The following is a 50,047-nucleotide window of genomic DNA, read 5'->3' as shown; positions in this document are numbered from 1 at the left end:
CGCCGCGGTCGTCGGGGGGGGGGGGGGCGGGGGGGGGGGGGGGGCGCCGCGCCCCCCCCCCCGCCGCCTCACCTGCTGCAGGCCGCCACGAGCGTCACTCGTAGGGAATGACCACCACGGATGTGTCGCTGCCGGTGCGCAGCAGGGCGCTCACGTTGCCGATCGCGCTCCAGACCTCCAGCCGCACCGTTCCCCCGCTCAGGTTCCCGAGGGTGCCGGTCGCGGCCTTCAGGCCACGGGTCTGGTTGTACTCCTCCCAGCCCGTCACCGGGTCGGTGGCGAAGTAGTGGTAGGTCTCGGTCCGGTCGAAGGTGCCGTCTCCGGTGAGGTCGTAGCTGATGCGGGCCTGCTGCCCGAGGCCGACCGCGGTGCGGGCGTCCACCGGAAGGCGGAACGCGGTGGACGCGCCCGCCTTGAGGGTGGCGTTGACTCCCTTGGCCTCGTAGACGAGCGGCTTGTTCGGGGTGCCGTCGTGGTTGCCGCCTTCGGCCGACGGAATGGTGTCGCTGGTGTCCGTGCCGCCGGTGGCCGTGGTCAGGATGCCGCCGGAGCGGAGCTGGAAGGTGTTGCCGGTGGACGGCCCGGGGTCCCCGCCGCCGGTGTCGGTGCCCGTCCCGGTCGCGGTGGAACGCGCGGGCACGGTGAGCTTCTTGCCGTCCGAGAAGGTGACCGTGCGTGCCGTGGAACCGTGATTGTGGGCGGCGTAGGTGCGGGTGCCGTTCTTGGTGAAGACCGCGGAGGTGGGCAGGTCGCCGGTCACCGACGGGTCGGGTGCGCCGAGCGCGTCGAGGGCGGTGATCCAGTGGTACGTGTGCGCCTTGGACTCGCCCTGCTCCGGGGTGTATCCGGCGTTGCCGGCGTCCCACTTCGCCTTCGCGGTGGCCGGGTCGGCCAGCGACTGGAACTCCCAGAGGATGTCGCGCCATTCGACGGCGGGTCCGCCGTTCTCGCGCTCCATCTCCGCGATGTTGCGCCGGATCGCGTTCTTGTACCCGGCCAGGTGCAGGGAGCCGCCCGCGGTCACGGGCAGGACGTTGATGCCGTGGATCTCCTCGGGGTTGGCCGTCCACCAGGTGGCGTACGCGCCGCCGCTGCCCCAGACCATGCCGACCGTGTCGTGAGCGAAGGAGCCGGGGAAGACCTGCTGGTCGGCGTCGAACCAGTACTGGGCGATCGCCTCGCTCTCGGTGGCGAGCAGGTAGCTGCCGAGGTCGCGCAGCTGGGTGTTGCCGGTGGCCGAGCCCCAGAGCACCAGTGCCGCGCTGAGGTTGGTGGACTCCGAGGAGGATTCCTGGTTGTTGCCGGCGGCGAAGCCCTGGTGGCCTGAGGCCCAGCTGTGCCCGGCGTAGACGTCGAAGCCGCGCAGGAACGGGAAGGCGCTGTCGGTGCGGCTGGGGTTGGCGGTGTCGCGGACCAGGGCGTTGACCATGCCGCCCCAGGCGGAGTCGGCGGCCCAGGAGGCGTCGTACTGGGCGACGATCGCGGCGGCGTACACGTAGTAGCCGTAGTGGAAGTGGTGGTCGTTGAGCTCGGCGTCGCTGCCGTAGGAGGCGGGGTAGCCGATGAGGGTCTTCCAGTCCCTGTCGTACGAGAACTCGCTCGCCCCGCCCGCGGTGAACCACTCCTGGAGGCGGCCCTTGAGCTGGCCGACGAGCTTGTCGCGGACCGCGGTGTCACCGATCTGGTCGGCGAGCGGCACCAGTTGGGCGAGCTTGCCCAGCGCCTTGCCGGTCCAGTAGGTGTCCGTGGCCCCGGAGAACGGGTCGGAGGAGTTGGCGACCTCGGACAGGTAGGTGCGCAGCCGGGACGTGTCGACCGCGCTGGTCCTCGGCAGCCCCGGCAGGACCGGGGCGGCGTTCTGCCGGGTGGTGAAGGACGTGCCTTCCCGGACCTTCATGGTGCCGCGGGGAGAGACGTAGGTGTACGGCGTCAGGGCGTCGGTGGTGTGGAGCCACTGGTGCCGGTAGAGGGCCTGGAGGGCGCCGCGCTCGGTGCCTTCCTTGGCCTCGGTGGTGAGCCGGTACGTGGCGCCGACCGTACCGCCGGAAGCGCTCCAGTCGACCTGCGATCCGGTGACGAAGCTGAAGGCGTACTTGCGGAAGGTGGCGAGCGCGTCGGTGGAGGGCAGTACGGCGAGGGAGAAGTAGTCCTTGCCGCCGAGGCCGGCGGTGATCGTGGTGCCGGAGATGTTCCAGTCACTGCCGGTCGGCGCGAAGAGGGCGTAGTGGTGGCCGCCGACCGTGATGCCGACGACGTTGCCCTGGTCGGAGAAGACGGTCGGCGTGGCCGCGGTGGTGATCTGGGCGTTGCCGCCGGAGCCCTGGGCGTAGACGAAGGGCAGGCCGTGACCGATGGTGGTGCGCAGGGTCCGGCTGCCGTCGGACCAGTACGGGGTGACCGTCCAGTCGGACCAGGCATCGGCCTTGGTGTCGGGCGAATTGAGTCCGCTCAGGCCGAGGGTGAGGTCGCGCTTGTGCGCGTACTCGTACTGGCGGCCCTCGCCCACGACGGCGGGGCTGGTCGGGTAGCCCACCTCCAGTCCGCCGGAGACGGCCTGGTACGTGAGCGGGTGGCCGTACATGGGCGTGGAGTACGGGTTGTCGCCGTATCGCTGGAAGGCGAGGGACGACCACCAGTCGTTGGTCGGCACGGGCTTGCCCTTGGCCGCCTGCGTGACCTTCGGGGTGACCGGCGCGCCGGTGTTGGTCGTGGGGCCTGTCGTGCCCGACGGCCGGGTATCGGAGTAACTCCCGGCTCCCACAGGGACGGTGGCGGCCGCCGCAGGAGCCGCGGCCGGGCCGAGACCCACGGCCGCCAGCGCGGCGGTCAGTACCACCGCGGCGGCCGGCCGTGATCGAGGAGTTGGCATGGGGTGCACCTCGTGTCGTCGAGAGGGACGGGCTCGTCGGCGGCGGCCGCGACAGCCGGGGGCGCCTGCCCTGGAGTCGCGGCGGAACCGTCGTGGGGAGAGTGGGAGAGCCCGGCTGAGAGCGCTCTCAGATGGCGGAAAAGTAAGACTTCTGAAATCGCTTGTCAATAGATCGCACAGTCCGCGGCACCCAGGGGCGCGAATGGGAAACATTGCCATCCCTCAACCTCGCCGTCGGTTCAAGTCTTGACGGAACAGAAGTTGTCCAGATGCGCCTCCTGGAGGGCCTGAAAGCGCTTTCAGCCTGTGAGCATCCTGCGTGTCATGGTTGGTCCGCCAACCGGCGCAGGCCGCAGAGCCGTCAGGCGTTCCCGGCGGCAGCAGCCTCGACCTCGCCATCCTGACGGTCTTCCGCGCGGTGCTCGCCGGCGTTTGAGGCTGCCGCTACCGCGAGCAGCGCGCCGAAGGGGCACCCATCAGGAGACGCCACCCAGTTCGCCGAGCACCACAGCGCGGCGGCCGGGCCGGCTCACCGTGAAGGACCAGCACAAGCCTTTTCAAAGACGGCATATGGGTGCGGCCCAGCACGGCGGTAGGTAGGTCTTTGAGAGCGTCGACGATCTGGACCTGGCAGGTGACCGTCGCAGGAGGTCCGCGCGGGTGGCGGTGGTTTTGTCTCACGGGTCCCCGGTGCAGGCCAGACAGGAGTGATCGTCCAAGGGAGTGCGCAGGCAGGCGTATCCAGCGTCGTTGTGGCGGTCCTTGGAGCACCTGACAAAAGGCGTTGAGCATGACGGTGGGTGATGAGGCGGACGACGAGGCCGGGGAAGGCTTCATGGATGTCGTCGCGTCGTTCCCAGCGGTTGCGCAGGCGGCAGAAGCCGTGCACCCAGAAGATGGTGCGTTCGACGACCCAGCGGAAGACCCGGACGACCGAGAACCCGCCCGGACACCGTCCTGGCGGACCGCGCGTACTCATCCCGCGCGATCCGGAATCACCTCCGGCGACGCGGGATCCGCGCTGTCATCCCCCAGCCGTCCGACCAGGTCGGCCACCGATTACGGCGAGGCAGTGCCGGAGGCCGACCTCCCGCCTTCGGCGCCGAGGCATGTAAGCAGCGCAACGCGGTCGAGCGATGCATCAACCGGCTCAAACAGCGGCGCGGCCTGGCCATGCGAACCGACAAGCTCGCCATCGCCTACCAGGCCGCACTCCACTCGCCGCCATCCACATCTGGGCCCGGCGGTAAACCGCCGTCAGCGATCGACCGTCCAACGGGCGTCCGCAGGCCAAGAGCCCGTGCCAATGATCCGCTTCACGAGCCTGAACGCCTCACCGATGGGAACGGTGTCCTCATCCGGGTACTCGTCCTCCTGCCCGTTGCAGAGGACGAACCCGCCGCTCGACCCCTGAGCCCCGGGGTCCACGGCATGCTCGCCGGGATCACCTTCGCTTTCGAGCAGCATCACCATCGCACGCTCGGCATTCGTCACGAAGACCAGAGACCGGCCGGACGAACTGGTCAACCACGTCTCAAGCTGCCCCCTGTCGATCCTCGACCGAAGAGCCTCCAGCACCACGTCGGACGAGACAGGCGCAGGGCTGTCGCCATTGATCACCCAAGACTCGATCACGAGCACGACGATCTCACGAACGGTTCAAGGAGACGGTCTCAGGAGCTGCCTCCCTGGTGTTCAGTCACGGGACAGTGCCGGTCGGGTGCCGGACCTGATGTATCCGCCCGATGAGTTCCGCGCATTGCATGCCCCCTCACAAGGTAGGTTGCACCGCCTCTATGATCGACCGGCCGCAGAACGACAACGGGTGGAGGGCGTGATGCCTGGTCAGGTCGCCGCAGTGAGCCGTAACGAGGTGTACTCGTTCAGCAAGCCCAATCGCGATTCCATCACGTTGCTCACGGGGCTCGGCGTGGAAGGAGACGTTCACGCAGGTGAGACGATCCGCCACCAGTTCCGCATGACCTACGAGCCGGACCTGCCCAACCTGCGCCAGGTCCACCTGATGCACGAGGAACTCTTCGACGAACTCGCGCTCAAGGGCTTCGAGGTATCCGCGGGCCAGCTCGGCGAGAACATCACCACGCGCGGGGACGACCTGTTGGGCCTGCCCACCGGCGCTCTGCTCCATCTCGGGGAACAGGCGGTGCTCGAGGTGACAGGACTGCGCAACCCTTGCTCGAAGATCAACGACTTCCGCAAGGGGCTGCTCGGTGAGGTCTTCGCCATGGACCCCTTGTCCGGCGAGTTCATCTTCAAGTGTGGCGTCATGGCTGTCGTCCGGCGCGGAGGGACCGTCCGCCCCGACGATGCCATCCGGATCGAGCCCCCGCCCCTCCCTCACCGCCCGCTGGAACGGGTCTAGGTTTTTGCTTTCGTGGTCATCGGCGTGCCCAGATGGGGATGACGGCGAGGTGGCGTGCGGCGTGGTAGGCGATCGCGAGGTTGTCCGTTCGCCTGGCCAGGCCTCGCCACTGCTTGAGGCGGTTGATGCACCGTTCGATGGTGTCGCTGCCGCCCGGTAGGCGTGCTTCCAGGTCCACCTGGCCACACGAGCGCAGTGCGGTGAAGTGATCGGTCAGACCCGCAACGTCGGAGCCTCACTCACGCCACCTGCCGAGGACTCGCTCCACCAGGTACAGCCCTCGCCCACCAACACCCCACCGGCACAGGTGAGTTGGGCAGGGTTTATCTTCTCGGCCATGGATCATCAGGGAGAGTTTCGTCGGGCAGCGCTTGAGTTGGGCATCCCGGACGACGAGATCAGGAGGTTCAGCCAGCACCTTCGTCTGTCGATCGGATTGTCCGTGGGCGGTGGTTCTCCGGTCGGGCAGTTCGGTGGGCTGCCCCGGCTTCCGGTGGGCATGACGTGGCCGTCCGCCGGGGACATTCCGTTGCCGTTGCTCCTTTCCGTCGACTGTGGGGCGCTGCCGAGAATCGACGGCTTCGACCTGCCGCCGGACGGGACGCTGCTCTTCTTCGTGAACCAGGAGATGGACCATGAGGACGGTTCCGGCAGGTACGCGCGAATCGTGTACGTACCGGACGACACCGCAACCGCGGTCGCGGAAGCCCCCAGCTCCGAGTGTGTTCGCGAGCAGCTCGACGTCAGCGCCGAGCTCAGAGCCGAACTGCCCCTTTGGCTCCAGGAGGGCGACGAGGACGAGGACTGGCACGAGTTCTGGGAGGATCTCGATTGGGACGACATGTCGCCCTTCCAGCAGCAGTTGGTCCGGTACATGGAGCGTGACCTGCCCCACCTGGACGAACTTCGGGCTTTGGCCCACAACCTCTGGCCGTCTGGCGCCGGCGTTGTCATCGGCGGGTATGCCGATGATGAGGTGATCAACAGCATTGCGGAGCAGACCCTCGCTGGACGCGATAAGGCAGGCGAGATCCCAGCCATCCCGATCGCGAAATGGTATTCCCACCTGGAGGAGGAAAAGCACCGGTTGACGAGCGAATGGATATCGCTCGCCAGTGAAGCCAGGGTCTACGAGGAGTACCGCACGAGTTTCGTGATCCGCCACGACGACTTGGCCGCCGCTCGGGTGGACAAGGCGCTAGCCGTGACCAATTTCGAGGCCCCGTGACCAGGTTCGACACATCTCTACGACTGGGAGGGGGCTGGCGAAGGCTGTCCAGGCGTCCGCACCGCTGTCCACGACCGGATCGGTAGGGTTCTTGCTGTCGCGGACGGGAACGGTGGGGCAGGCGTCGCTCTGGGCTACCTCCACACGCTGAGGCGGGAGTACTCTGCCGGGAGGCGTCCGAATGCCACGGCACTCGATGATGTTCACCGCCGACCCGCCCCGGGGACATTCCGCGTCCGAGCCCGAACAGCGTCTTGAAGCCGGACTTTTCACCGGCACGCTGCCTGGGCCGCTCACTGCCTGCAACGCTCAGTGTCTGCAACGTTGGTGTCTGCGCCGCTCGGTGCCTGCGCCGCTCGGTGCCCGCGCCGCTCGGTGCCCGCGCCGCTCGGTGTCGTCGGGACCAGGCGACCTCGGCGCACCGAGGAACCATGGGTGATGGTGCCCACCACTGCGCGTCCGCCCCGGCGAGGGCGGTACAAACCACCGTCACCACACGCCCCGGGAGTTGCCGCGCCCTCCCACCCAGTGGGAACCGAAGCCGGCGGATCGCCACCCGTCACACGGTCCCATGAGACCTCGAGAATGAGCGCGGCCGTCGGGTCCGCCTCGGCGGTGGCCGGCCTGCCCCTTCGCCGGCGACATCCGGCAGAGCGACGTCGACACATCCGCCCGCCGCGGGGAGCTGCTCCAGGACCACGACCCGCACCGCTAGCGGACCCAGCTCCACCGCGGCGCCGCCTGTCTCACCGCCAGAGCCGGACCCGACGGGGGCTTCCCGACCTGGATCGAGTCGCAGGCGATGACCCGGATCTCGGCGTGACCGCGGGCGCAGTCCTCACTCTGCTCCCGCACGGGCAGGGCCACCGACCGTTTCCGGTCGTCGCCCACCTGCCGGGGTTTGCGGTACGAGTTGACGGATCTCGGAACTCCCGCAGCGCTGTGGCGGAATGCCGATCTCACGCAGGTGGACCTGGCGGCTGACCGGGTTCAGGCCGCCTGGGCCGGCGCCCGGGAAAGGGCTCGGTGTTCCGCGGACCCACCCAGCGGTCGTGGTGCTCGCCCGCTCCCCCGCATGTCGGGGGCCAGCACCTCGGGCGGAGCCTGCGCTGGCATGATTCACCGCATGAATGAGGGTGGGGAAGCTGTAACCGATCAAGCTCCGGTGTCGCTCACGAAGACCCCGAAGAAGGGCTGGCGACGCATACCGGTGTGGGCTGCTGTCGGCGCTGCCGTGACCGTCGCCGCTGGTGTCACGCTGTGGGTATGGGCTCCATGGGTCGACCGCAGCCCGTTCACCGCCTACACGGTCGGAGTGCAGGACGAGGAGCACACCGGTCCGGGCTCGACACCGGACAGCTGCATCCGCACCGCCGCCTCCGAGGAAGAGACCGTCATCTACGACGAGGACGGCAAGAGGCTGGCTTCCGGACGCGCTGAACGAGAAGGCGAGCGCCTGGGGCCCGAGTTCGGAGAGTGGGCTGGGGACTGCCTGATCGTGACTCGAATCGACGGGGTTCCCGGAGGCTTTGGAACGTATCTGACCGAATGGGGCGGAGGCAGCCGCAACGAAATCTCGGAAGAGGAGCTGCGCCTTTCTTCGGATCAGCAGCGCGAGCGGTTCAAGACGATGGACAAGCCGGAGTAGCCCGCGTCCGGTCCAGTACCCTCCCGTGTGCCTGGAGGCTGTCGCCGCCGAAGTCAGCAGCCGACCAACGCGAAACGCCCGGCCGGGAAATCCCGGCCGGGCGCCCCGCCGAACTGCCGGCGACAGCGAGTCGATCACTGGTGCGGCAACGGTCCCGGGAACCCGCGTTCCCTCCCCAGGGCGACACGCGGTGTGCCCAGGACCTGCGAAGGACGTCGGTCGGCCCGCACCGGGAGGGATCGCCGGCCCCGATGCCGCCGGAGGCTCAGTGGATCTTGAGCCCGTCGATGCTCACCCCGCCCGGGTGATTCGGGAAGATGTAGGTGGTCCACTTCCCGATCGGGACGTCAGGCTGCCACCTTCCGTCCCCGTGCCACTGGACGACGTTGTTGCCTGTCGAGAGGTGAACCAGCCACGCGGGCCAGTAGCCCCCCGTCCACGTCATCGACCCGGCGTTGGCATAGCACCACTCGCGGTTGTTGCCGCCGGACTTGTCGTGCGCGTAGATCTTCAGGAAGTCATCCCTGAGGCCGCATTCGACCATGTCGATCGCGGACGCTTGCGGCGTGGTGGCGACGGTGATCGAGGCCGCCGCCGCAAAGGCCGTCAGTGCGGACAGGACCATCCTTTTGACTCTCTGGCTCATGCGAGTTCTCCTTTGTAACTTGGAAACGCTGCGACTTGGTGACGCAGGGGCGTGGACGGAGCGGCCGGCAGGGAGGGGTCGCCTCGCGTGGCTGCCCGGCTGTGACGCAGTCAGTGCTCAGTTGCGTGGTCGTTCTCCTTCTCCGAGGTTCCGACCGGAGCCGCGCAGGAGGTGAGACCTGCGCGGGGCATGAGGATGGAGATCCCTCTCAGGCCGTGGGGGACCCGGCCAGGAGGCGTGCTGCCAGGTCGACCCGATCCCGGACTTGTTTCCGGTAGTCGGTCAGAGCGTCGGCATTGGCGGAGATGAGCTGCTGCTGGTAGCCGGCGAGGACAGCGAAGTAGACGGCGGCCAGCCCCGATGACCGCGTACAGGACTCGTCGGCCGTGGCCGCGGCGATCTCCTTCGCCGTCGGCTTCTCGGTGTTCCAAGGACCGTCGGCCACCTGCTCGGGGGCGTCGGCCGGGTGCCCCTCGGAGCCCATGCAAGCCGACCAGCGTGCACGCGCGGCGCCGACCCGGCTGTCCGTGGCCGCCTGCTGCAACGACTGGCCGAACAGGTCCTGGGTGAGTTTCCAGCCCTTGGTGCCGACGAGGGACGGCAGTTGCTCGTCCGCCTCGTCCCAGCAGGCGTTGTAGTCCTTCAATGCCTGGCCGACCGGGCTTTTCGTGGCCGGGAGCGGCACTGCGACGTGGAACCCGATGCGCTTCGCGGTCGCACTGCCGATGTACCCCCAGGCGCCGGCCGGGTGGATCGCTTCTCTGTCCTCTCGCGTTCTTGCGGCGGTCCGAGTCCTCTTCTGGCCTGGATGGCCTCCGGATCCCAGGTTCTTCATGCAGCGGGTGACCAGTGCCTCGTTCGTCCGGTACAGCAGGACGTCGTCCTGCTCGGAGGTGCCATAGGCGGACAGCGGGAGACCCGTCAGACCGTCGTATCCCGTGGCGGGCGCTGTCGGAGCGGCAGCGATGGCCGGCGGGGTCGGCGCCACCTGCGCCGCGCTGTCGGCGAGGCCCGCAGAGCAGCCGGTGGTCAGCAGGCCGGCAGCGATCGCCATGACGGAGGTCGCGCTCACGGTGGGCCATACCGCTCGCCGCGTGCCGGGGGTGACTCGGACGGTTCTCATGCTGCACTTGCCCTTTCCAGGAGCAGGAGCCCGGTGCCAGCCGCAGGGAGGTCGACCGGTTCTCGTCGGATCGGCCGGCCCGCGGGACCTGAGATCCGCGACGTGGCGTGCGGTGCCAGGTACGCGGACGGCAGGCATCGGTGTGCTTCTTGGACGGATGCGTTCGCCACCCGATCGGGGCGGATGTGACAAGTAGACTGCTCGTCACGATCGATGCCCAGGCAGAACAGCAGGCACAAGTACCTCAGGTACAAGGTGCCTGCGCGCATACCGGCGGGGAAGCGGACGTTGGACAGTTCGTTAGGGGCGCTCTTACGGCGCCTGCGGCATGACGCCCACATGACCATCGAGGAGTTGTCGAACGCTTCCGGGGTGAGCGTGCGAGCGATCGGCAACCTGGAGCGCGGTGAGAGCCTCGGGCCGCAGCGCGCCACGGTGATCGCACTCGCGGACGCGCTGCGACCGACCGGTGATTCTCGCGACGAACTGCTGCGGGCCGCCCGCGCCGGCCGGCGCCGCAGCCCGGCACCGGCCCCGGGGCTGATGGCGATGCCGCGCGCGGTGCCCGACTTCACCGGCCGTGGCCAGGAGGTGCGCTGGCTGGCCTCTTACACGGACGGTTCGCCGGACGAGTCGGCGCCCATCGTCGTGATCTCCGGCCAGCCGGGGGTCGGCAAGACCAGCTTGGCCGTGCACGCCGTCGGTGAGCTGTCGCACCGTTTCCCCGACGGGTGCTTCTTCGTCGACCTGCGCGGCCTCGAGACGCGGCCACTGGAGCCCGGCGTCGTTCTGGAACGGCTGCTCCGCACCCTGGCGCCGCACCACAATCGGCTGCCGCTCGATTTAGGTGACCGGGCCGCCCTGTACCGGTCCGTGGCCGCCGAGCGCCGGTTCGCCGTGGTGTTGGACAACGCGGCGGACGAGGCCCAGGTACGTCCCTTGCTACCGGCGACCGGCGCGGTCCTGACAGTGATCACCAGTCGTCGGCTGCTCACCGGCTTGGAGGGCGTGGCCCGGCTCCCGCTGCCGCCGCTGCCTGACGCGGAAGCCCGCGACCTGCTGGAGCAGCTGATCACCGGCCCAGCCGGTGCCGGCCGTGCCGCCGACGCGGTGTCGCGGCTGGCACACTCCTGCGGCAACCTCCCACTGGCCCTGCGGATCGTCGGCAACCGCCTGGCCAGCCGCCCCGACTGGTCACCCGACCGGCTCGCCGCCCGTCTCGAGAACGAGGAACGCCGTCTGGACGCACTGACCGCCGGCGACCTGGAGGTCACCGCGGCGTTCGAGCTGTCCTACACACAGCTCTCCGGCGCCGCGCAACAGCTCTTCCGGCGGCTGTCCCTGATGCCGGGACCGCACTGTGGCCCTCAACTCGCTTCAGTGCTGGGAGGGTTGCCGGACGCCGACACGGAGGACGCCCTGGACGAGTTGGTCGAGCTCGGTCTGGTCCAGTCAGGTTTCACCGCGCGCTACCGGCTGCACGACCTCATCCGGATCTTCGCCCGGCGGCGACTGGAGCAGGAGGAGCCCGAAGCCGAGCGCGCCGGAGTCGAGGCACGAGCGGTGGATTGGCTGCTGGACACGGCGATCACGGCCGGCCGCCGGTTCGAACCGGACTACTACGAGGCCCGCCCCGAGCGCCGGGACGACCGCGTGCGGCTGGACACCCCTGAGGCCGCGCAGCAATGGCTGATGACCGAGGCTGACGGCTGGCTCGCCGCGCTGGAACTGGCTGCCGCCACCGGAGAGTGGCGACGGGTGATCGACGTGGCCGAAGCCATGCACTGGTTCTCCGACCGCTGGATCCACTGGGGCTACTGGCCCCGTGTGTTCACCCTGTCCAGCGACGCCGCCGCCGAGTTGGCCGACCACACCGCCGCCGCGACGCACCTGAACTACCTTTCCTGGGCGCACAACACCTGCCTCGGCGACACCGCGGGGGCGAGTGACTGCGCCCGTCGGGCCCACGCAGAAGCGGTCATGGCCGGGGATCTGCGACAGCAGGCGTGGGCCGACTCCTACCTGGCGGTGGCGCTGTTGAAGGCCGGGGACGCCCACGGCGCGCTGCCACTGGCCGCCCGGGCGCTGCGAGGGTTCCGCACCGTGAACGACCGAGAAGGCATGGTCAGTCATGCGCTGTCCACCCTGGGCAGGGCGCTCGAGCGCACCGGCAAGCCCGACGAGGCGCTGTGGGCCTACCGGCACCGGCTCACGCTGGCGTCCGACCCGGCCACCGCACCATCGCCCGTGATCGCGGCGATGACACGGGTGTCGGCGACCCGCGACATCGGCCTGCTGCACATCACGCAGGGAAGGTGGCGGGAAGCGGTGGAGACACTCGAGCCGGCCGTCGGCTGGGAAGCGGCATCGAACATTCCTCAATGGCAGGCGCAGATGTACGCCGCGCTCGGCCGGGCGCGCCAAGAACTAGGGCAGACCGCGGGCGCGTCGGCCGACATGGACCGCGCTATCGCGATCTACCAGAAGATCGGTGACGACGCCGCGACAAAGGCCCTCCAAGCCCTGCGCAACGGTGTGGGCCCGGACCCGAGCACGGGGTCGACCAGGGAGACGACAACGACGTCGAGGACGCGGGGAAGCTCGCCGCCGAGCACGGGCCCGTGATCCACAAGCCGTTCCGCGGCCTGCCCACGGGCGAAGACGGGCACACCAGCGCGATCCGGGCCCGGCGCAGGACGGCATTCTCGACGATCTCGGCTGGTGGGAGGCGGTCGAGCGGGTGCCGCGGCACGCCTACGTGCTCGGCTTCCAGCTGCCCGCCGGCCAGCGCGGCGCCGCCGGTGAGCGAGGCCGGCACGGTCAGGAGGTGACGCCGAACGTCCTTCGGGCGCCGCGGTCACACGGCCGCGCCGAAGCCCGGTCAGGCTGAGCGCTCCCGCCGGGTGGACTCCAGCACCGAAGTCAGGAAGCGGCGCACCGTCGGACTCGGGCTGACCCGCACGCACCTGTGCGGTCACTCGTACGGCGCCTGGCTGGCCGTCAGATACGCACTGCACGCACCGCAACGGGTCGACCGCCTGGCTTTGGTCGATCCCACCCAGGTCTTCGCCGGGTTCCGCACCAGCTATCTGCTGCGTGCCCTGCCCACTCTCATTCGCCCGAGCCAGGCCCGTGCCCGCGCTTTCCTGGCCTGGGAGACGGCAGGTGTCCACCCGGAGGGGACCTGGCAGCGCCTCTACGCGCTGGCCACCACTGTTCCGGCCGCAAGATCGTGACCGGCGGCCCGCTCCGGACCCCGGCCTCCGTATGCCGGTGCTGGTCCTGCTCGCGGAGCACAGCCGCGCCCACCACGCAGTCAAGGTCGCCGACGCAGCCCGCCGGACACTCCCGCGAGGCGAGGTTGTCCTGCTCCCCCGAGCCACCCACCACTCCCTGCCCCTCACCGCGCCGCAGCAGCTGAACGACCGGCTGATGGCCTTCCTGCGCTGACCGCGAGCCAACGCCACGGCCGTCACGTCTCCGCGCCGGTGATCACACCACTGTGTGGAGGGAGCCACGCGCATACAGATCGGCCGGTGACGCCACACGCTCCTGCTGGACGTCTCCCTCGCACTGACTGCCGGGGTCGGTGGACGCGTTCAGCACGCGCAGAATGTCTGCCACGCCCCCTGAGCCGCCTGGACGCTGGGCGCCAGTGCCTGTTCGGTTTGCTCGGTGTCGGTCTTTGGTCCGTCCGCCAGACATTCAGGCGACGGATAACCAGCCCAAGGTGTTCCGCTGCGTCCCGATCGCCGTGGATCGAAAGGCTGGCTCAGCGCGAAAGCGGCGGCGACGGCCGCGCCGAGAGCGACCGCGACCGCGACCGCGACGACGACGGTGCTGGGGCGGGGCGCCGGTGCGCCATCAGCGGACCGGCGAGGGCGAGGACAAGGAGCACGGCTCCGATCACGGCCGGGCCGGAATGCCGGGAGGCGTCGACGAGGGGGAAGTGGTGTACCGGCCATCAGCATCGCCGAAACCGCACCGACGGGACAGCGGCGATGGGTTTCACACGGCGTGTTCCCGGGGCGTCGAAACGTCGGCGGACGGGGTCAGGACCTTGCGGGTGATGCGCTCGGCGATGGCGGCGACCATCGTCCGGGGGCGGCGGGGTGTCAGGTGTGCGCTCAGGGCGTTGCCGAGTCCGGGAGCGACGTAGCCACGGTCACGGTCCAGTGCGCGCAGCGCGGCGCGCACGACGGGCTGCGGGGTGGTCATGGAGCCGGTGACGGCGGCCTTGCGGGTGCCGATGGTGTCGAAGAAGGCGGTCTCGACCGGACCGGGGCACACAGTGAGGACGCGGATTCCGCGTCGCCGGTACTCCTGGCGCAGGGCGAGGCCGAAGTTCAGCACGAATGCCTTGGAGGCGCCATAGACGGCGAAGTAGGGAGACGGCTGGAAGCCGGCGTTGGAGGCGACGTTGACGACCGCGCCACGGCCACGCTCCAGCATGCCGGGCAGTAACTCGTGGGTGAGGTCGACGAGCGCGACGACGTTGACCATCAGCTGGTCGTGGTCGCGGGCCCCGGAGATCTCCTCGAATCGGCCGCAGGTGCCGAAGCCGGCATTGTTCACCAGGAGATCGACGTTCAGGTCGAGGGCGGCCAGCCGCTGTGCGACGCGCCGAGCCGCGTCCGGCTCGGCGAGGTCCTGGACGAGCACGTGGGCACGGACGCCGTGCTCGACGGTCAGGCGCTCGGCAAGCGCGGCAAGACGGTCACCGGAGCGTGCCACCAGGACAACGTCGTGCCCGTGGGTGGCGAGCTGCTCGGCGAACTCCGCGCCGAGGCCGGACGACGCTCCCGTGATGAGGGCGGTGCTGTGCATGGAGATTCCTCCACCGGTCGACGACAACTGAGATACGAGAGTATCGATTCGACGAGGAAATGCAACAGGATTGTCGCAGTTACATACCTCGATGCGTCCGCGCTGTATCATGCTTCGAGGTAGCGGGCCTGCTGGGAGGCATGATGGTCGAGAACGCGGCACAACCGTTGAGGGCTGACGCGGAGCGCAGCGTCCGCGCGATCCTGGAAGCGGCGGAGCGCGTGCTGGCCGAAGAGCCCGGCGCGTCCATGGAGCAGATCGCCGCGGCCGCGGGAGTCGCCCGGACGACGATCCACCGGCGGTTCGCCAGTCGGCAGGCGTTGATCGAGGCGTTGGCGACATCCGCGGCCCGCCAGCTCGCACAGGCGGTGGACGACGGCAGGCCGGACACCGCACCGCCGCTGGTCGCGATGCACCGGATCACGGCCAACGTGCTCCAGGTCAAGGGTGCCTGGGCGTTCGCCCTGGGGCTGCCGGAAGACCCGGACAGCGAGGCCGCCGTCCTCCAGCAGGACATCGCCCGCCGCTGCGTCGCCCTGCTCAAGCGCGCCCAGGAGGACCAGCTCATCGACGAAGCGGCCGACCTCGACTGGGTGCGCCGTACCTACTACGCGCTCATCGGGGAGTCCCTGCACGGCAGCACCGAGGACGCCGACCCCGACGCCCTGGCCGCCCGCATCATCGACACCCTGCTGCATGGCGCCGGCCCGCGCGCCTGAACCGCCCAGCCCGGCGATTGCCGCCCTCGGCCCGCCCCGAGGGCGCGGCCGCGGGCTGCCGCTCTTTAGTCGTTGTCAGAAGGCCCGACGGCGGACCCCAGGTGCCGGATACACGCGTCGGCGGACGGCAGCCGGCGCTGCCGCCGGCCGATGGCGCGAGTGTCAGAAAGCGTCCAGGTCGGAGGCGAACTTCGTGGGCCCGTCGTAGTTTCGGGCGATGGCGAGCCGGGCCTTGCCGATGCGGTGGTCGCTGACGCCGATGTGGGTGAGCGTGAGCGCCTTGACTCCCGCCTCGCCGGCCAGCAGACCCACGTTCTCCGCGGTCAGATGTTCCTCGGTGAAGTGCCGCCGCAGCCGCTGCCGCACCTCTTCCGGGAACTGGGCGAGCACGGCCGTGACGGACGGGTCGTCGGGGTCCGCGATCTCACTCACCAAGAGATCGGCGCCCGCGGCCAGCCTCTCCACATTCGCGCTGGGACCTGTGTCGCCGGTGTACACGATGGTGCGGTCCGGCGTCTCGAACCGGTAGGACAACGACTGGCTGTGCGTGTCGCCTTCGAGCTTGTAGTGAGTGTTCTGTGCGGCGGTCAGCCGTACGGACCCGAGGGTGACGACGGAGCCGTCCTCGATGTCGACGGCCCTGACGCCGAAAGCCCCGGCCGTCGGGCTCCGGACGATGTCGTGCAGCGGGCCCTGCCCCGCCAGGATGCCGTCCACGGTGGCCTTGGTGCCGGGCGGGCCGTAGATGACGAGCTCACCGGGGATGCGGGCCTGGTAGCGGCGGCCGATGAGGCCCCACAGCCCGCCGGTGTGGTCGATGTGCAGGTGGGACAGAACGATCACGCCCACCGTACGCAGGTCCACATCGGCCTTGGCGAGCTGGTCCACCGTGCCGTCACCGGCGTCCACCAGCACGGCCTGCCCCGAGCCGTGCAGGAGGTTGGCGGGCTGGGCACGGTGCGCGCCTCCGCTGATCGGCCCCGCCTGGGTACCGAGCGTCGTCCAGGTCATGGCGTGTGTGCGACGCCTGGATGCGCCCCGCGCCGGCTTCGTTCGTTCAGGGGAGCCGGCCGCCGCGTCGGTCGGCCATGCGGTCGCGCCCGCGGCCGCGAGCGTGGTGCCCACGGCTCCGGCCAGCATGGCCCGACGTCCGACGGCAGCGCCCACGTCGGCCTGCCCTGTTGTCCGCTTCACGTCAGGTGTGTCCTTTCCGGCGGCAGAGAAATGCGTCTCCCGGGGCTGCGCGCTCGCGGAAGACTGTCCTCAGGAAAGGGGAAGCCGGGATCTTGAGGGAAGTGAGATCCCGTTGAGTGGAACGGGGGCGGTGCGGCAGTCGCGCCACCGGCTTCTTCGAGGAGTTCGACGAACCGGCTTCACACCGTGGCGCGGGCGACGAACTCGGCCTTGACGTGCACCGTCTTGTGAACCTCGCGACCGTTGAGGCGTTCGGTGAGCATCCGTGCGGCCGCCTGGCCGACCTCGGTCGCCGGATACCGGATGGTGGTCAGCTGGGGCCGGACCAGGGAGGCGAAGGAAGCATCGTCGTGGCCGATCAGGGCCACGTCGCCCGGGATGTCGAGGCCCAGTTCGTGCGCCTTGTCCATGGCGCCGACGGCGATCACGTCGTTGCCGCAGAACACCGCGTCGGGACGGTAGCGGCGCTTCATGAGCTCGCCGAATCCGGCCGCTCCTGCTTCACGGGTGTGCTCGCCCCTGACCACCAGTTCGTGTGGCAGTGCCATGCCGAACTGACGGGCCAGAGCCCGCAGGTGCTCCAGTCGGGGGTCGCCGCCGGTCGCGTCACGCGGGCCCGCGATCATGGCGATCCGCCGCCGCCCCGCCGCGGCCACCCGCTCCAGCGCACGCCGGGTCGCCGCACGGGCATCCGGCGTCACGAGATCGATCGGGCCGAAGGAGACGTCGGCGCTGACGACGACGGGCATCCCGGCCTCGGCGAGCGGCTCGAAGTCACGTGGCTTGAGCCGGAACGGAGTGATGATGACCCCGGCGAAACGCTGCTGGACGGCCTCGGCGAGCAGAGCCTGCTCCTCGTCCCGGCGCGCTCGGGTGTTGCAGACGACGACGTGCAGCCCGAGGCCCCTCAGCTCTTCCTGCAGGGTCGCCGCGAGCTGCGCGAAGAAGGGGTTGGCGATGTCCGGCACGATCAGCGCCACCAGACTCGACCGACCGGTCCGCAGGCTGCGCGCCGTGACGTTGACGGTGAAGGACAGCTCCTCGATCGCGGCTTCCACCGCGGCCCGGGTCTCGGGCGCCACCGGCCGCTTGCCGGAGAGCACATAGGAGACCGTGGCGGACGACACCCCTGCCGCACGGGCGACATCGGCCATGGTGACCCGCTCTCGCACCACACACGCTCCCTTCGACGGTCACCCTACTTCACGCACTGCTCCACTCCGCGAGAGCGCTCTCTGATGCCCTCTCCAGCGACAGCTCCGGAGACAGCTCCAGCTCCAGCTCCAGCTCCAGCTCCAGCTCCAGCTCCAGCTCCGAACGACGATTCCCGCTGCCCCTCCACGGCCGCCGCCGGCGGACCGTACCCCGTCACGGTGAGGTCGGGTCGGCGGCCGCCCCGGCCGCCCGAGCTCACAGTCGCCCCGGCGCAGTCCGTGCGAAGACCTCGCCCGCCGACCTCGACCGGCCGCCACCCGTCCCGCCCGCCGACCGCGACCGGCCGCTGGCACCCCGCCCGCCGACCTCGACCACCCCGTCCGCCGGCCTCGACCGACCGCTACCCGACCCGTTCGGGACTTCCGACACGGCGCAGCCGGACCAGTGTGCTCGCGCAGTCTCCCGGCGGCAGATCGGGCAGCGGCAGGCCGAAGCCCATCAGGGTCGCCCCTGACCACTCGCAACCGGTGTCCTCGTCGCGGTACCGGGCCGCTTCGTCCAGACCGCGCAGCCGCAGGGGCGGCTCGGCGGGACCGAACGCGGTGCCGGCCCGCCAGATCAGGACGGCGGTTCGATCGCCGTCGACGTACTGCACGGCCGTCAACGCCGCCTCTCCGGGCGCAAGGAGGCAGAACTGCTCGCCTCGCTGCACCACGGGTCGGATGTCCTTGTACAGCCCGATCAGTTCCGCGGCCTCGGTGAGTTCGGCGTCCGTCCAGCGCGTCAGGTCACCTCCGATGCCGAGTACGCCGGCCATGGCGCTGTGGAAGCGGAACCGCAGCGGCACCGCCCGGCCGGTCACCGGATTGGGGCTGTCCGTGACCCAGGCCGACATGACGCCCGCCGGGTACAGCCGGCTGAAACCGTGCTGGATGCGGAGCCGGTCCACGGCATCGGTGTTGTCGGAGGTCCACACCTGGTCGGTGCGGGCCAGGATGCCCGGGTCGACGCGTCCGCCGCCGCCGGCGCACGCCTCGATCCGCAGTCGCGGAAAGTCTTTCCGCAGTTGGTCCAGCACCCGGTACAGCCCTCTGGCGTGCTCGATGTGCACCCGCCGGGCGTCGGGCCCGCCGCCGTGGTGGCCCGCTTCGGTGAACGACCGGTTGAAGTCCCATTTGAGGAAGTCGACCGAGTTCTCGGCAACGACCTGGCGCAGCCATCCGAGGGCCCACGCGGTCACGTCCGGCCGGGAGAAGTCCAGCACCATCTGGTGCCGCAGCTCGGTGGCGGTCCGGTCGGGAAGGTGCAGGACCCAGTCCGGGTGGGCGCGGTGGAGGTCGCTGTCGGCGTTGACCATCTCCGGCTCCACCCAGAGACCGAACGCCATCCCCAGCCGGTGCACCTCGTCGGCGAGCGGACGCAGTCCTCGCGGGAAGCGCTTCGGGTGAGGCGTCCAGTCGCCGAGCCCGGACCGGTCGTGGTCCCGGCCGCGGAACCAGCCGTCGTCGAGCACGAAGAGTTCGGCACCGAGGCGGGCGGCCCGGCGGGCGAGGGCGATCTGATTGTCCTCGGTCACCTCGAAGGACGTGGCCTCCCACGAGTTGTACAGCACCGGCCGCAGCTCGTCCGGGTGCGGCAGGACGTGCGTACGGAGGTGGCGGTGGAAGGCTCTGCTGCCGGCCCCGAAGCCGCCGGTGGTGTACAGGCCGAGGCTGACCGCTGTGCGGTGGCGTCCGCCGGGAGGAAGGCGCAGCTCGGCACCTTCGTGGCCCTCGTTCGCCAGCACTGCCGTCCGGCCGGCGGCCGTGCGCTGCGCGGTGATGCGCCAGCTTCCGCTCGCGGCGAGGGCGACGACCCACACCTCCCCGTGTTCCTCACTCGCGTCCCCGGGGTCGAGGGCGGCCCAGGGATTGGCGTGGTGTCCGGTGTGGCCGCGTCTGCTGCCCAGGGCCGTCTCGCCGACCGGCAGGCCCGATCGCGAGAGGCGGCCTTCGGCGGACCAGCCACCATGCACGGAGCTGAGCCGCCAGTCCGGCCGCTGCGGGAGCGGCCAGTGAGCGGAGGCGTACCGGATCAGCAGTACGTCCCCGTCGTCCGCGGTGCCCGTGTGCACGAACTCGGCCCATCGCTCCAGGACGTCGCCGTCCGGCGGGACGCGGTAGTGCAGGTGCCAGGACAGCGGCCGGGTGCGGTCCTGCAGACGTACGACCACATGGTCGGGTTCGAGCAGCACCACATCCCGCACGGTCGCTTCGAGGGGGCTGCTGCCGTCGGCGAACCGCACCTCGACGGCGGGCACCCCGAATCGGGCACCGCCGTCGACCGGGTATTCCTCGGTGCCGTCCCAGCGGCCGGCGAAGCTGTTGTCGTGCTCGGTCCACAGCGGCAGCGCGACCGCGTCGGAGAGGGGCAGCGGCGGGCCCCAGTGGACGTGCCGGATCACTCCCGCGGCCCGGTCGACCCGGAAGACGTAGGCGCTGTGGGCGGTCCGCAGCAGTACGGTGCCGCTGTCGTCGTCGATCTCCACCGGGCGCGGCGTCCCGGCCGGCGACGGGAGCGGGCGGGTGGGCATGGTGGTCACGTGACCGTTCCTCGCAGGCTGTCGCGGATGTGACGGGCCGGTCAGGTGGGGAGGGGCGGAGCGGTCTCGCGGACCACGACCACTCCCCCGGGCGGCACCACGGCCCGGCCCTCGGTGACCTCGTTGCCGGCGAGACCCACTCCGGCCACGGGCACGGTGACGGTCTCCTCCGTGTGGTTGGCCAGGAACAGATAGGAGTGCCGGTCCCCCACGCGGCGCACAGCCTCCAGTCCGTGCGGTGCCTCGATGACGGGGGTCACCCGCGCCTGCTCGCACACCGCGCGGATCACGTCGCGCAGGGCCGGTACGGGCAGCCGGCCGGCCGTGTACCAGGCGGTGCCGCGGCCGAAGGTGTGCCGGGTGACGGCCGGTTCGCCGCGGGCCGGGCCGCCTTCGGCCGTGTCCGCGTAGCGCGCCACCGTGGTGCAGCCGCGGGGTTCGACGCGTTCCGCCCACTGCGTGACGGCCGTTTCGTCTTCGAGCCGGGCTTGCTCGGCCGGCCGCAGGGGCAGGAACTCGTCCACGACGAGTCCGAGCACCTCGCGCAGGGCTCCGGGGTGGCCGCCCGGTCGCACTCGGTCGGAGTCGTCGACGAGCCCGCTGAAACAGCCGACCGCGAGGTGGCCGCCCTGGTGCACGTACTGGGTGAGGTTGTCGGCGTCGTCGTCGGACAGCAGGTACAGGTTGGGGGCGACGACGGCCCGGTACGGCGTCAGATCGGCGCCGGGCGGCACGAGGTCGCAGGTGATGTTCAGGGTCCACAGCGCCTCGTACCAGTCCCGGACCATGTCCAGGTAGCGCATCTCGCCGGAGGGACGAGCCTGGAGTTCCAGGGCCCACCAGTTGTGCCAGTCGAACAGCACGGCCACGTCACGGTGCACCCGGGTGCCGGTCACTTCCTTCAAGGAGGCCAGCTCTGCTCCCAGCGCGCTGACCTCCTTCCAGACACGGCCGTCGGTTCCGGCGTGCGGCAGCATCGCGGAGTGCCATTTCTCGGCGCCGGCGCGGGACTGCCGCCACTGGAAGAACATCAGGCCGTCCGCGCCGCGGGCGAGGTGGGTGAGGCTGTTGCGCCGGGTCTCTCCGGGCCGCTTGGCCACGTTGACGGGCTGCCAGTTGACCGCCGAGGTCGAGTGCTCCATGAGCAGCCAGGGTCGTCCGGCGGCCATGCCGCGGGCGAGGTCGGCGTTGAGCGCCAGGTCGATGTGGCCGTCGGGGTCGGCGGCCGGCAGGTAGTGGTCGACGGACACGAGGTCGCACTCCGCCGCGAAGGCGTGGCCGTCGACCTTCTTCTCCAGGGTGCCCATGACGTTGGTGGTGATCGGTATGTCGGGAGTGATCCTGCGCAGCAGGGCCGTCTCGGTGATGTGCCGGGTGAGCAGCGCGTCCGAGGAGAAGCGGCGGTAGTCGAGTTCCTGCCCCGGGTTGTGGAAGGCGGTGGTGTCGCGGGGCGGGTCGATCTCTTCCCAGTCGCCGTAGCGCTGGCTCCAGAAGTCGGTGCCCCAGGCGTCGTTGAGTACGTCGAGGGTCTTGTACCGCTCCCGCAGCCAGGTGCGGAAGCCGTCCGCGCTGGTGTCGCAGTAGCACAGGGCGTTGTGGTTGCCCCACTCGTTGTGGACGTGCCACAGGGCGAGGGCGGGATGGTCGCCGTAGCGGGTGGCGAGTTCGGTGACGAGGGCGTCCGCGGCTTCCGCGTAGGCGGGGCTGCTGGGGCAGAAGACCTGCCTGCTGCCGTGGGCGAGGCGGGTGCCGGAGGCGGTGACCGGTCGGGCCTCGGGGTGCCGGCGGGTGAACCACGGGGGTGGTGCGGCGGTGGGGGTGGCGAGGTCGACGGCGATGCCGTGGGCGTGCAGCAGGTCCAGCACCTCGTCGTGCAGGCTCCAGTCGTACGTGCCGGGCCGCGGCTGGATGCGGGACCAGGAGAAGACGCCGACGGTGACGAGGTTGACGCCCGCTTCGCGCATCAGGCGGACGTCCTCGCGCCAGACCTCGCGCGGCCACTGCTCAGGGTTGTAGTCGCCGCCGTAGGCGATCCCTCCGAGTCGGCGGGTCACTTCGGCGAGGGGGTGGTTCACGATTTCACGGCTCCAGCGGCGAGTCCGGCGCGCCAGTAGCGCTGCAGGAGGAGGAAGGTGAGCACGATCGGCACGACCGAGACGAGGGCGCCGACGATGGTGAGGGTCTGGAGTTCGGGCAGGCGGCTGGTCTGCGACTGCCAGGTGAACAGACCGAGGGTGACGGGGTAGAGACGTTCGTCCTGAAGCATGATCAGGGGCAGCAGGAAGTTGTTCCAGATGACGACGAACTGGAACAGGAAGATGGTCACCAGTGCCGGGGCCATCAGCCGCAGAGCGATGGTGCGGAAGATGCGGAACTCGCTCGCGCCGTCCATGCGGGCGGCCTCCATCACCTCGTCCGGGACGGACGCGGCGGCGAAGATGCGGGCCAGGTACACGCCGAACGGGCTGACGACGCTGGGCAGGAACACCGACCAGAAGGTGTTGGTGGCGTCGAGTTCGGCGAACATCAGGAACAGCGGCAGGGCGAGCGCGGTGGCCGGCACGAGGACGCCGCCGAGGACGACGGAGAAGATCGCTTCGCGGCCGCGGAAGGCGTACTTGGCCAGGGCGTATCCGGCCGCCGCGGCGAGCAGGGTGGCGACCGCCGCTCCGGCTCCCGCGTACAGCAGGCTGTTGAGCAGCCAGCGGGCGTACACACCGTCCTGCTGGGCGAACAGCGAGGACAGGTTGTCGCCGAAGTGCCAGTCGGCGGTGCGGAAGCCGGGCGTGCTGACGAGATCGCTCTGGCTCTTGGTCGACGAGACGAACAGCCAGTAGACCGGCAGCAGCATGTAGCAGGCGACCGCGATCATGAAGGTCACGGCGACGACGGTGGACACGCCGGTGCGCGGCCGCCGGACCGCGGCGGGGGCGTGGGCCCCGTCGGTACGGGTGAGGAAGCTCATCCCTGCCTCCTGGAGGTGAAGCGCAGGAACGCGAACGACAGGACGAACGTGACGAGCGCGAGCACGACGGACAGGGCGGCGGCCTCGCTGTAGCTGTCGCCGGAGGCGAGGGAGTACGCGGCGATGTTCGGGGTGTACGTGCTGGTCACGCTGGTGGAGATGGACCGGAGGACCTGAGGCTCGGTGAAGAGCTGGAAGGTGCCGATGATGGAGAAGACGCCGGTGAGGACGAGGGCCGGGCGGATGATCGGGATCTTGATGCGCAGGGCGATGGTCCAGCCGCTCGCCCCGTCCACCCGGGCAGCCTCGCCGATGTCGGAGGGCACGGCCTGCAGGGCGGCGTAGATGATGAGCATGTTGTAGCCGGTGTACGTCCAGGTGACGACATTGGCGATGGACCACAGGATCGCGTCCGGGCCGAGCAGGTCGACGTGCGCGCCGGCGGAGTTGAGCAGGTCCACGACGGGCGACAGCCGCGGGTCGTACAGGAACGCCCACATCAGGGCGGCGACTACGCCGGGGATGCCGTACGGCACGAAGTAGACGAGCCGGAAGAACCGCTTGGCGCGCGCGACCGCGGAGTCCAGCAGCAGCGCGAGGACCAGGGACAGCAGCAGCATGACGGGGATCTGCACGAGGGCGAAGCCGAGGACGCGCAGCAGGCTCTCGGCGAAGTAGTCCTCCCGCAGGACCCGCTCGTACTGCTCGAACCCGGCGAAGACGGTCTCGGTGCGGCCGAAGGTGCCGCCGGTGCGCTCCGTCTTGTGCAGGCTCTGCCAGAAGGCGTAGCCGACCGGGACGAGGGTGAACAGGACGAAGGGTATGAGGAAGGGGGCCAGGAAGGCGTAGGGGGCGAGGGCCCGGCGCGGACGGCGGCGGGCCGGTGCGGTGGTGGATGTCACGGGCAACCTTTGAGGTGCTGTTCCCTGCCGTCAGGGGGCGGCAGGGAGGCCAGGGAGGAACCGATCACTCGGCCACGTCGAGCGACTGCTTGCGCAGGGACTCGACGCTCTGCGCGCCGGTGTCCTCGAGCACGTCACCGAGGGTCTTCTCGCCGGCGATGACGTTGGCCGTGCCGTCGCTGAGGAAGCGGTAGGTGTCCGTCATCGTCGGGCCCCAGGTGAAGCCGGTGTCCACGTTCGCGGAGGCCTGGGCGAAGACGTCGAAGACCTTCTGCCCGCCGTAGAAGTCGACCGGTTGCTTGAGCGCGGGCAGTTCCAGTCCGGCCTTGGCCGCCGGGTAGAGCCCGCCCTCACGGTTCAGGATCTCCAGCGCCTCGGGGTCGGTGTTCAGCCACAGCGCGAACTCGGCGGCCTCAGCGGGGTGCTTCGTGCCGCTCATCACCGTGGTGGTGGAGCCGCCCCAGTTGCCCGCCCGCTGCTGTCCGTCCTCCCACTGCGGCATGGGGGCCACGGCCCACTTGCCGTCGGTGGACTTGGCGTTGTCGCGGATGGTGCTGTAGCCCCAGGCGGCGCTGATCCAGGTGACCACCTCACCGGAGTTCCAGGCCTTGTACAGCGCCGGGGAGAAGCCTTGCAGGTCGGTGGCGACGAGCTTGTCGTCGATCAGCTTCTGCCAGTAGTCGGCGACCTGCCGGCTCTCGGGCCGGTCGACGGTGACCTTCCAGGTGTCGCTGTCCCGCTCGAACATGGTGGCCTTGTTCTGCCACAGCAGGCCGGTGAACCAGTTGGGGTCGGTCTGGGAGAAGTGGGTGATGTACTTGCCCTCCTTCTTGAGCGTGCGGGCCTGCTGCGCGTACTCGTCCCAGGTGGTGGGGGCCTTGAGGCCGAGCTTGTCGTAGATGTCCTTGCGGTAGAACAGGGCCATGGGGCCGGTGTCCTGCGGCACGGCCCAGACGCCGTCCTTGCCGTCGGCACCGAACTCCACCTGCGACCAGGTCCAGTCGACGAACTTGCCACCCGCCTCCGTGACTCCGGGGCAGGAGGAGATGTCCGTCAGTCCCTCCTTGAGCCGGAAGCTCGCCAGGGAGTCGTACTCGACCTGGCCGAGGTCGGGGGCCTTGCCGGCCTTCAGGGCGTTGGAGAGGTTCTGGTAGGTGCCCGCGTTGCCCGATGGCGTCGTCTTCAACTTGACCTGTATGTCCGGGTGTTCGGCGTTCCACACGTCGACGGCCTTCTGCATGCCGGGGACCCAGGACCAGTAGTCCAGCGTGACCTTGCCCGAGGACGGTTCGCAGGAAGCCGCACCGTCGGTCTCGCCGCCACCGCCGCCTCCGCCGCAGGCGGTCAGCGCCGTGAGGGCCAGTGCCGTTCCGCCGATCACGCAACGTCTGGCCAGGGAAATGCGATCAAGCATCGTCATGGATTGCTCCTCACACCGGGTCCGCTCCGTCCAAGCGGTGGGCAAACGAGATCCCATGAACCAATAGAAGTCAACACCTGAAGACAAATCCAGGAGCACCGAGGCCCCTTCGTTACCCACCAGAAACACGGTTCAGTCCAGCCAACCAGCCTCTGACCTGCACATTTACCGACCCGTGCGTGACAAGCCCATGACCCACTCCCATTGCGGAATCGATTACGCTACGGTGCTCAGGCCGGCCCGCACAGAGAGGCTGTGCGCATCGAGGGCGGGACGCATCCGCCATGGGCAGGGCCCCAAACCTGGCGCATCGCCACATGGCGTGCGCCGATGCCGCGTCATGCCCCGGTCACGGATACAAGGAGGGACATCGTGGAGGACGGGCCAATCGCCGCAGCTGCCCTGGCACCCCGAGAGGCGTGGCGACGACGGATGCGGGACGACGTGCTGGACGCCGCCCGCGCGATGGCGGCGGAGAAGGGCTGGGACTCCGTCAGTCTGTCGCAGGTGGCGGCTCGCGCCGAGGTGTCACGGCCCACGGTCTACAAGGAGTTCGGCAGCCGCGGCGGTCTGAGCCAGGCACTGGTGCACCGCGAGGCGGAGCGCTTCCTCGTCGGCGTGGCGCGGGCCCTGCAACAGCCGGCGCCGACCGCGTCGGGCGCGTTGGCCGCCGCCATCCTGTACGCCCTTGAGGAGGCTCGGGAGAACATGCTCGTCGCCTCGGTGATCAACGCGGCCCGCGACGGCACGGACTCCCTGCTCCCCTACCTGACCGCGCGCTCGGAGCCGGTGGTCATGGGAGCCCGGCACATGGTGCGGACGTGGTGCCGGACGCATTACCCACAGGTCGACACCGTGCGGACGGAACAAGCAGCCGACGTGATCGTGCGCCTCGCTCTGTCCCACATCGTGCTGCCTCCGCCCGACCGCTCGCCGCGCGAGTCGGCCGAGCTGATCACCGCGGCGGCCATGGGGGCACTGGCACGAGAGACGGGACCGCCGCCCGCGCTCGACTGACGAGGCGTCAGAATGTTGACAATGCGTCCCCGATTGTCAGTGCTCGTGGCCGGTGCCACCCTCTGCCGGGTCAGTGCCGAACGCCCGCAAGGAGCCCAGCCCATGACAGCGCAGTCGACGACGCCCGCAGCATCCCCCGCCGGCCCACCCTGGCGAGACCGCAAGCGCTATGCGTGGCTGCTCGGCCTGGCGGTCCCCACGCTGCCCTTCCAGGCCGCGGCACTGGTCGCCGTCAGCGACTGGCAGGTGCTGTGGTGGTGGGGGCCGTTCTTCGCCTTCGTGATCATCCCGCTGCTCGACGCGCTGATCGGCCCGGACCAGGCGAACCCTCCGGACGAGGCGATCCCGCTGCTGCAGGAGGACCGGTACTACCGCTGGTGCACATATCTGTACCTGCCGCTCCAGTACGCCGGTCTGCTGTACGCATGCGTGCTGTGGTCCGGCGGCATGAGCGTGCCGGACGCGCTGGGCCTGGCCGCCACGGTGGGCGTCGTCGCCGGTGTCGCCATCAACACGGCCCACGAGCTCGGGCACAAGCGGGAGACGGTGGAGCGCCGGCTGGCCCGCCTCGCCCTGGCCCAGTCGGCCTACGGCCACTTCTACGTCGAGCACAACCACGGTCACCACATCCGCGTCGCCACACCCGAGGACCCCGCCAGCTCGCGGCTCGGTGAGAGCCTGTGGGCGTTCCTGCCCCGGACGGTGGCAGGAAGCGTGCGGTCGGCCTGGCATCTGGAGGCCCGCCGCCTCAACCGCCGCCGGCACCGGACATGGTCGTACCGCAACGACGTACTGACCGCGTGGGGACTCACGGTGCTGATGTTCGCCGCGCTCACCATCGGCTTCGGCCCCGTGATCCTCCCCTACCTGCTCGTCCAGGCGGCGTGCGGCATGGTGCTGCTGGAGACGGTCAACTACCTTGAGCATTACGGCCTGTTGCGTGAGCGACGCCCGGACGGGCGTCACGAGCGGGTCGCTCCGCGGCACAGCTGGAACAGCAACAACACCACCAGCAATATCTTCCTGTACCAACTCCAGCGGCACTCCGACCACCACGCGAACCCGCTGCGCCGCTACCAGACACTGCGCCACTTCGACGAGGCACCCCAACTGCCCTCCGGCTACGCGTCCATGATCGTGCTGGCCTGGGTGACCCCGGTGTGGCGGCGGGTCATGGACCCCAAGGTCCTGGCGCACTACGGCGGCGACGTGCGGCGTGCCAACGTGCATCCCCGGCGGGCGAGCCGGTACGGCGCACAGCTCGGCGACGCGCACGGGGAACTGTCGGGCAGAGGGTGACTCTCCCTGCGGGGGCCGTTACCTGGACCCGCCGGCACCGCCCGCCTGGGTGGCAGCATTGACGACGCGCCGTCCGAGAACGGCACGGTGAGCGCCCACGGCATGGAATATCGCCGCAAGGCGGCAATCCATCGGGAAGTCAAGGAGCCTTGACGAGGGCCGCAACGCCTCGTGACGAGGCTGCGCCGGTACGGGAGGACCGGGGTGCTGCCCGCTCGGCACGGATCGCGTGTGCTGACGTCCCGGCCCTCCTCACCCGGCCAACCTTCACGCCGCATGATGTGCCGTCGTGGCCCAGGGCCTGCCGGAGCAGACCGTAGGGCGACAGGGTCGCCAAGTCACAGCGCGGTGTCAGCCGTCGCTGCCGTAAGTACCGCGTCAGGCGAGCAGGTGGGGCGCGGCACCGATGCCGACCGGGTCGTCGAGGGCTCGGCTCGGTATGAGTTCGTCACCACACCCGAAAGGGCCACCCCCGTCGCCTGCCCCGCGGACCGGCAAAGACCCTCTGACGCCGGCGAGCCCGGCTGACCGCTAGTCCAGGATCGTGGCGATGCCGCGGCGGCGGAGTTCGGCCAGGCCGGTCACCATGGCCTCGATCTGCTCGGGGGTGTGCCCGACCCAGTCCTTCAGCTCCGACACGACGCGGACGGGCTCTCGGGTGCGGTACGAGCGGGTCGGGTTGCCCGGGAACTTCTTGTCGGTGACGTTCGGGTCGTCCTCCAGTTCGCCGGTCGGCTCCACCACGTAGATCCGCCCCGGCCCGTCACCGGCCGCGAGTTCCGCGCCCCAGGCGGCGGCGTCCAGGGTCTCGGAGACGTAGACATGACGGGAGGTGCGGCCCTCCTCGTAGTTGGAGGCGTAGCCGGGCGTCAGGACATCACCGGGCACCAGGTCCGCCTTCGTGCCGTGCAGGTAGGTTCCGGCCTCGTACACCTGGAAGGGAACGGGGGCGTCGGACATGGGCGGCTCCTTGGGGTCTCGGGTGGCAGACGGACGCTTCATGGATCCTGCCCCAAACACAGCGCGTACGGTGCCTCGGACGACGGCCGCAGTCCCTGCCAGGGGACGGGAACCGGCTTCGTCACGGCGGCGATCCATACATCACGTTCGAACCCTTGGCCAGTGACTGACGCGTCAAGAACCTCCACGGCAGGTCGTGCACTGCTTCGCGGTGACACAGCAAGAAGCCGGGCGGTCCCGCGAATGCCTCCCCCGCCTGGTGGTGATGCCTCGCCAAGCCCCGAGTTTGTTGATCAGGCGCTCGACGGTGTTCCTCTCCTTGTAGAGGGTGGCGTCGTGGCTGACAGGTCGACCACCCCCGGAACCCTTCTGCTTCCGGTTGGCGGCCTGGTCCTTCTTCTCCGGGATCACTCGCCGATCGGCAGGTAGGGCCCGACGAACTGCCATTCCCTCTGCGTCAGTTGCACTTGCGTCACGCAAGAGGATCTACCGGACCAGACCCCCGCGAAAGCGGAGTCCGGAACTGCCACTGTCCGCCCCCGACCCGAACCAGGCTCAGCCGAGACCGCGGTGGGCGGCCCACAACGTCCCGGCTCGGCCGGCCGCGTCGACAACCAGAGCCGCCAGTTCTGGTTCGTCGGGGACCGGGAACGAGACATATGCGCCCCGCCCACCGCCGACTGGTCGGCCATAGGCCTTTACGGCAAGGTGACCGTCCGGGAGAAGCCGAATGTTGAGTGTGGTCAGTTGGAACTCTTCACCACGTCGGGTGTCCGTCCAGCGGAGCGCCTGCGGGATCGTGACGTTGATCGCCAGAGCACTCACTTCCAGGTCGCTGCGCATGGACGGATGCTCTCACGCGAGTCGCGCAGGCGGCGGGTGAAGCTCGCAGTTTGATCACGACTCGATACGCGCCCTGGAGCGTTACAGGCGCGGAGGCTTGGTGAGTGCCGGCTCGGTCGTCTCACGGCTGTCACCGCGTCCCCAGGCACACCGGGACGAGCCGGGACCACAGAGGTCAGTCCTCACGCCCCCGACCGCCTCCGGGCGTTCTCCCACCGCGACGGACGTGACCAGCGCTGCGGCCGCGTGGGGTCGGCACCGGTGATTTCACCGATACGCGTTGCCGGCGGCCCCGCTTGAATCGGCATGGTTCGACACCCGCACGATCTCCGGCGCCGGTGGCACGGGACGTACCCGTGCTCCCGGCACTACGACGCGCCGCCGCTGCGGGCTGCCACTGCGGGCTGCCGGCGCGGTCAGAAGGGATCAGCCATGCCATCTCCCTCCAGTCGCCTGCGCCTCCTCGGCGCGGCAACCGCCGGCCTCATCGCCATCGGGGTCACCGGCACACTCCCAGGCCCTGCCTCCGCTGCCACCCAGGTGTACAGCGAGAACTTCTCCGCGGGCCTGGGGACTTTCACGTCCACCGGGTCTGTCAGCGCCGCCGCGGGGGCGGCGCGGCTGAGCGGCTCACTGGTCACCGATCCGTCCCTCACGTCCGCGCCCATCGCCTTGACCGGCTACAGCGGCATCTCGCTGTCGTACACCCGGACGGCGTCCGGGCTCGACCTCGGTGAGGCGTTCACGGTCGCCTACTCCGTCGACGGCGGCGCGTTCACCACGCTCGAGTCCTCGCGCACGGCCTCCGGCTCGGTGTCGTTCCAGCTGCCCTCGTCGGTCGACGGCCGCACGGTGCGGCTGCGCTTCTCGCTGGACGCCAGCAGCGCGCTGGAGACGCTGACCGTCGACGACGTCCTCGTCCAAGCGGCCGGCGGCGGGGGCGGCGGGCCGACCGATCCGCCGGGCGGAACGCTGCCCCCGGTGACCGATGTGACCGCGCCGGGGCCGTACGCGGTGACCATCGACACGACCGCCGGCCCCGGCGACGACGGGTGGCTGGTGTACCCGGCGAACGCCGGCCAGAACGGCGTGAACCACCCGGTCCTCGTCTGGGGTCCGGGCGCGGGTTCCGACCCGGCCGCCTACGAGGACATGCTGCGCCAGTGGGCCTCGCACGGGTTCGTCGTCTACAGCGAGGTCTCCTCCAGCAGCGGCGACTACATGGTCGACGCCCTGGACTGGATCGAGGACCAGAACGCGAGCCCGAGCAGTCCGTTGTACCAGGACATCGACACCACCGAGGTGGCCTTCGGCGGCCACTCCCGCGGCTCGATCGGCACCTTCGACGTGGCGGACGAGCCGCGGCTGGAGACCACGATCCACGTGGCCGGCGGCTCCTTCGACGGCAACGGGCCGGACAACCTCCGCAACCCCGCCCTCTACATCGGCGGCGACGACGACTTCGCGACCTCCAACGTGGAGCGCGACTACGCCAACACCGACGTACCGGTGTGGTTCAGCATTCTCGACGGCACCGACCACATCGCCGCCACGCGCAACGGGCAGCACATCATCACCGCCTGGCTGCGGTGGCATCTGGCCGACGAGGAGTTCCGTCGGACGCAGGACTTCCTGCGCTCCGGCTGCACCTTCTGCGGCCTCGGCGAGACGCAGTACAAGAACTGGTGAGCACCGGAAGGGCACTGGCGGCCACCGCCAGTGCCCTTCAACCGACCCGCACGCCCGCCCGCCCGCTGTCCCCGTGCGTGCCCAGCGCGAGTGGTAAGGCCTCGCTGCAGCCGGCGTCCGCCGATCGAGGCTCTGCGCAAAGCGCTGGCAGTTGAGGGCTCGCCGGGCAAGGATGGGGCCAAGCCTGCCTCGCCGGGCGGAACACCTGTCGACAAGACACCGAGCGGCGGCGGTCGACGACTTCGCGAGCTGCGGGCAGCAATGAGACGCTGAGACATGGGAAATCAGCGAAGCGGCTACTTCCTGCCGGTGAACGGGGCACAGTCGACCTGAAGGAACTGCTCGTCCGAACCCTGGGGTCGCCGTCCCACTCGTAGGACGGCTACTACCGGACGCCAAGAGACACATGAGCCGTCCCAGCCTTCAAGACGAGAAGGGCCACACAGTGATCGATCCTCGGCTGGCGCGCCCCGACGACGCCTTGGAGATCGCACGCCTTCGATCCGAGCTCATCCTGTCCGAACCCCTGGACGAAACCTGGCTCGCCGTATGCCGCGACCAACTCGCCGCCCGGCTGCAACCCGGCGGCGACGCCCGGGCATACGTCATCGACGCCCCCAGCGGAGGACTCGCCAGCTGCGCCCTCGCCTTCCTCCAACCGCTGCTTCCCGCTCCCACGTACCCCAAGGGCCTGGCCGCGCGCGTCCAGGCCGTCGCCACCGAACCCGCATACCGGCGGCGCGGATACGCCAAGGTCGCCCTCGCCGCACTGCTCAAGCACTTGGAACAGGACGGCGCCACCCTCTACGAGCTGCACGCCAGCGAGGGTTCCGCCCCGCTGTACGAAGCGCTCGGCTTCCGGCACGACCCCGCGCTCATGCGCATGACCCGGTTCCCCCACTCGGCTGGAGGGAGCACCACATGACACAGAGACCGACCTGGCTTCCCCCCCGAGGTGTACGCCGAGACGGTGCCGAAGGCGACCGTGTTCGGAGCTGTGTTCTTCACCGACGACCGTGATCGCCCGGTCCAGCTGCGCTCCGTGTACTCGGCGAAGGTTCACCCCTGGCAGTGGCCGGGCGGGACCACGGAGAACGATGAGCGTCCATGGGACACAGCGGTGCGCGAGTGCGAGGAGGAGACCGGCATCGTGGTGCCCGGACCGCTACAGCTGCTGGCGGCGGTTTTCGGACTGCCCGGGACGCAGTGGCCGTACGCCACGGCCGGCTACGTCTTCGACGGCGGGCGCCTCACCGACCAGCAGATCAACGACATCCGACTTGATCCTGACGAGCACGCCGAGGTCCGGGCGTTGCCGCTGCCGGAGTGGCGCCGACTCATGCCCGAGCGGGACTTCGCCCGGCTGGAGGCGGTGATGGAGGCCCGCCGCACCGGGCGGGCCGCGTACGTGGGCTCCTGGGACTGGGAGGTATAGGTGACCGTTGTCCTGATGTCCGACCGCGCGTGGCGGCCATTCCCGTCGTCGACTGCGGCGAACCGCTCGTCGACGTACGCCAGGCTCTGCTGGTCGATGGCCGCAGGGCCGATTCGACAGGTTCGTTCGCCCGTCTCCGCCAAGGCGTTCTCGACCGGCTCCTTCGAGCGCAGTCGCTCCTGCCCAACGGCCGGCGCCTGCTGGTCATCGAGGGCTACCGCCCGCCTGACCGCTCATCAGGCCCTCAAACGCCTCATGCCAGTGGGCAGGGTTTACGCTGTGACCCGCGGCCTCCGCGTGATCTTCAGTCTTCACACATCGATGATCAACGGTGGACGCACCCGTCTCCACAGCGCGTCAGGCTCGCGCAGGGTCTGTCTGCCGTCCTGTGTCTGGAGGACTTGTGCAACGTGGCGAAGTCTGGTGGGTCCAGTTCGACGAGCGGAGGTTGGTCGTACTGCTGTCGGGAGACGACGCGTCCGGGATCCGGGTGATGCAGGTCGTCGCTCCGGCGGGCGTCGACATGAGCGGTCTGGGCATCGAAGTGACGGTGGGCGCCGGTGAAGGAGTGCCGTTCGAAGGCGTGCTGCGGCTCGCGTTCCCGCGTCCAGGCTTCACCCCTTGCACGTGGCTGACCACTGTGTCGCGGGACGACCTGATAGAACGGGCGGCCGTCCTGCCCTCGGCGAAACTCAGCGAGATCGACGATGCCCTCCGACTCGCCGAACAAGCGCAGGAGCAGACCCCGGCGACGACCGCGAAGCTCAGCGAGATACGGGACGCCCTCCGTCTCGGTGAACTCGGTTAGAGGGAGAGGGAGCCGACGGCGTGGGCGGTCTCGACCAGATGATGGACGCTGCCCGCCTGCCGCCTCGGCGCCCCTCATCATCGAGATCACGATCTACGGCTGGAGGACAAAGCGCCGGCATGGTCATCAGTGACGGTCGGTGGACGTAATTGCCCTCGGCTCCGCAGGGCCGCGAACAGAGGTCGGCGGACCGAATCCCTTGGCTTGGGCTTTCGTCGGGCGGCTCAGGCCTCGCCCGCCCTACGACCACGGCAGCTGAAAGGCTCCACGCCGACCGGGGTGGACAGTTCCGACGCGTCCGAAGCACCGACGCGGGTGTCATGCGGATGCGGTTCGCGTCGTCCGCGGTGATGGTGGAAAGGCTGGCTCACCACCGCCATCACCATCACCATCACCGCGACACGACGGACGGACGCACACATGGACAAGGCGCAGCTCCTCGAAAACACGGCCCATCGCGCTGCCCAGGCCACCGGCGGAGACCGGATCGGCACCGAGGACGTCGAACGTGTTCTCGATGCCCTCTTCGGCACCGTCGAGCACCCGGGCACGATCGCCGAGGCGCTGAAGTCCCGGGAGTCCGTCACACTCGGCAGTTTCGGCAGCTTCCGGGCCGACGACGGCACAGCCGCCTTCCGGCCGGGGAAAGCCCTGACGGAGTACCTGCACGGCGAGGTCGGATGAGTACCTGCCGCATCCACCTCACTTGCCGAGCCGCCGGCCGACCGCAGGACCCGGCGGGCGAGCCATGGGGCATTTGACCTTGAAGGCTGTCGGCCCGGCGGAACCCGCCACCGTCTGGGAGCGCTACGTGCAGGTCGACCGGTGGGCGGACTGGTCGCCGCAGATCAAGGCCGTCCATGCCGACCGTCGCCGTATCGCTCCCGCGCTCACCGGTTCGGTCGAATCGATCGCCGGCCTGCGCATCGCCTTCGTCATCGAGCGCGTCGACGACGACCGCCGTAGCTGGTCGTGGCGAGTACGCCTGGGGCCCGTGCGGCTGCGGCTTCAGCACTCCGTGCAGGCCCATCCGCGCGGCAGCTCCACCAGTCTCACCCTGCACGGCCCGCTCCCCGTACTGGTCGCCTACGCTCCGCTGGCCCAGCTCGCCCTACGCCGGCTGGTCAAGCTGTCGTGACATACCGCCAAGTGTTCGGATGGGGCGGTCGTACCGCTGCGGCAGGACAGCCGACGGTCCGGGCCGTCCCACGGTCCACGTGCGAGCCTGCCGTCCCGCTCACCGCTCCGGCACAGCCGACAGACGCTGCACGCGGCGAGTTCCGTCGTCACGGAGCTGGGGCTCAGCTCAGCGGTCGGAGCCGTCGCCACACCGTCCGGCGGCTTCGCACTGCCCGTCGACCCGCCGACCCGCCGCCCGCAGCGGCAGCCCTTCGCGATGGAACCGCCGGTCACGGCCCGTGGCCGCGGTGCGATGGAACCGCCGGTCACGGCCCGTGGCCGCGGTGCGTACGGTCCCGGGCTGTCGGCCGGGCAGCGGGACGGTGAGGCGGTCCGGAACTACGCTGCCCACCTCGGCGGCCGGCAAGGCGTGCAGCCACCGGCCGGTTGTCCGGAGCTGCCCCTGAGTGACTTGCCCTTTGCGGCCGACTCGGGCCCGGCGTTCACGCTGATCGTGCCACGCCGCTCGACGGGTGTGTGCCGCACGTGTCGGCGTACAGATCACCGTCTTCGGAAGGCAGCTGGACGTACACATTCCGAGGACGTCTCGCGCAACGCGTCGGACGCGGTCACCGACGGTGGCGGACCCCCAACGTCGGCGACGCGACGAGCGCCGTGAGAATACGTCAGCCACGGATCTGGCACCGCATCTGTCACCGCAACCACCGGCGAGGGCAGGATGTCCCACGCGAGCTCGCCCGCCAGGGGCCGGCGTCGTGCATACCGCTCACGGGCGGCGCCACGAGACGGGAGCACACCATGATCGCGATGGAGTACGGCTACGAGGTGCTGCCCGGAGCCGCCATCGACACTCCAGGTGTCGAGGAGGTCCTGCGGCGCCGTGAGCGCGGCCGACGGTGGGGCCTGTTCGCCTTGGCCGCAGAGGTGGCGGTGACGGCTGCCGTCCTCGCGGCGGCCGGCCCCGGCTCCTCGGCAGGGTTGGTCACCGTGGTCTGCATGGCTCCCGTCATCGCCGTCACGGCCGGCCTGGCCCTGCTGTGGCGCCGGGCGCGCCGCCGTGAGCGGCTGGTGCTGAGTACCTACGGCTGGCAGGTCTGGCCGGTCCGGACGCAGGACGTCCGGGTGGTCGCCGCCGAGGGTGAGCGGGTGGGCGGCCGGAGATGGGGGACGGACGGTCGAGTGGTGCTGCTGCAGCCCGACGGGCAGAGCCACTGCTCGTTCCCCGTTCCGTGGGACGGCTGGGACGGACCGCGCGGCCCGCAGACGCAAGGGCCGCACCCGGCCGACCGGGTCTGGTTCGCCGGCGACACCCGGTTCGGAGGGATCGTCGCCGTACCGGGCGGCCTGCCGTTCCGTTACGTGGTCCGTTCCTCACCGGGCAGGCGCCGTGGCTCGGGCGCGGAGGACGAGGCGGCCCGGCGCGCCGGCCTGCTGCCCGGAAGCCGGCGTCGACGCGGCTGACGAGGGCGGGTCCGTTCTCGACGGCAGCGCTGTCAGTGCGGGTTGATATACGTGTGCCATGACCGCATTCCGTGACTTCAACTTCAAGCTCCTGGTCGTCGAGAAGCTCATGTACTGGGACAACACGCTCACTCCCGCGTTCGACCTGAGGGAGCACATGCGGGCTCGTGGCATCGACGATCTGGATGACTACGTCGAGAAGAACGAGCTGGAGTACACCGTCCTGGACGAACCTCGGACGTACTTCGAGGAGTTGGAGATACCGGCGGAGTTGCTCGCCACCGTGGACGAGTTGACCTTCGACGGCGGGCACCAGGTCTTCATGGAGTGCGCGCCGGTCTGGGACGGTGAGGACGACCTCTTCGACGTACGCTCCCTCGACGACCTGGACCTGCTGCCGAACCTCCGGCTCTTCACCGGCGGCCGTGCGCTGGAGCACATGATTCCCGGCGCTCTGGAGGTCCTGGCCGCCAAGGGCATCGTGGCGCGCTTCTAGGACATGGCACGCGGATGGGCGGCCGGGTGTCACGGCGTTGTCTGAGCGTCCTGCGTGTCGGGCACCGTGCCGAGTGAGGCCGGGTCCGATTGCTTGAGCACCGGCCGCGATCGGTGCCGCGGCGGGGCACACCGGAGATCACCGCCTCCGTCGACGTCCCCGACCCCGGCCCGGCCCGGCCCGGCCCGGCCCCGGAGCGTCGTACACCGTTGCTGCCAGTTCACCGGGCGTCGACGGCGTGGACGTCCGCGGCCTGGAGTCCTTTCGCTGCCTGCCTGAGCCGGAACCGCACTCGCTGGCCTTCTTCCAGGGTGCGGAAGCCCTCCATCTCGATCGCGCTGTAGTGGACGAAGACGTCCGGACCGTCCTCCGTGGCGATGAAGCCGAAACCCTTCTCGGCGTTGAACCACTTGACGGTGCCTTCCTGGTACGGGTGGGGGCTCGGCTGGGCAGCCGGATTGGGCAGGAGCAGGCCCGGCGAAGAGCGGTCGTGCCGGGTCAGCGTCACGCTCCCGGCGCGTCCGCTGCGCTGCATCGCGGCGCGGATGTCCGTCAGGCTCAGGAACTCGGGGCCGTCCACGACACCAGAGCGGAGCACGGCGGCCAGCTCGTGCGTGAAGTCATGTGCCTTCGAGCCCGCTTTCCGGCGCGTCGTCAGCAGCGCCCACTCACCCCGCGGCTCCTCGCTACCCGGTACGAGCCAGTGCCAGAGCAGCTGCGCGTCCTCGACGTCGCAGTCGAAGACGAGGAGTTTGTACCGGGCGGGACTCTCGTTCAGCACGGCTCGGAGCCTTTTGGCGGAGAGGACAGGCGCGGGCCGGCTGTCGTCTCCGCCTCCGCGAAGGGTGAGGAAGGCGTCGTCGTCCGCGGCGTGGACGTGGCCCGTGTAGTGCACAAGCAGCGTGTGCTCGGCCTGCCGTACCCAGTCGTGAAAAACCGATTCGAGGCCCTGGAGACTGCGCCCGTCCGAGAACAACAGGTTATCGGTGTCGAGGAGGCTGCTTCCGGCGCTCGGCGCCAAGACATCCGCGAGCTCGAGCGCCGACCGCTCGGCACCCCCCGACAGGAAGACGGCGCGTGAGCGCCTGGGGTCGAGCAGGGCGGGGTGCGTCGGTCTTCCGGATACGGGTGTGCGCCTGTGCGCGGAGGAAGGGATCGGCTTGGCGAGAAGGACCTGTCTCTCCTGGGACTGCGACGCCACCACTCCGATCACACGTCCCCGCAGATCGACCACTGCCGCCCCTCGCACCGGCCAGGGCGCAGCGACGGTCGGCGTCAGCAGGTAGTCGGAGGTGCGGGAGGACGTCACCTCGCACTGGAGCACGCAAAGGCTCCTGCCGTCGCCTGCGAGACCGACGACGAGGAGCCGCTCACCGGTGTCCGGAACGGCAGCGGACGGCAGGGGCGCCACCCGCGGCAGCATGCGCCGCCACTCGGCCACCTCGACGGAGAGCAGGAGCAGATCCTCGCGCAGGACATCGGGCCGGCCCGCGGGCACGTCCGCGCCGCCCCGCCACGGCTCCACCTGTACGCGCAGGGGTTCACCCGGGCGTGCTCGTGTCTGCACGTACGACAGAGCGGACGTCACCACCTGCCCGCGGTCCGAGAGCAGGACTCCCGAGCTCATCATGGTCGTTCCGTGCCAGACGGCCACCAGGCGGTGCTGTGCGTCCTCGATGAGCTGCCGGATGACTTCGGTGTCGGGCGAGGGTTGCTGGAGGGAGACGACGTTCTCCAGATACCGGGCTGCCTCGTCCCATCCCTGTTCCCGTGCGGACCGGGCCATGTGCCGCAGCGAGCGCCGGTCGGCCTGGCGGGCCAGGACGGACCACAGGGCCTCGGGCGGATCGATGCGCGGCGACTCCTGCCGGTCGGCCCACTCGAACAGGTCGCTGAGCCGGTAGCGTTCCCGTTTGCCCGGTACACGGGTCATGAGGGGCTGCGCGGACTCCACGGGGCCGCACGCGTAGGCGAGTGCCGATCGCACCGTCTCGTACGGCCCGTCGTTGCGCTCGTCGTCGCGGCGGTAGTGGGATGACGCCTCCGCGAACAATTCAAGGGGCAGGTCCGGGCCGTGGCCCAGGCGCCGGACGTCCAACGCCGCCCGGAGCATGCTCCTGGCCAGCGGCGGTGCCTCGTGGAAGCGTCGCAGCGCCGCTTGGGACAGGGGGGTGGGGTACCAATGCACCACGGTGATGCGGTCGAGCAGGAGTCTGAAGTAGGAGTCCTCGACCAGGAGTTGGTCCAGATCGCGGGGACGGATCTCGGCCAGTACGACGACGGGACGCATGCGCGGGTTCTCTGTCATGTCACGCAACAGAGCGGCTGCGGGTGCGAACGCCGCCATGTCGCTCAGCAGCACCACCGTGCGAGGAGGTACCCGAGCCGCCCACCGGCCCAACTCGTCGACGTCACTGGGCGTCCACACCGTCCACTCGTCCGGCAGCCTGGACATCGCGCGCCTGAGAGCCGTCGTCTTGCCCGCACCGGCTTCGCCCACGACCAGCACGAAGGAGCTGCCCCCTCTCTCGGCCCCCTCCATCAGTTCCCGCAGATGGTCGTCCGCGTCGCGTTGCTCTGCGTAGGGCAACACGTCGTCCGTCACGAGATCCCCGACCGGCCACCAGGGACCCGCCGCCTCCGGCTCCCCCGCACCCGCCCTCGCCGCAAACGGCGACGCCTCCGGGACCAGCCACCGCTCGCCCTCGCCGTCCGCCGCGGAGCGCCCCGCGAGGAAGTCGCCGCCGACTCCGGCGCCGCCCTCGGTGACGCCGTTGCCCATCTCGCGCCGTACGAGTTCCTGGACGCTGGTGATGGCGTCCCGGCGTTGTCCGCCGAGCAGTGCTTCGCGCACCCCGGGGCGGAAGGTGAACGGCACGTTGTCGGGGTCCGCCGCTCCCTCGCGGGCGGCCTGCTCCCAGGAGGTGAAGAGACCGCCGAGGGCCACTTCGGCCAGGTGCCCGTGCTCCGACGCGGGGAGCATGATCTGGCGGACCAGGTTCATGACGGGAAGGTTGAGAGGTACGGCGGACAGGTAGCCGGCCAGCCGTTGGGCGACCGGGGAGGCACCGGCCTGGAATCGTCGCAGGATGTCGTCGGCCTCCACCCCTGGCCCGGTGGAGTCGGTGGGCGGTGCGGGCGCCGGCTGTGCCTCCGGCGTACGCGCGACGGTGAGGCACGGCACCCGCGTCCACTGCCCGTTCCCCGCGACCAGCCGCGCGAGGACGGAGACGGAGGCGGCGTCGGCCTCCACCACCGGGACGGCGATGCTGCCGGAGGCGGCTGCCGGGCGCCGGCGGCTGCGTACGGCCGGGCCCGTGCTCCAGGACGCGTTCGGCGCGGCGGGGCCGACCGTCCGGACCAGCAGAGGCGTCGGGCGGGCCGCGCCCCGGGTCCACAGCCGGCGCGGCAGGACGTTGAGCAGGGCCACCGGGCCGTGGCCGGACCACTGGCGCAGGGTTTCCGCGAGCGTGGGCGCGCCCCAGCCGGTTGCCACGGTGTCCGTGACGACCAGGACCAGGCGGTGGCCGGCCGGGTCGGAGACCTCTTGGACGCTGCGCGGCTCCCCGTCCGGGGTGCGGGCCACGGACAGCGGCTCGTCCGCTTCCGGGGCGGCGCCCGTTCCCCGGAGGTACCAGGTGCGTACGTCGCGGAAGATGCCCGTCTGGACGAACACCCGGCGCAGTTCGCCCACCAGGTCGTGCCACAGGAGCATCGAGTGGTGGGTGTCCACGACGAGCGCGAGGTCCAGCCAGCGGCCCTTGCGTGGGCGCAGCACCGGGGTCGGCAGGTGCTGCTCCACGGTCCGGCGGACGGTGAGTTCCTCGTCGAGTTCGCCCGGGTCGTCCCGCATTCCCCTGGTGGCGCGGGCCAGTGGCCGCAGGGCCCTCATCACGGCCAGCGGGTCGCGCAGGGACGCGGCGCGGCGGAGGCGCACGAGCGCGACGCCGCCGTGCGCCGGGCCGGGTGTGTCGGTGACCTCGGCGGCGGTGTAGAACTCCTCGGCCGGAGCGGAGTGGGTGTCCTGCGGATCCGTGACCAGGTCCTCCGGCAGGGGATCGGCGGGGCCGTCGCCGGCGTCCGGCGGGGCGTGCGGGGCGGGCGCTCCGGTGCCGCCGACGCGGGCGGCCAGCCAGAGGATGTCCGCCAGTTCCTCGGGGCCGGCGTTCGCGCCGGACTCCTCCAGGGCGCGCAGCAGCTCCTCGATCACGCCAGAGGGCCTGTCAGCCGTTGCAGCACGGTGTCCAGGAAGTCGGTGCGCTCCGCCGTGCCGGACCAGGCGCCGCTGAGCCGGAGCTGCACCGCGTTGAGGAGCTGGTCGGTCGCCAGGTCGCCCTCGGTTCGGCGGGCGATGAAGGCCTCCACGATGTCGCGGTACTGGTCGTCGCCGCTCGTCTCGTCGAGCCCCAGCCGCTGCCGGACGATCTGCGTCAGCTTCTCCCGGCCGGGCGGCTCGACGTGCAGCCGGATGCAGCGGCGCAGGAACGGCGGCGGGAAGTCGCGTTCACCGTTGCTGGTCAGGACGACGACGGGGAAGGCACGGCACTGGACGCGCCCGCGCTCGATGCCGACCCGCAACTCCGGGTCGTCCTGAGTGCCCACGCCGACCACGGGCTGCCGTGCCGCGATCCGGGCCAGCTCGGGGATCTCGAAGGAGCCCTCCTCGAACACGGTGAGCAGGTCGCCCGGGAGGTCGATGTCGCTCTTGTCGATCTCGTCGACGAGCAGCACCCGGGGCCGCTCCTGCGGCAGCAGCGCGGTGCCGAGCGGGCCGAGCCGCAGGTACGGCGCGATGGAGCCGCTCCTCGCGCGCAGCGGGGAGCGTGCGCGTCCCCGGCCCGTCCCCTCCAGGTGCCGCAGGTTCGCGTCGTGCAGCCGCCCGATCGCGTCGTAATGGTAGAGCCCGTCCCGCAGCGAACTGCGGGACGTGACCGGCCAGTGCAGCACCGGTCCGAGTTCCAGGTCGGCGGCGATGCTGTGCGCCAGGGTCGACTTGCCCACGCCCGGCTTGCCGGTGACGAGCAGCGGCCGGCGCAGGTGGAGCGCTGTGTTGACGGCGTTCACCTCGGCCTCGTCGGGCACGTATCCGGAGCCGCGCTTGTGGGTCTCCGCCCAGGCGGGGCCGGATGTCCCGGGCGGGGCATAGCCGGGATCGGGCTCGCCCTCGAACGCCCGCCACGGCGGGCGGTGTTCGGCCAGTCTGGCGCGCTTCTCCGTGGCAGTGCCCTCGCCCCGGTAGATCCACCAGTCCTTGGCCGTGAAGAGGGGGGTGGCACTCATGAGGACAGCGTCTGCCTTTCGGGAATCCGCCCTGGGTGGTCCCAGAGCAGGGCGAGTGGGTGGCGTTCGACACGGGCCCTCCTGAGCGCGGCGGGCAGCGTCGTCACGTCGAGTCCGGCCGGCGGCTGCGCCTTGAGCGCTGCCCGGATGGACGGGGGCGCCGGATCGTGTGGGGCGGGGCGCCGCCAGACGGCGATGGGTATTCCGCCGTCGAGGACGGCGTCCAGTGCGTCCCCCAGCAGCGGCTGCGCCACCTCGGCGAGTACGCAGACGGGCGGCTCGTCCAGCCGCAGTGTGTGGGCCAGTTCCGCCGACACGTCGTCGTCCCTCACGTCGTGCACGGCCTGCGGGTGCAGGCCGCCGTGGGTCTCGAACCATTCCCACTTGGTGTGCCACGGCGCCTCGGCGAGGTCCGTGCGCTCCTCGGGGCAGCGGAGCACGACCTCGTAGAGGGAACCGAGGGGTGTGGGTCTGCGCCTGCGCCCGTAGGGCACCTCCCACGTCTCGAACGGCTCGTCCAGCAGGTGGTAGGGGACGTGGAACTCGATCCGGCCGAGCGGGGAGGACCGGTGCGTCATCAGGTGGTCGCACAGCAGCGCCTGTACGTCCGTCAGCCGCATGGGGTTCTCGGCGTCGGCCACGTTCTCGAAGCGGTCGCGGAAGAGCCACAGCTGTGTCCAGTAGGTGTCCGCTCCGTCAGGGGTGAGCCGGATGTGCAGGGCGGGCGGCTCGGCGGCCCGGGCGGGAGGGTCGGGGACGGCCGCCGCGCCCAGCCGTGCGCCGGTTCGGTTCACCCAGGCGTGGGCGCGTGCGGCCCAGTCGGCGTCGCGGGAGCGGGACGCGAGGTGCCGTACGAACGGCAGGGCGAGCGGGACCGCGCGGCTCGTCCCCTGGCGGCTGTCGAGATCGCGCACGATCTCCGTCAGGTGCCGCGACGGCAGCCGGTGTTCGGCGGGAGGGGTGCAGCCCGCCACGTCGAAGGCCCAGCGGTACGCCTCGTGGGTGTCCGCGGGCAGTCGGCAGCCGGTCAGGATCGGCCCGAGTTCCGTCCAGGCGTCCTGGTCGAGGACGGGGGCGCCGGTCGCCGTCCGGGCCGGGACGTCGTCCGACCAGTGGTCACCGAAGAGGGACGATCCGGTCCAGTCGGTGCCGATCTCGAACTGCGGCTCCTGCCAGGCCGTGCCGTCCGCCCCCATGGCCGCGAAGTCCGCCTGCACGGCTCTGGCGATCCCGACCAGGTCGCGGGTGGCCTGCTCCAGCGGCCGGACTTCCAGGTGCCGGAGCAGGGTGTCGGTGAACTGGCCGGCTCCCAGGTCCGCCCGGTTCTTCGCGCTCTCGCCCGGGCGGGCGGCGTACAGGACGAACTGGCGGCGCTCGGGGACGCGCAGCCCGGCCCCGTGGTCGGTGCTGCCGAATCCCAGCTCCTTGGCCCGTCCGAGGTCGATGCGGCAGGAGTCGCCGATCGCGACGAGACGACGGAAGCGTCGGCCGCCCACCCGGTCCGACTGCCACCATCGCAGGGCCGAGGTCAGGTTCAGATGCCGGGCCTGGCCGGTCGTGGCATCGGCATAAGGCAGCAGCAGTTGGCCGGTCGGGTCGAGGAAGCCGTGCCCGGACCAGTAGATCCACAGCAGGTCCCCGTCACACCCGGGGAGGTCACGGAACAGCGCGTCCTCGACGTTCTCGCGGGTGGCGGGCTCGACGTCCGCGCCGGTCCGGTTGCGTTCCAGCGGCGACAGCAGCAGCCGTACGTTGTCCTTCGGGACGCCGGCGGTGCCGGTGAGCCACTCGGCGACGCGCAGGGCGTCCCGGGCGGCCCCGGACAGGGCGGGCAGGCGGGGTCCGAGGTGGTAGGACTCGATGCCCACGACGAGTGCGTAGGTGCGCTCGGCGGCGATCGGTTCCTGGGGCACGGCGGTCGGGCCGCTCACCGCAGCGCCTCGCAGATGCGGTCGAAGACCGTGTCGAGCTTCCAGTAGGCACTGTGCGAGACGGGGAAGGGCTGGCGGCTGCGCACCTCGTGGTCCGTGACGCGGCGGTCGTCGGGGAAGACGGGCTCGGCGAGGTAGGCGAGGAGGTCCCGCCGGTCGTAGACGTTGAGCCAGTCGGGGAAGCCGGGCGGCAGGCCGGCCCCGGGTTCCAGGCCCGCCAGGGCGCCGAGTTCGTGCAGGAACGGCGCTTGGGACCCGACGGTGACCAGGAGCCGTACGGGCAGCGGTGTCCGACGTGCGGCGGCCAGGGCGAGGGTGTCCACCAGAGCGATTCCGCCGAGGCTGTGCCCGATCAGGACGGGCGGCTCGGGACCGCGGGCGATCACCTGCTCCAGGTGGTCGCGCAGCGGGCCGCCGCGCGCCTGGTAGCGCAGGACGTCCCCGGCCTCGGAGGCCTTGTCCGAGGTGAACTCGCCCCGCCAGCGGTCGAGTACGGGCTGGGTGGTCAGCCGCTGCGCCAGACGCAGCAGGACGCCGGCGGTGCGGGTCACGACACCGCGGCCGGTGCCGCCCAGCCGGCCGCTCAGGAGGTCGACGATCCGGTCCCGCTCGTCCCCGGTGCACAGCGCGGTGTCCCTGGCGTCGGCGAGCAGTACGGCCATGACGGCGCGACTGGTGTGGTCGGCGAGGTCGGCGGCGGTCGCGGTGTCCTGGGCGGTCGCGCAGGCCTTGCGGAACTCTTCGGAGTCCGCGACCGTGTCGAGGGCGCGCGCGTATCCATCGAGCAGATCGGCCCCGCGCAGCAGGACGGCGAGTTCGCCGAAGGCGTCGAGGATGCGGGGCAGGCCGTCCAGGCGGTCGGCCACCTCCTCGCCGGGGGCCCGCACTCCCAGCGTGCCCTGGTCGCCCGCGGAGCCGGCGATTTCCGCGAGCACCCTGAGTTCGCAGAACGGGTCGGTGAGCAGCAGCAGCCACTCCGCCGTCTCGGGATCGTCGTCCGCCTCGCGCGCCGGCCCGCCGAGGGTCGGTGCCGCCCGCGGGACCATCCCCGGGACGGACGCGCCGCCCGCGGCCAGTGCCGTGCCGAACTCGTCACCCCAGTAGCACGGTTCGACCTCCGCGCCGGGTAACCGCTTGAGCAGCCGCTCCTCCACGCGCTGGAACAGCTCGTCGAAGCGAGGGCGCCGCACGCCGGTCCCGTGAACGAAGATGAACCGCATGGTGTCCCCCATCACCCGTGTGGCCGTGGCTTAGGAGAATAGTGCGTCCGCCTGCGCGGGGCAGGCGATCGGCGCGCCTCACGCGGGCGGGCGTCTCGGACCTCCGCCGACCGCCGCGCGGCTCAAGGGCTTACCTCTCAGCGGCTCACCGGCTCACCGGTTCACGGGTTCACCATCCATCCGTGCCGCGCCGCGCGCCACGTATGCGGTCCGTCGGCTCCCTCCATCGCGGACCACAAGGGGCAGGCACCACCCCCCTCCCGCTGTCACGGACCACAAGGGCGGGGGCACCGCCCCGTCGGCCCCTCGGCCGGTCAGGCGGCCGTTCCGCCAGCGTTGCGGATCAGTTGCCGGAGCACCTTCACCGTGGTGACGTAGTCTGCGTCGTCGATCCCGTCGTGGAGGGCGGCGCGGATCTCGGGTGCGTTGCGCGCGAGGTCGACGCGGGCCTGTTCCCCCGCCTCGGTGAGCCACAGCCGGTCCTCGCCGTCCCGAGTCAGCCAGCCGCGCTCCACGAGCACCTCGGCCTCTGCCGACAGGTCGTCCTCGGGCCGAATGTAGGAGGTCATGGCCGCCCGCAACTCTGTCAGGGTCATCCCCTCTCCGTCGGGCGAGATGTCGTTCACCGACAGGTTGCGCAGCAGCCAGAACTGGGGCTGGGTGTAGCCCTTTTCGGCCTGCCGGGCCCGGGTGTACGTGATGAGTGCCTCGTAGGTGACACCCGTCCAGTAGGCGGCGGGCTGCCCGGCGAGTTCGGCGTCGGAGATCTGCTGGGTCGTCGTCATGGGGGTCGGGTCCCTCCTCGTACATCGGTCGGGTGCGGAGCCTGCACGTCGACTGCACGCCAGTGCGGGTCATACGGACCGTAGAACCCCAAGTGACATTGAGGTCAAGCACCTGATCTGATCAACCGGCGCCAGGTCTTCGACGTCTTCGACGTCTTCGACGGGATTCGGTGGAGGGCCGGACGGGTTCACCGTGAGTGTGCCCTTCTCTCTCCCCTCCCCTCCCCTCCCCTGACCACCGCGCCAACACCGACAGCCGCGTGGGGAGTCCGCCGACGGCATCGCTCCCCACGCGCATCCTCACGTCGGCACGCCGAGCAGGGCGATCGGTGCCGAGGTCGGCTGCTTCGACCCGCCGGACGGCTCCACCGTGATGCCGATGCCCGAGGCGCCGTCGACCGCGCCTTGCATGAGCACGGTCTGGCTGCTGCGGTCGGGGTCCATCACTCCGGCCGAGCGCATCTTCCCGCCGCCGGAGTCGGAGAACCACAGTTGATACACCTTGCCCCGCGGCGGTGCGGCCATCCTGGACGCCACGAACACGGCCCTGTCCCGGTCGGCGGAAACCACCAGCGTGCCCGCGCCGCCCGCCACCCGCGCCGAACGCGACTTGGCGTCGGGCGCGGCCAGCACTCCCGCCACGCCCTCAGCCTGGCGTTCCGCCTGGGCTGCCCTGTACTGAGCATCCTGCGCACGTTCGTACTGCCATACGGCGGTGCCACCGAACGCGGCCGCGGCAGCCGCACTGGCGGCCAGCGCCCACCGTGCCAGGCCCCGTCCGCGCCGCACACCACGGCGTACTCGCTCCAGGGGAGCGGCGCCGGGCGTCACCTGGCGCACGGTGGTGATGCGCTGCAGTACCTGCTCCCGCATGACGGGGCGGGTGCGCACCGTGGAGGCCAGGGCCAGGCGTCCGGCCGTGGCCGTGAACTCGGCGACCTCCTGTTCACAGGCGGTGCACTCGTCCAGGTGACGCTCGAAGGCGGCATGTTCCTCGCCGTGCAGTGCGTGCACCGCGTAGGCGCCTGTGAGAGCGTGCAGATCGGTCGTGTTCATGCGGTCACCCCCAGGCAGTCGCGGAGCCGAATGAGTCCGTCACGCAGGCGGGTCTTGACCGTGCCCAGCGGCAGCGCCAGCGCTTCGGCGACCTCCCGGTAGGTCAGGCCGCGGTAGTAGGCGAGAGTGACCGACTGGCGCTGCAGTTCGGTCAGGGTGCGGAGGCAGCGCCGTACCTGCTCCCGCTCCAGCCGGTTCTCGACCTCTTCGGTCACCTCGTCGTATGCGGGCTGGTGGTCGAGCAGAGCGGCCTTGGTGTCACGGGCCGCTGCCGCCTCCACCGACCGGACCCGGTCCACCGCCCGCCGGTGGGCGAGGGTGAGGATCCAGTTGATGGCCGTGCCGCGCTCGGGCCGGTAGCGCGGGGCGGTGCGCCACACCTCCACCAGCACGTCCTGCGCCACCTCCTCCGACTGCGCCTGATCACGCAGGACCGCCCGCACGACCCCGAGGACGGAACCGGCCACGGCGTCGTAGACCGCGGCGAAAGCATCCTGATCACCCAGCGCCACCTCGTGGACCAGCTGTTGCAGATCAGGGGCGGCAGTTGGCTTGCTGCCGATGAACACAGGTTCCTTCACAATGGCTCTCCCATAGGCGCGGCGGGGCGGACAGCCCCGTGTAATCCGGGGCCACGCGGGCTACGGATTGGTCGCATTCACGCCCGGTCGACGTACGTTGCCAAGCCGCCCGTGACAGTCCGCCTGTGCCGGCCCGCCTGTGATGGTCCGCCCATGTCGGTCCTCCCGTGACGGTCCGCCACACCGGTGATCGTCTCACCGCGAGCATGCCGGGGTGGGCGAGGAGGCGGAGCCGTGTTGTCTCCCCACGCGGAAGACGACGCGCGCCGCCCGGGCCGCTCCCGTCAAGACGACCGGGCGGAGCGCGCGTCGTCGGCTCTCACAGGTGTCAACTGCTGGGCATGAGGACGGTGTCGATGATGTAGACGTTGGCGTTGGCGGTCCTGACGTTGCCGCAGACGACCTTGGCGGAGTCGTTGACCGTGTAGGACTCGCCCGAGCCGGAGGTCATGACCTTGGACTGCTCCAGCGTGTCGAAGGAGCCGTTCCGAAGGTCCTGGGGGGTGAGCTTCTTGCCGACGACGTGGTAGGTGAGGATCTTGGTCAGCTGGGCCTTGTCGTTCAGGACCTTGTCCAGGGTGGCCTTCGGAATCTTGCCGAAGGCGTCGTTGGTGGGCGCGAACACGGTGATGTTCTCGGCGTTGTTGAGGGTGTCGACCAGTCCCGCCTTCTTGACCGCCGACACGAGCGTGGACAGAGCGGGGTTGTTCGAGGCCGCGGTGGCGACCGGGTCCTTGGCCATGCCGTTGAAGGAGCCGGCGCCGTTCTTCGGCACGGAGGAACAGGCCGGACCGAACGGCTGGTCCATGCCGCTCGCGCCGCTGGTCGAGTTGCTGCTCGAGCCGCCCATGTCGTCGCTGCTCCTGGTCGCCGGAGCGGACGCCTTGTTCGATGACTCGGACTTGCCCGAGTCACTGCTGCCGTTGGAGCAGGCGGTCAGGGCCAGCGGTAGCACGGTGGCGGCGGCGAGAAGGCCGGCGGAACGACGGATGCGGGTGTTCATCATGTTCTCCTGTTGCGACGTGCAGCACGAAGCGGCTGCGTTCCGGGAATTGCGGAAAGGTGGTTCGGAAGGGCCCTGGGGTCCACTGGGGGCGGCAGGTGGCGTAGGCGCGGTGGGTACGGGTGGGTGCAGGTGGGTACGGGGTGATCACTCGACGGTCACGACGACGGAGTGCCATCCGGCGGCGCCGTCGGGGATCGTGGGGGTCCGTCTGCCGGTCTGCGGCGCGCCGGTCCGGTCGGTGGCGCGGACGGTGAGGGTGTGGCTGCCCTTGACGGCCCGCCAGGGAATCGACCACTGACGCCAGGTGTCGCGGCTGTCCTCGGCAGCCAGGTGGGCTTCCTGCCAGGGCTCGTCGTCGATGCGTACCTCGACCTTGTCGATGCCCCGGTGCTGAGCCCAGGCGACCCCGGCGACCATCACCGTGCCGGCTCTGGGCCGGGCGAAAGGCCTGGGAGTGTCGATACGGGAACCGGTCTTGATCGGGGCCTTGCGGGCCCAGCCGCGCTCGACCCAGTACGGGTCGTAGGAGGCGAAGGTCGAGAGCTCGATGTCCTCGATCCACTTGCAGGCCGAGACGAATCCGTACAGGCCCGGCACGACCATCCGCACCGGGAATCCGTGCTCGAAGGGCAGCGGCTCACCGTTCATGCCGAGCGCGAGCATCGCGTCCCGGCCGTCCATGACGTCCTCGACCGGGCTGCCGATCGTCATACCGTCCACCGACCGGGACACCAACTGATCCGCCGGGCCGCCCCGGGACGGAGGCTTCACGCCGCACTCGGCCAGGAGGTCGGCCAGCCGCACTCCAATCCAGCGGGCGTTGCCCATGTACGGGCCGCCGACCTCATTGGAGACACAGGTCAGGGTGATGTCCCGCTCGATCAACTCCCTGCGCAACAGGTCGTCGAAGGAGTAGGTGACCGGGCGGCGTACTCCCTTGCCGTGGATACGCAGCCGCCAGGCCGTGGCGTCCACCTTGGGCACCACCAGCGCGGTGTCCACCCGGTAGAAGTGGTCGTTCGGGGTGACGAACGGGCTGATGCCGGGAACCCGCAGCCCCGCTCCCCTGGGCATCGCTCGCGCCGGCGAACCCGGACTGGGCAGCACGACGTTCTCACGCGAGGTGATGGCGCCCTGGCCGCGGGCGGCGTTCAGCGACCGGCCGACCGCGCCCACCCCGGCAGAGGCCGTTGCGGCGGATGCGGCCGCCAGCACGAATCCCCGCCGGTCCCATCCTTGGCCCGCAGGCAGACCGGATCCCACTTCCTCGGCCGCGGGCGAGGGTGCTGGCGCGGGACCGCTCGACTTCGACGCCATCCAGGCCTCGGTCGAGAAGACCCGCCGCCTGGTCGTCGTCCACGAGGCGCCGGTCTTCTTCGG

40 protein-coding genes and 6 pseudogenes are annotated in these 50,047 nt (G+C 70.4%); 19 read left to right on the top strand and 27 right to left on the bottom strand.

Translation table 11 applies throughout. The features are described from left to right. Positions 1 to 94: 94 nt before the first annotated feature. Together ABT232_RS34870 and ABT232_RS34865 are read right to left on the bottom strand one after the other, a co-directional pair. A complete protein-coding gene (locus tag ABT232_RS34870; RefSeq protein ID WP_351847831.1) occupies positions 95 to 2,869 on the bottom strand; it encodes a glycosyl hydrolase in 2,775 nt (924 codons plus the stop codon). 778 nt (positions 2,870 to 3,647) lie between these two features. Continuing rightward, positions 3,648 to 3,791: pseudogene (locus ABT232_RS34865) on the bottom strand (IS5/IS1182 family transposase); the annotation flags it as partial. Here ABT232_RS34865 and ABT232_RS34860 point away from each other — a divergent pair. Then, positions 3,773 to 4,119: pseudogene (locus ABT232_RS34860) on the top strand (transposase); the annotation flags it as partial. The pseudogenes ABT232_RS34865 and ABT232_RS34860 sit on opposite strands and share 19 nt — an antisense overlap. A 7-nt stretch (positions 4,120 to 4,126) precedes the next feature. Here ABT232_RS34860 and ABT232_RS34855 read toward each other — a convergent pair. Further along, the gene (locus ABT232_RS34855) at positions 4,127 to 4,504 is read right to left on the bottom strand and encodes a hypothetical protein (protein ID WP_351847829.1); all 378 of its coding nucleotides are present in this window, start codon (positions 4,502 to 4,504) and stop codon (positions 4,127 to 4,129) included. A 202-nt stretch (positions 4,505 to 4,706) separates the two neighbouring features. Between ABT232_RS34855 and ABT232_RS34850 the strand changes: the two genes are divergently transcribed. Continuing rightward, positions 4,707 to 5,252: an MOSC domain-containing protein gene (locus ABT232_RS34850; protein WP_351847827.1), complete on the top strand. Its 546-nt coding sequence runs from the start codon at positions 4,707 to 4,709 to the stop codon at positions 5,250 to 5,252. Between the two features lie 16 nt (positions 5,253 to 5,268). On the opposite strand, the pseudogene ABT232_RS34845 reads toward ABT232_RS34850, so the two are convergent. Next, positions 5,269 to 5,397 (bottom strand): annotated as a pseudogene (locus ABT232_RS34845) (IS5/IS1182 family transposase); the annotation flags it as partial. Positions 5,398 to 5,589: 192 nt separating this feature from the next. On the opposite strand from ABT232_RS34845, the gene ABT232_RS34840 reads away from it, so the two are divergent. Further along, positions 5,590 to 6,480 (top strand): DUF1963 domain-containing protein, encoded by an 891-nt coding sequence (locus tag ABT232_RS34840; RefSeq protein ID WP_351847824.1) that lies wholly within the window; start codon positions 5,590 to 5,592, stop codon positions 6,478 to 6,480. On the opposite strand, the gene ABT232_RS34835 is transcribed toward ABT232_RS34840, so the two are convergent. Next, entirely contained in the window at positions 6,451 to 6,624 is a 174-nt protein-coding gene (locus ABT232_RS34835; RefSeq protein WP_351847839.1) for a DUF397 domain-containing protein, read from the bottom strand. The genes ABT232_RS34840 and ABT232_RS34835 overlap by 30 nt on opposite strands. Before the next feature lie 970 nt (positions 6,625 to 7,594). Between ABT232_RS34835 and ABT232_RS34830 the strand changes: the two genes are divergently transcribed. Continuing rightward, positions 7,595 to 8,128, top strand: coding sequence for a hypothetical protein (locus ABT232_RS34830; protein ID WP_351847821.1), 534 nt, complete (start codon positions 7,595 to 7,597; stop codon positions 8,126 to 8,128). Between the two features lie 265 nt (positions 8,129 to 8,393). On the opposite strand, the gene ABT232_RS34825 is transcribed toward ABT232_RS34830, so the two are convergent. Beyond that, positions 8,394 to 8,774, bottom strand: a complete 381-nt coding sequence (locus ABT232_RS34825) for a beta/gamma crystallin domain-containing protein (protein ID WP_351847820.1) — start codon at positions 8,772 to 8,774, stop codon at positions 8,394 to 8,396. Between the two features lie 208 nt (positions 8,775 to 8,982). Then, the gene (locus ABT232_RS34820) at positions 8,983 to 9,846 is read right to left on the bottom strand and encodes a hypothetical protein (protein WP_351847817.1); all 864 of its coding nucleotides are present in this window, start codon (positions 9,844 to 9,846) and stop codon (positions 8,983 to 8,985) included. Between the two features lie 264 nt (positions 9,847 to 10,110). Between ABT232_RS34820 and ABT232_RS34815 the strand changes: the two genes are divergently transcribed. The 3 genes from ABT232_RS34815 to ABT232_RS34805 all read left to right on the top strand — a co-directional run bounded on the left by ABT232_RS34815 (position 10,111) and on the right by ABT232_RS34805 (position 13,347). Beyond that, positions 10,111 to 12,522 carry an ATP-binding protein gene (locus ABT232_RS34815; RefSeq protein WP_351847815.1) on the top strand — a complete coding sequence of 804 codons (2,412 nt, stop codon included), beginning with the start codon at positions 10,111 to 10,113 and terminating at the stop codon, positions 12,520 to 12,522. 278 nt (positions 12,523 to 12,800) lie between these two features. After that, on the top strand, positions 12,801 to 13,133 hold the full coding sequence (locus tag ABT232_RS34810) for an alpha/beta fold hydrolase (protein WP_351847812.1): 333 nt from the start codon (positions 12,801 to 12,803) through the stop codon (positions 13,131 to 13,133). 31 nt (positions 13,134 to 13,164) lie between these two features. Then, positions 13,165 to 13,347: an alpha/beta fold hydrolase gene (locus tag ABT232_RS34805; RefSeq protein ID WP_351847809.1), complete on the top strand. Its 183-nt coding sequence runs from the start codon at positions 13,165 to 13,167 to the stop codon at positions 13,345 to 13,347. A 558-nt stretch (positions 13,348 to 13,905) separates the two neighbouring features. Here ABT232_RS34805 and ABT232_RS34800 read toward each other — a convergent pair. After that, the gene (locus tag ABT232_RS34800) at positions 13,906 to 14,724 is read right to left on the bottom strand and encodes an SDR family NAD(P)-dependent oxidoreductase (RefSeq protein ID WP_351847807.1); all 819 of its coding nucleotides are present in this window, start codon (positions 14,722 to 14,724) and stop codon (positions 13,906 to 13,908) included. Between the two features lie 140 nt (positions 14,725 to 14,864). Here ABT232_RS34800 and ABT232_RS34795 point away from each other — a divergent pair, with 140 nt between their 5' ends. Beyond that, positions 14,865 to 15,443: a TetR/AcrR family transcriptional regulator gene (locus ABT232_RS34795; protein ID WP_351847805.1), complete on the top strand. Its 579-nt coding sequence runs from the start codon at positions 14,865 to 14,867 to the stop codon at positions 15,441 to 15,443. Between the two features lie 162 nt (positions 15,444 to 15,605). On the opposite strand, the gene ABT232_RS34790 is transcribed toward ABT232_RS34795, so the two are convergent. The 7 genes from ABT232_RS34790 to ABT232_RS34760 all read right to left on the bottom strand — a co-directional run bounded on the left by ABT232_RS34790 (position 15,606) and on the right by ABT232_RS34760 (position 25,660). Continuing rightward, a complete protein-coding gene (locus tag ABT232_RS34790; protein WP_351847802.1) occupies positions 15,606 to 16,454 on the bottom strand; it encodes an MBL fold metallo-hydrolase in 849 nt (282 codons plus the stop codon). A 362-nt stretch (positions 16,455 to 16,816) separates the two neighbouring features. Continuing rightward, positions 16,817 to 17,812 (bottom strand): LacI family DNA-binding transcriptional regulator, encoded by a 996-nt coding sequence (locus ABT232_RS34785; RefSeq protein WP_351847799.1) that lies wholly within the window; start codon positions 17,810 to 17,812, stop codon positions 16,817 to 16,819. Positions 17,813 to 18,192: 380 nt separating this feature from the next. Next, complete coding sequence (locus tag ABT232_RS34780) at positions 18,193 to 20,364, bottom strand: alpha-galactosidase (protein ID WP_351847837.1); 2,172 nt, start codon at positions 20,362 to 20,364, stop codon at positions 18,193 to 18,195. Positions 20,365 to 20,414: 50 nt separating this feature from the next. Next, positions 20,415 to 22,448 carry a beta-galactosidase gene (locus ABT232_RS34775; protein WP_351847797.1) on the bottom strand — a complete coding sequence of 678 codons (2,034 nt, stop codon included), beginning with the start codon at positions 22,446 to 22,448 and terminating at the stop codon, positions 20,415 to 20,417. After that, positions 22,445 to 23,338, bottom strand: coding sequence for a carbohydrate ABC transporter permease (locus ABT232_RS34770; protein WP_351847794.1), 894 nt, complete (start codon positions 23,336 to 23,338; stop codon positions 22,445 to 22,447). Before ABT232_RS34770 ends, ABT232_RS34775 begins: the two co-directional genes overlap by 4 nt. Then, positions 23,335 to 24,240, bottom strand: coding sequence for a carbohydrate ABC transporter permease (locus ABT232_RS34765; protein WP_450871751.1), 906 nt, complete (start codon positions 24,238 to 24,240; stop codon positions 23,335 to 23,337). Before ABT232_RS34765 ends, ABT232_RS34770 begins: the two co-directional genes overlap by 4 nt. A 64-nt stretch (positions 24,241 to 24,304) precedes the next feature. Continuing rightward, positions 24,305 to 25,660, bottom strand: a complete 1,356-nt coding sequence (locus ABT232_RS34760) for an ABC transporter substrate-binding protein (RefSeq protein WP_351847788.1) — start codon at positions 25,658 to 25,660, stop codon at positions 24,305 to 24,307. A gap of 372 nt (positions 25,661 to 26,032) precedes the next feature. On the opposite strand from ABT232_RS34760, the gene ABT232_RS34755 reads away from it, so the two are divergent. Continuing rightward, positions 26,033 to 26,677: a TetR/AcrR family transcriptional regulator gene (locus ABT232_RS34755; protein ID WP_351847785.1), complete on the top strand. Its 645-nt coding sequence runs from the start codon at positions 26,033 to 26,035 to the stop codon at positions 26,675 to 26,677. 102 nt (positions 26,678 to 26,779) lie between these two features. Then, the gene (locus ABT232_RS34750; RefSeq protein ID WP_351847783.1) at positions 26,780 to 27,976 is read left to right on the top strand and encodes an alkane 1-monooxygenase; all 1,197 of its coding nucleotides are present in this window, start codon (positions 26,780 to 26,782) and stop codon (positions 27,974 to 27,976) included. A 531-nt stretch (positions 27,977 to 28,507) separates the two neighbouring features. Here ABT232_RS34750 and arr read toward each other — a convergent pair. The 3 genes and pseudogenes from arr to ABT232_RS34735 form a co-directional block, all read right to left on the bottom strand. Beyond that, on the bottom strand, positions 28,508 to 28,936 hold the full coding sequence (arr, locus tag ABT232_RS34745) for an NAD(+)--rifampin ADP-ribosyltransferase (RefSeq protein WP_351847781.1): 429 nt from the start codon (positions 28,934 to 28,936) through the stop codon (positions 28,508 to 28,510). A gap of 255 nt (positions 28,937 to 29,191) precedes the next feature. After that, a pseudogene (locus ABT232_RS34740) lies at positions 29,192 to 29,353 on the bottom strand (IS5/IS1182 family transposase); the annotation flags it as partial. 138 nt (positions 29,354 to 29,491) lie between these two features. Further along, positions 29,492 to 29,779: a hypothetical protein gene (locus ABT232_RS34735; RefSeq protein WP_351847779.1), complete on the bottom strand. Its 288-nt coding sequence runs from the start codon at positions 29,777 to 29,779 to the stop codon at positions 29,492 to 29,494. 432 nt (positions 29,780 to 30,211) lie between these two features. Here ABT232_RS34735 and ABT232_RS34730 point away from each other — a divergent pair, with 432 nt between their 5' ends. The 8 genes from ABT232_RS34730 (at position 30,212) to ABT232_RS34695 (ending at position 36,808) form a co-directional block, all read left to right on the top strand. Continuing rightward, positions 30,212 to 31,468 (top strand): poly(ethylene terephthalate) hydrolase family protein, encoded by a 1,257-nt coding sequence (locus tag ABT232_RS34730; RefSeq protein WP_351847777.1) that lies wholly within the window; start codon positions 30,212 to 30,214, stop codon positions 31,466 to 31,468. A 445-nt stretch (positions 31,469 to 31,913) separates the two neighbouring features. Beyond that, positions 31,914 to 32,393, top strand: coding sequence for a GNAT family N-acetyltransferase (locus ABT232_RS34725; RefSeq protein ID WP_351847775.1), 480 nt, complete (start codon positions 31,914 to 31,916; stop codon positions 32,391 to 32,393). Positions 32,394 to 32,438: 45 nt separating this feature from the next. Next, positions 32,439 to 32,903, top strand: a complete 465-nt coding sequence (locus tag ABT232_RS34720; RefSeq protein ID WP_351847773.1) for an NUDIX domain-containing protein — start codon at positions 32,439 to 32,441, stop codon at positions 32,901 to 32,903. A 403-nt stretch (positions 32,904 to 33,306) separates the two neighbouring features. Then, positions 33,307 to 33,711, top strand: coding sequence for a type II toxin-antitoxin system PemK/MazF family toxin (locus tag ABT232_RS34715; protein WP_351847771.1), 405 nt, complete (start codon positions 33,307 to 33,309; stop codon positions 33,709 to 33,711). Between the two features lie 420 nt (positions 33,712 to 34,131). Further along, positions 34,132 to 34,395, top strand: coding sequence for an HU family DNA-binding protein (locus tag ABT232_RS34710; RefSeq protein WP_351847768.1), 264 nt, complete (start codon positions 34,132 to 34,134; stop codon positions 34,393 to 34,395). 64 nt (positions 34,396 to 34,459) lie between these two features. Beyond that, the gene (locus tag ABT232_RS34705) at positions 34,460 to 34,849 is read left to right on the top strand and encodes an SRPBCC family protein (protein ID WP_351847765.1); all 390 of its coding nucleotides are present in this window, start codon (positions 34,460 to 34,462) and stop codon (positions 34,847 to 34,849) included. A gap of 800 nt (positions 34,850 to 35,649) precedes the next feature. Beyond that, on the top strand, positions 35,650 to 36,312 hold the full coding sequence (locus ABT232_RS34700) for a hypothetical protein (protein ID WP_351847762.1): 663 nt from the start codon (positions 35,650 to 35,652) through the stop codon (positions 36,310 to 36,312). Positions 36,313 to 36,370: 58 nt separating this feature from the next. Then, positions 36,371 to 36,808: a DUF6892 domain-containing protein gene (locus ABT232_RS34695; protein ID WP_351847760.1), complete on the top strand. Its 438-nt coding sequence runs from the start codon at positions 36,371 to 36,373 to the stop codon at positions 36,806 to 36,808. Positions 36,809 to 37,028: 220 nt separating this feature from the next. On the opposite strand, the gene ABT232_RS34690 is transcribed toward ABT232_RS34695, so the two are convergent. The 9 genes and pseudogenes from ABT232_RS34690 to ABT232_RS34650 form a co-directional block, all read right to left on the bottom strand. After that, entirely contained in the window at positions 37,029 to 41,018 is a 3,990-nt protein-coding gene (locus tag ABT232_RS34690) for an SAV_2336 N-terminal domain-related protein (protein WP_351847757.1), read from the bottom strand. Next, the gene (locus tag ABT232_RS34685; RefSeq protein ID WP_351847755.1) at positions 41,015 to 42,088 is read right to left on the bottom strand and encodes an AAA family ATPase; all 1,074 of its coding nucleotides are present in this window, start codon (positions 42,086 to 42,088) and stop codon (positions 41,015 to 41,017) included. The genes ABT232_RS34690 and ABT232_RS34685 overlap by 4 nt, the downstream gene beginning before the upstream one ends. Next, the gene (locus ABT232_RS34680; RefSeq protein ID WP_351847753.1) at positions 42,085 to 44,019 is read right to left on the bottom strand and encodes a VMAP-C domain-containing protein; all 1,935 of its coding nucleotides are present in this window, start codon (positions 44,017 to 44,019) and stop codon (positions 42,085 to 42,087) included. The genes ABT232_RS34685 and ABT232_RS34680 overlap by 4 nt, the downstream gene beginning before the upstream one ends. Then, on the bottom strand, positions 44,016 to 45,239 hold the full coding sequence (locus tag ABT232_RS34675; RefSeq protein ID WP_351847751.1) for a hypothetical protein: 1,224 nt from the start codon (positions 45,237 to 45,239) through the stop codon (positions 44,016 to 44,018). Before ABT232_RS34675 ends, ABT232_RS34680 begins: the two co-directional genes overlap by 4 nt. Before the next feature lie 314 nt (positions 45,240 to 45,553). Further along, complete coding sequence (locus tag ABT232_RS34670) at positions 45,554 to 46,024, bottom strand: MarR family winged helix-turn-helix transcriptional regulator (protein ID WP_351847749.1); 471 nt, start codon at positions 46,022 to 46,024, stop codon at positions 45,554 to 45,556. Between the two features lie 300 nt (positions 46,025 to 46,324). Then, positions 46,325 to 47,080 (bottom strand): anti-sigma factor, encoded by a 756-nt coding sequence (locus tag ABT232_RS34665; RefSeq protein WP_351847747.1) that lies wholly within the window; start codon positions 47,078 to 47,080, stop codon positions 46,325 to 46,327. Beyond that, on the bottom strand, positions 47,077 to 47,661 hold the full coding sequence (locus tag ABT232_RS34660) for a sigma-70 family RNA polymerase sigma factor (protein ID WP_351847745.1): 585 nt from the start codon (positions 47,659 to 47,661) through the stop codon (positions 47,077 to 47,079). Before ABT232_RS34660 ends, ABT232_RS34665 begins: the two co-directional genes overlap by 4 nt. Before the next feature lie 328 nt (positions 47,662 to 47,989). After that, on the bottom strand, positions 47,990 to 48,664 hold the full coding sequence (locus tag ABT232_RS34655) for a fasciclin domain-containing protein (RefSeq protein WP_351847834.1): 675 nt from the start codon (positions 48,662 to 48,664) through the stop codon (positions 47,990 to 47,992). 147 nt (positions 48,665 to 48,811) lie between these two features. Continuing rightward, positions 48,812 to 49,924 (bottom strand): annotated as a pseudogene (locus ABT232_RS34650) (molybdopterin-dependent oxidoreductase); the annotation flags it as partial. Between the two features lie 40 nt (positions 49,925 to 49,964). Here ABT232_RS34650 and ABT232_RS34645 point away from each other — a divergent pair. Continuing rightward, positions 49,965 to 50,047: pseudogene (locus ABT232_RS34645) on the top strand (transketolase C-terminal domain-containing protein); the annotation flags it as partial.

Source organism: Streptomyces sp. NPDC001532 (genome assembly GCF_040298625.1).
GTDB lineage: Bacteria > Actinomycetota > Actinomycetes > Streptomycetales > Streptomycetaceae > Streptomyces.
This window is presented reverse-complemented; position numbering and strand designations above follow the sequence as displayed.

What these genes read in the sequence shown, in the direction of transcription:
- ABT232_RS34805 (WP_351847809.1), top strand. Translation starts at nt 13,165, where the DNA reads ATGCCGGTGCTGGTCCTGCTCGCGGAGCACAGCCGCGCCCACCACGCA.
- ABT232_RS34770 (WP_351847794.1), bottom strand. Translation starts at nt 23,338, where the DNA reads ATGAGCTTCCTCACCCGTACCGACGGGGCCCACGCCCCCGCCGCGGTC.
- ABT232_RS34825 (WP_351847820.1), bottom strand. Translation starts at nt 8,774, where the DNA reads ATGAGCCAGAGAGTCAAAAGGATGGTCCTGTCCGCACTGACGGCCTTT.
- ABT232_RS34800 (WP_351847807.1), bottom strand. Translation starts at nt 14,724, where the DNA reads ATGCACAGCACCGCCCTCATCACGGGAGCGTCGTCCGGCCTCGGCGCG.
- ABT232_RS34830 (WP_351847821.1), top strand. Translation starts at nt 7,595, where the DNA reads ATGATTCACCGCATGAATGAGGGTGGGGAAGCTGTAACCGATCAAGCT.
- ABT232_RS34665 (WP_351847747.1), bottom strand. Translation starts at nt 47,080, where the DNA reads ATGAACACGACCGATCTGCACGCTCTCACAGGCGCCTACGCGGTGCAC.
- ABT232_RS34760 (WP_351847788.1), bottom strand. Translation starts at nt 25,660, where the DNA reads ATGACGATGCTTGATCGCATTTCCCTGGCCAGACGTTGCGTGATCGGC.
- ABT232_RS34780 (WP_351847837.1), bottom strand. Translation starts at nt 20,364, where the DNA reads ATGCCCACCCGCCCGCTCCCGTCGCCGGCCGGGACGCCGCGCCCGGTG.
- ABT232_RS34840 (WP_351847824.1), top strand. Translation starts at nt 5,590, where the DNA reads ATGGATCATCAGGGAGAGTTTCGTCGGGCAGCGCTTGAGTTGGGCATC.
- ABT232_RS34815 (WP_351847815.1), top strand. Translation starts at nt 10,111, where the DNA reads ATGCCCAGGCAGAACAGCAGGCACAAGTACCTCAGGTACAAGGTGCCT.
- ABT232_RS34735 (WP_351847779.1), bottom strand. Translation starts at nt 29,779, where the DNA reads ATGCGCAGCGACCTGGAAGTGAGTGCTCTGGCGATCAACGTCACGATC.
- ABT232_RS34685 (WP_351847755.1), bottom strand. Translation starts at nt 42,088, where the DNA reads ATGAGTGCCACCCCCCTCTTCACGGCCAAGGACTGGTGGATCTACCGG.
- ABT232_RS34730 (WP_351847777.1), top strand. Translation starts at nt 30,212, where the DNA reads ATGCCATCTCCCTCCAGTCGCCTGCGCCTCCTCGGCGCGGCAACCGCC.
- ABT232_RS34710 (WP_351847768.1), top strand. Translation starts at nt 34,132, where the DNA reads ATGGACAAGGCGCAGCTCCTCGAAAACACGGCCCATCGCGCTGCCCAG.
- ABT232_RS34750 (WP_351847783.1), top strand. Translation starts at nt 26,780, where the DNA reads ATGACAGCGCAGTCGACGACGCCCGCAGCATCCCCCGCCGGCCCACCC.
- ABT232_RS34870 (WP_351847831.1), bottom strand. Translation starts at nt 2,869, where the DNA reads ATGCCAACTCCTCGATCACGGCCGGCCGCCGCGGTGGTACTGACCGCC.
- ABT232_RS34790 (WP_351847802.1), bottom strand. Translation starts at nt 16,454, where the DNA reads ATGACCTGGACGACGCTCGGTACCCAGGCGGGGCCGATCAGCGGAGGC.
- ABT232_RS34795 (WP_351847805.1), top strand. Translation starts at nt 14,865, where the DNA reads ATGATGGTCGAGAACGCGGCACAACCGTTGAGGGCTGACGCGGAGCGC.
- ABT232_RS34670 (WP_351847749.1), bottom strand. Translation starts at nt 46,024, where the DNA reads ATGACGACGACCCAGCAGATCTCCGACGCCGAACTCGCCGGGCAGCCC.
- ABT232_RS34700 (WP_351847762.1), top strand. Translation starts at nt 35,650, where the DNA reads ATGATCGCGATGGAGTACGGCTACGAGGTGCTGCCCGGAGCCGCCATC.
- arr (WP_351847781.1), bottom strand. Translation starts at nt 28,936, where the DNA reads ATGTCCGACGCCCCCGTTCCCTTCCAGGTGTACGAGGCCGGAACCTAC.
- ABT232_RS34655 (WP_351847834.1), bottom strand. Translation starts at nt 48,664, where the DNA reads ATGAACACCCGCATCCGTCGTTCCGCCGGCCTTCTCGCCGCCGCCACC.
- ABT232_RS34850 (WP_351847827.1), top strand. Translation starts at nt 4,707, where the DNA reads ATGCCTGGTCAGGTCGCCGCAGTGAGCCGTAACGAGGTGTACTCGTTC.
- ABT232_RS34705 (WP_351847765.1), top strand. Translation starts at nt 34,460, where the DNA reads ATGGGGCATTTGACCTTGAAGGCTGTCGGCCCGGCGGAACCCGCCACC.
- ABT232_RS34695 (WP_351847760.1), top strand. Translation starts at nt 36,371, where the DNA reads ATGACCGCATTCCGTGACTTCAACTTCAAGCTCCTGGTCGTCGAGAAG.
- ABT232_RS34675 (WP_351847751.1), bottom strand. Translation starts at nt 45,239, where the DNA reads ATGCGGTTCATCTTCGTTCACGGGACCGGCGTGCGGCGCCCTCGCTTC.